The organism is Curtobacterium sp. MCBD17_023 (genome assembly GCF_003224415.1).
In the GTDB taxonomy this organism is placed as follows: Bacteria; Actinomycetota; Actinomycetes; order Actinomycetales; family Microbacteriaceae; genus Curtobacterium.
Map to the genome: position 1 here is coordinate 1 of NZ_QKLJ01000018.1, position 55,428 is coordinate 55,428.

The 55,428-nt window shown below is 68.2% G+C and carries 33 protein-coding genes and 1 pseudogene; 9 read left to right on the top strand and 25 right to left on the bottom strand.

Going from position 1 to position 55,428, the window contains the following annotated elements:
• Positions 1 to 192 precede the first annotated feature (192 nt).
• Complete coding sequence (locus DEI84_RS13980) at positions 193 to 1,125, top strand: NADP-dependent oxidoreductase (protein WP_110891296.1); 933 nt, start codon at positions 193 to 195, stop codon at positions 1,123 to 1,125.
• 347 nt (positions 1,126 to 1,472) lie between these two features.
• Here the strand turns inward: DEI84_RS13980 and vsr are convergent.
• A pseudogene (gene vsr / locus DEI84_RS13990) lies at positions 1,473 to 1,820 on the bottom strand (DNA mismatch endonuclease Vsr); the annotation flags it as partial.
• 69 nt (positions 1,821 to 1,889) lie between these two features.
• A complete protein-coding gene (locus tag DEI84_RS13995; protein ID WP_110891325.1) occupies positions 1,890 to 4,334 on the bottom strand; it encodes an excinuclease ABC subunit UvrA in 2,445 nt (814 codons plus the stop codon).
• A 228-nt stretch (positions 4,335 to 4,562) separates the two neighbouring features.
• Here DEI84_RS13995 and DEI84_RS14000 point away from each other — a divergent pair, with 228 nt between their 5' ends.
• The 3 genes from DEI84_RS14000 (at position 4,563) to DEI84_RS14010 (ending at position 7,422) form a co-directional block, all read left to right on the top strand.
• On the top strand, positions 4,563 to 4,712 hold the full coding sequence (locus DEI84_RS14000) for a DUF1653 domain-containing protein (RefSeq protein WP_258371794.1): 150 nt from the start codon (positions 4,563 to 4,565) through the stop codon (positions 4,710 to 4,712).
• Positions 4,713 to 4,834: 122 nt separating this feature from the next.
• The gene (locus DEI84_RS14005) at positions 4,835 to 5,281 is read left to right on the top strand and encodes a hypothetical protein (protein ID WP_110891298.1); all 447 of its coding nucleotides are present in this window, start codon (positions 4,835 to 4,837) and stop codon (positions 5,279 to 5,281) included.
• Between the two features lie 863 nt (positions 5,282 to 6,144).
• Positions 6,145 to 7,422: an exonuclease domain-containing protein gene (locus DEI84_RS14010; protein ID WP_110891299.1), complete on the top strand. Its 1,278-nt coding sequence runs from the start codon at positions 6,145 to 6,147 to the stop codon at positions 7,420 to 7,422.
• Positions 7,423 to 7,462: 40 nt separating this feature from the next.
• Here DEI84_RS14010 and DEI84_RS14015 read toward each other — a convergent pair whose 3' ends face one another.
• The 5 genes from DEI84_RS14015 to DEI84_RS14035 form a co-directional block, all read right to left on the bottom strand.
• Positions 7,463 to 14,095 carry a DUF4011 domain-containing protein gene (locus DEI84_RS14015; RefSeq protein ID WP_110891300.1) on the bottom strand — a complete coding sequence of 2,211 codons (6,633 nt, stop codon included), beginning with the start codon at positions 14,093 to 14,095 and terminating at the stop codon, positions 7,463 to 7,465.
• Between the two features lie 76 nt (positions 14,096 to 14,171).
• Positions 14,172 to 16,244, bottom strand: coding sequence for a hypothetical protein (locus DEI84_RS14020; protein ID WP_181420472.1), 2,073 nt, complete (start codon positions 16,242 to 16,244; stop codon positions 14,172 to 14,174).
• Positions 16,245 to 16,250: 6 nt separating this feature from the next.
• Entirely contained in the window at positions 16,251 to 18,332 is a 2,082-nt protein-coding gene (locus DEI84_RS14025; protein ID WP_110891302.1) for a nuclease-related domain-containing DEAD/DEAH box helicase, read from the bottom strand.
• A gap of 146 nt (positions 18,333 to 18,478) precedes the next feature.
• On the bottom strand, positions 18,479 to 19,939 hold the full coding sequence (locus DEI84_RS14030; RefSeq protein ID WP_110891303.1) for a hypothetical protein: 1,461 nt from the start codon (positions 19,937 to 19,939) through the stop codon (positions 18,479 to 18,481).
• A complete protein-coding gene (locus DEI84_RS14035) occupies positions 19,932 to 21,152 on the bottom strand; it encodes a hypothetical protein (protein WP_220032902.1) in 1,221 nt (406 codons plus the stop codon). Before DEI84_RS14035 ends, DEI84_RS14030 begins: the two co-directional genes overlap by 8 nt.
• Before the next feature lie 38 nt (positions 21,153 to 21,190).
• Here DEI84_RS14035 and DEI84_RS14040 point away from each other — a divergent pair, with 38 nt between their 5' ends.
• Both DEI84_RS14040 and DEI84_RS14045 read left to right on the top strand, forming a co-directional pair.
• Positions 21,191 to 23,308 (top strand): AAA family ATPase, encoded by a 2,118-nt coding sequence (locus DEI84_RS14040; RefSeq protein ID WP_110891305.1) that lies wholly within the window; start codon positions 21,191 to 21,193, stop codon positions 23,306 to 23,308.
• Positions 23,309 to 23,333: 25 nt separating this feature from the next.
• Entirely contained in the window at positions 23,334 to 24,470 is a 1,137-nt protein-coding gene (locus tag DEI84_RS14045; RefSeq protein WP_181420473.1) for an McrC family protein, read from the top strand.
• On the opposite strand, the gene DEI84_RS14050 is transcribed toward DEI84_RS14045, so the two are convergent.
• The 8 genes from DEI84_RS14050 to DEI84_RS14085 form a co-directional block, all read right to left on the bottom strand.
• A complete protein-coding gene (locus tag DEI84_RS14050; protein WP_110891326.1) occupies positions 24,471 to 25,649 on the bottom strand; it encodes a PD-(D/E)XK nuclease family protein in 1,179 nt (392 codons plus the stop codon).
• A 16-nt stretch (positions 25,650 to 25,665) separates the two neighbouring features.
• Positions 25,666 to 27,900, bottom strand: coding sequence for a 3'-5' exonuclease (locus DEI84_RS14055; protein ID WP_110891307.1), 2,235 nt, complete (start codon positions 27,898 to 27,900; stop codon positions 25,666 to 25,668).
• Between the two features lies 1 nt (position 27,901).
• Positions 27,902 to 34,300, bottom strand: a complete 6,399-nt coding sequence (locus DEI84_RS14060; RefSeq protein ID WP_110891308.1) for a DEAD/DEAH box helicase — start codon at positions 34,298 to 34,300, stop codon at positions 27,902 to 27,904.
• Entirely contained in the window at positions 34,297 to 38,979 is a 4,683-nt protein-coding gene (locus DEI84_RS14065) for an Eco57I restriction-modification methylase domain-containing protein (protein ID WP_110891309.1), read from the bottom strand. Before DEI84_RS14065 ends, DEI84_RS14060 begins: the two co-directional genes overlap by 4 nt.
• 3 nt (positions 38,980 to 38,982) lie before the next feature.
• Positions 38,983 to 41,952 (bottom strand): SNF2-related protein, encoded by a 2,970-nt coding sequence (locus tag DEI84_RS14070; RefSeq protein ID WP_110891310.1) that lies wholly within the window; start codon positions 41,950 to 41,952, stop codon positions 38,983 to 38,985.
• A 334-nt stretch (positions 41,953 to 42,286) separates the two neighbouring features.
• A complete protein-coding gene (locus DEI84_RS14075) occupies positions 42,287 to 43,144 on the bottom strand; it encodes a PASTA domain-containing protein (RefSeq protein WP_181420474.1) in 858 nt (285 codons plus the stop codon).
• Between the two features lie 572 nt (positions 43,145 to 43,716).
• On the bottom strand, positions 43,717 to 44,196 hold the full coding sequence (locus DEI84_RS14080; protein ID WP_110891312.1) for a DUF4395 domain-containing protein: 480 nt from the start codon (positions 44,194 to 44,196) through the stop codon (positions 43,717 to 43,719).
• Complete coding sequence (locus DEI84_RS14085; RefSeq protein WP_110891313.1) at positions 44,193 to 44,654, bottom strand: co-chaperone YbbN; 462 nt, start codon at positions 44,652 to 44,654, stop codon at positions 44,193 to 44,195. Before DEI84_RS14085 ends, DEI84_RS14080 begins: the two co-directional genes overlap by 4 nt.
• A gap of 165 nt (positions 44,655 to 44,819) precedes the next feature.
• Here DEI84_RS14085 and DEI84_RS15775 point away from each other — a divergent pair, with 165 nt between their 5' ends.
• Positions 44,820 to 44,981, top strand: coding sequence for a hypothetical protein (locus DEI84_RS15775; protein WP_181420475.1), 162 nt, complete (start codon positions 44,820 to 44,822; stop codon positions 44,979 to 44,981).
• A 4-nt stretch (positions 44,982 to 44,985) separates the two neighbouring features.
• Entirely contained in the window at positions 44,986 to 45,465 is a 480-nt protein-coding gene (locus DEI84_RS14095; protein ID WP_110891315.1) for a hypothetical protein, read from the top strand.
• Positions 45,466 to 45,480: 15 nt separating this feature from the next.
• On the opposite strand, the gene DEI84_RS14100 is transcribed toward DEI84_RS14095, so the two are convergent.
• The 9 genes from DEI84_RS14100 to DEI84_RS15515 form a co-directional block, all read right to left on the bottom strand.
• Entirely contained in the window at positions 45,481 to 45,999 is a 519-nt protein-coding gene (locus DEI84_RS14100; RefSeq protein WP_110891316.1) for a hypothetical protein, read from the bottom strand.
• Between the two features lie 229 nt (positions 46,000 to 46,228).
• Complete coding sequence (locus DEI84_RS14105; RefSeq protein WP_110891317.1) at positions 46,229 to 46,798, bottom strand: hypothetical protein; 570 nt, start codon at positions 46,796 to 46,798, stop codon at positions 46,229 to 46,231.
• A 157-nt stretch (positions 46,799 to 46,955) separates the two neighbouring features.
• Complete coding sequence (locus tag DEI84_RS14110) at positions 46,956 to 47,324, bottom strand: hypothetical protein (protein ID WP_146236382.1); 369 nt, start codon at positions 47,322 to 47,324, stop codon at positions 46,956 to 46,958.
• 52 nt (positions 47,325 to 47,376) lie between these two features.
• Positions 47,377 to 47,448: an excalibur calcium-binding domain-containing protein gene (locus DEI84_RS14115; protein WP_110891327.1), complete on the bottom strand. Its 72-nt coding sequence runs from the start codon at positions 47,446 to 47,448 to the stop codon at positions 47,377 to 47,379.
• A 108-nt stretch (positions 47,449 to 47,556) separates the two neighbouring features.
• Positions 47,557 to 48,264 (bottom strand): hypothetical protein, encoded by a 708-nt coding sequence (locus DEI84_RS14120; RefSeq protein ID WP_146236383.1) that lies wholly within the window; start codon positions 48,262 to 48,264, stop codon positions 47,557 to 47,559.
• Positions 48,261 to 49,667, bottom strand: a complete 1,407-nt coding sequence (locus DEI84_RS14125) for a hypothetical protein (RefSeq protein ID WP_110891320.1) — start codon at positions 49,665 to 49,667, stop codon at positions 48,261 to 48,263. Before DEI84_RS14125 ends, DEI84_RS14120 begins: the two co-directional genes overlap by 4 nt.
• Positions 49,657 to 49,953 (bottom strand): hypothetical protein, encoded by a 297-nt coding sequence (locus DEI84_RS14130; protein ID WP_110891321.1) that lies wholly within the window; start codon positions 49,951 to 49,953, stop codon positions 49,657 to 49,659. The genes DEI84_RS14125 and DEI84_RS14130 overlap by 11 nt, the downstream gene beginning before the upstream one ends.
• Positions 49,950 to 50,711, bottom strand: a complete 762-nt coding sequence (locus tag DEI84_RS14135; RefSeq protein WP_181420476.1) for an ABC transporter ATP-binding protein — start codon at positions 50,709 to 50,711, stop codon at positions 49,950 to 49,952. Before DEI84_RS14135 ends, DEI84_RS14130 begins: the two co-directional genes overlap by 4 nt.
• A 71-nt stretch (positions 50,712 to 50,782) precedes the next feature.
• Positions 50,783 to 51,025, bottom strand: coding sequence for a hypothetical protein (locus tag DEI84_RS15515; protein ID WP_146236384.1), 243 nt, complete (start codon positions 51,023 to 51,025; stop codon positions 50,783 to 50,785).
• 187 nt (positions 51,026 to 51,212) lie between these two features.
• Between DEI84_RS15515 and DEI84_RS14140 the strand changes: the two genes are divergently transcribed.
• Positions 51,213 to 54,698, top strand: coding sequence for a bifunctional RecB family nuclease/DEAD/DEAH box helicase (locus tag DEI84_RS14140; protein WP_110891323.1), 3,486 nt, complete (start codon positions 51,213 to 51,215; stop codon positions 54,696 to 54,698).
• A gap of 45 nt (positions 54,699 to 54,743) precedes the next feature.
• Here DEI84_RS14140 and DEI84_RS14145 read toward each other — a convergent pair whose 3' ends face one another.
• On the bottom strand, positions 54,744 to 55,373 hold the full coding sequence (locus DEI84_RS14145) for a GPP34 family phosphoprotein (RefSeq protein ID WP_110891324.1): 630 nt from the start codon (positions 55,371 to 55,373) through the stop codon (positions 54,744 to 54,746).
• Between the last annotated feature and the right edge of the window lie 55 nt (positions 55,374 to 55,428).

Below are 55,428 nucleotides of genomic sequence, written 5' to 3' on the forward strand. Positions count from 1 at the left end.
AAGCTAAGCCTCTCAGCGCCGATGGTACTGCAAGGGGGACCTTGTGGGAGAGTAGGACGCCGCCGGACTTCTTTTCACAGAACGATCGAGCCCCTGATCGGGGTGAGCAGCAATGCTCACCCCGGTCAGGGGCTCTTTCGCGTCCCCACGCCGGCTGAACAAGCGGTGTCGTGGTCCGGGTAGACCGGAGACATGAAGGTCGTCGGAGTCGAAACGTTCGGAGGGCCTCGAGCCCTCGCCGTCCATGAAGTAGCCGAGGTGCACGCCGGTGCCGGTTCCGTCCGCATCGCCGTCCGGGCGTACGCGGTCAACCCCACGGACACGGGGGTGCGGGCGGGGGAGCGCGACAGTTCGAAGGCCACGGCTCCGTACGTGCCCGGGATGGATGCCGCGGGCGTCATCGACGAGGTGGGACCGGACGTCGAGGGGTGGTCCGTCGGTGACGAGGTGATGGCGATCGCCCTCCCGCTCACCGGACACGGCGGTGCGTACGTCGAGTACCTCGTCGCCCCGGTCGGGTCGTTCACGCGGATCCCGCGCGGGACCACGATCGAGGAAGCATCCACCGTGCCGATGAACGGGCTCACCGCCATCCAGATGCTCGAGCTCGCCGGGCTCGAGCGGGGCCAGACACTCGCCGTGACCGGCGCCGCCGGACTCCTCGGCAACTACGTCGTGCAGCTCGCGAAGGCCGCCGGCATCACCGTGATCGCGGACAGCTCCGAGAAGGACCAGGCGCTCGTCCGTTCGCTCGGGCCGGACCACATCGTGCCGCGCGGGGACGACTTCGCTGCCTCCGTCCGAGCCGTCGTGCCCGAGGGGGTCGACGCCCTGTTCGACTGCGCCCTGCAGCGCGACACCGTCGTCCCGGCCATCCGCGAGGGTGGTGTGTTCGTCGACGTCCGCGGTTGGGAGGGCAACGGTGCACCCGGCATCCGGTTCGAGCGGGTGTCCGTGTTCAGTGAGTACCGGTCCTTCGACAAGCTCGAGCGGCTGCGCCACGGCGTTGAGAGCGGCACGATCGTGCCCCGGGTGGCCGAGGTCCTGCCGGCAGAGCGGGCGCCGGAGGCGCACGAACGCCTCGAGGCTGGCGGGACGCGGGGTCGCTTCGTCCTCACCTGGTGACGCAGCTGCGGTGACCGCATGACGCACGGAGGCCCGGTACCAGCTGGTGCCGGGCCTCCCGTCCGTTCGTCGTGCGTCAGCGGAGGCGGATCGCCGCGATGCCGCCGTCGACGTCGAGCGTCGCACCGTGCATGCCGGAGCGTCGCATCTCTCACGGGGCTACCGGGAGACGTACGGGCGGCCGTCGGCGGAGGACGCGACCGGGGCCCGGAAGGCGTTCGCCGCTGCGGGCTGACAACCGGGCAGGGGTGTGGTGGCCGCTGCCGACCACCGCCTGTGATCCGGTGCCAGCGGTCGAGCGTGGCCTCGATCGTGTCCGCGGCCGTCTGGACGTCGTCGTGTTCCCAGACGCGGATGACCCTCCAGCCCTCGCTGCGGAGGACGGCGTTGTGCCAGGCGTCACGCTGCCGGTTCGCGAGCAGCTTCGTGCGCCACAACTCGGCGTTCGCCTTCGGCACGTGTGCGTGCTCCTCGCACCAGTGCCAGAAGCAGCCGTCCACGAACACCGCGACGCGGGCACGGGGGAACACGAGGTCAGCACGCGCTCGTGTCCGGACGCTGATCCGGCGGTCGACGAAGAACCGACGGCCGCGGGCGTGGAGGGTGCGGCGCAGGGCGAGTTCCGGCGCGGTGTCACGGCGTCCGAACCGGGTCATGTGGCGGCTTCGCTCCTCGTCAGCGTCCCAGTGCTGCATGCCGCGACGCTACCGAGGGAGTGGTGCCCCTCGCGGCGCATCGGTGCGATCTGTGGAGTACTCCGGCGGTCAGCCCTCGAGTTCGGCGCGGAGGTACGGCGCGGTGCGGCTCGACGGGGAAGCCGCGACCTCGGTGGGCGTACCCGATGCGACGACCTGACCGCCCTCGTCGCCGCCGGACGGCCCCATGTCGATCACGTGGTCGGCGGCAGCGACGACGGACATCGCGTGCTCGACCACGACGACCGTGTTGCCCGCGTCGGTCAAGCGGGACAGCTGCTCGGTGAGGCGCTCGACGTCGGCCGGGTGGAGGCCCGTGGTCGGCTCGTCGAGCAGGTACAGCGTGTGGCCGGAACGGGCGCGCTGCAGCTCGGTCGCGAGCTTGACGCGCTGCGCCTCGCCGCCGGACAACTCCGGTGCGGGCTGTCCGAGTCGGAGGTAGCCGAGGCCGACCTGCTGCAGGGCGTCCAAGGCACGTGCGGCGGCGGGGAGGTCGGCGAGGAACGATGTGGCCTCGTCCACGGTCATGCCGAGGACGTCGGCGATCGTCGCGCCGTCGAGGCGGACCTCGAGCGTCTCGTCGTTGTAGCGGGAGCCGTGGCACTCCGGGCACGGCGCCCAACTGCCCGGCAGGAACAGCAGCTCGACCGACACCGAGCCCTCTCCCTGGCACACCTCGCACCGGCCGCCGACGACGTTGAACGAGAACCGGCCGGCCGTCCACCCGCGGGCCTTCGCGTCGTCGGTCGCGGCGAACGCGGCACGGACCGCGTCGAACAAGCCCGTGTAAGTGGCGAGGTTCGAGCGGGGCGTGCGGCCGATCGGCTTCTGGTCGACCTCGACCACGCGGCTGACCTGCGGGTGCTCGGAGGCACGGTTCGCGAGGACGCCACCCACCAGCGACGACTTGCCCGACCCAGACACTCCGGTGACGGCGGTGAGGACGCCGAGCGGCACGTCGACGTCGAGGTCCCGGAGGTTGTGCTGCGTCACGCCCCGCAGTTCCAGGGTGCCGAACCGTTGTCGAGGAGGGCGGGCCTCCAGGCCGGAGGCGCGCGGTTGCAGGAAGCGGCGGGTGACGGACGCCTCGACGTCGGCCAGGCCGTCGACCGGGCCGCTGTAGAGGACCGTGCCGCCGGCGGAGCCGGCACCGGGGCCGACGTCGACGATCCAGTCGGCTCGGCGGACGATGCGCATGTCGTGCTCGACGACGAAGACGCTGTTGCCGCTGGCGCGGAGGTCCTCGAGGACCTGGACGAGCGGCTCGGCGTCGGCCGGGTGGAGGCCCGCGCTCGGCTCGTCGAGGACGTACACGACTCCGAACAGGCCGCTCCGCAGCTGCGTGGCGATGCGGAGGCGCTGCATCTCACCGGGGGAGAGCGTCGGGGTCGCACGGTCGAGGCTGAGGTAGCCGAGACCGAGGCCGGTGAGGACCTCGACCCGGCCGAGGAGGTCGCGCGCGATGGTGACCGCGACCTCGGTCCGTTCACCGGACGACGTGCGGGACGTGGCCGCCGTGGCGTCGGTGAGCTCGGCAACCGGACGGAGGACCTCGGCGACGCCGGACAGCGGCAGCGCGTTCAGCTCGGCGATCGTCCGGCCGCCGAACGTCACCGCGAGTGCGGCGCGCGTGAGACCCGTGCCGCCGCAGAGCGAACACGGGCCGGACTCGACGAACTGCAGGACCTTGTTCCGCTGCGTCTCGCTCTGCGAATCGGCGAGGGTGTGCAGCACGAACTGGCGGGCGCTCCAGAACCGGCCCTTGTACGGCTTCGCGACGCGGTCACGCTTCGGGTGCACCTCGACGACGGGCTGCTCCTCGGTGAAGAGGAGCCAGTCGCGGTCCTCCTGCGGGAGCTCGCGCCACGGCCGTTCGATGTCGTAGCCGAGGCCGGCCGTCACGTCGCGGAGGTTCTTGCCCTGCCACGCGCCGGGCCATGCCGCGATCGCGCCGTCGCGGATGCTCAGCGACGGGTCGCGGACGGCGGAGGCCTCGGTCACCTCGTGGGCGACGCCGAGGCCGTGGCAGCGCGGGCAGGCGCCGGCGACCGTGTTCGGCGAGAACGAGTCCGAGTACAGCTGCTCGGCGCCCTCGGGGTAGGTGCCGGCGCGGGAGTAGAGCATGCGCGTCGAGTTGCTCAGCGTCGTGAGCGTGCCGACGGTCGATCGTGAGCTCGGGGCGCCGCGGCGCTGCTGCAGGGCGACGGCCGGGGGGAGGCCGGTGATCGAGTCGACGTGCGGGGTCGAGCCCTGCGCGATGAGGCGGCGAGCGTAGGGGGCGACGGACTCGAGGAAGCGGCGCTGGGCCTCGGCGAAGACGGTGCCGAAGGCGAGGCTCGACTTGCCGGAGCCGGAGATGCCCGTGAAGGCGACGATGCGGTCGCGGGGGATGTCGACGTCGACGTCGCGGAGGTTGTTTTCGCGGGCGCCGCGGACGCGGATGAAGCCGTCGCGCGTGGTGTCGTCCGCGCCGGCAGTGGTGCCGGGACCGGCGGTGGCGCCGGGACGGACCATCACTTCGGGACCCGCAGCGGCGTCGCGGCCCGCGATCTCGTCGGGGGCGGTGGTCGAGGTGCGGGTCGTGCGGAGTACGGGCATCCGTTCGAGCCTAGGCCGGTTCGGGTGAGGCGGTGATGGGGCGGGGACGGCCCTGTCGAGTCGCCCTAGCATCAGGGGCATGAGCAGCGACGTGATGCCCGGGCGGTACCGCCACTTCAAGGGCGGGAGTACGAGGTCGTGCTCGTGGCGAAGGACGTCGAGACCGAGGAGCCGGTGGTCGTGTACCAGGCGCTGTACGGGGAGCGGGGGCACTGGGTGCGGTCCCTCGCGGACTTCACGGCACATGTCTCTCGTGGCGGGTACGAGGGGGCGCGGTTCGTGCCGATCGGGTAGCGGAGACGGGACTCGCTGAGCGTACCCGACGAGGGTCCGCAGGGCTGAGGACCAGCACGCACCATCTATCATGTGGAGTATCATGCCTACGAGACGTGCCCGCGGGGAAAGGAACGCGAACGATGGACCAGGAACCATCCCTTCCGCCGCTCGGCTCCGGCGGGAAACTGGTCCTCATCGCGTTCCTCGGGGCCTCGGTCTTCGTCGTCACCGCGCCGTTGGTGATCGGTGTGGCTTCGGTGGCGCTCATCCCCGACCTCGGCGGACTCCGAGCGGGAGTGTCACCGGTTCTGGTCGCGGGATGGTTGATGGTCACAGTGGTGCTGACGATCTGGTTCGGAGGCCCGCTCGAACGGGTCTCGAGGAGGCCGTTCGGCAGCTACCGCTGGGCAGGGGCCCTCGCAGCGGAGGCCACGTCGCTCGCCTTCCTGTGGTTGCTGCTCCTGCCGATCCTGGCCAGTGGATGGTCTGCGTTGCTGGCCGCCAGCATCGGTGCCCTCCTGTTCAAGTGCGCGGAACCGCTCCTCGACCGATGGGCGCGCGAGGAGCGTGCTGACGGTGAGGGTTGACCCGGACCACCGCGTGGGCCGGGACGGGATGGAACGGACGGGAGGCGCGGTGCGGCGCCGGTGCCGCGCCTCCAGTCCGGTGGGTGCGGACGGGAGGCGCGTGGCGGGCTGGTGCGGTGCCTCCCGGCCGTCCGGTCAGTACGGTGGGTGCGGGGAACGGAGGAGGGATCGTCGACGGCATCGCGGTGGCGGCAGCGTGCACCGTGTAGGAACTGCTCGCGGCGCGCTCGTGGAGTGGACCGGGCTCGGGTTCGTGCCGCTGCTGCTGGTCGTGGCGATCAGGACGTGGAACTGAGTCGAGGGGGAAGCATGGCGGAGGACAACGAGACCGCGGGCGGCGGTGCGCCGCACCACGGGCACCGCGCGCACGGCGGCGGCTGGATCGCGGGCGGCATCGTCGCGCTGTTCGTCGGCTGGTGGTTGGCGCTGGCGTCGATCCTGTCGACCGCAGGACCGTGGTCGGGCCGGTGGTCGGACGGGGGCATGATGCTCGCCTACGTGATCGCTGCAGCGCTCGGGTTCGGGGTACCGCTCTGGGGCTTCGTCGGTACAGCTCGTAGCCCTCGTCCCGCAGCAGACGGAGTGCGGGCTCGTGCCGGACGACTGGCACGGGCGGGCGACGATCGGGCAGCACGCCGAGGACGTCCTGCTGGAGAGCGGCTGTCTGGTCGACCCGAACGCGGTCGACGAGGAGTGAGCCGCTCAGCACGCGGTTGATCGTGTTCGCTCGTGCAACGTCCGCTGGATCTGCTCGGCCGAGGGCTCGGGCGGACGCCCCTCGAACAGGTGGTCGCCGCGGGTCACCATCGCGGTGATGATGGTGCAGCGCCGCGCGGGACCGTGGTGCTGGGGAGGAGTGCACGATGCACAACGGCTACGCGGTGATCGACCTGGAGACGACCGGACTCGCTCCGTCGTACGGGCACCGCATCATCGAGATCGGGATCGTCCACGTCACGCCGGACGGCGAGGTCGAGCAGACCTTCGAGACCGTCGTCAACCCGAACCGCGACCTCGGTCCCGTGCACATCCACCGCCTCCGTGGTGCCGACATGGCGGGTGCTCCGACCTTCGCGGACGTCGCCGGTGACCTGGCAGAGCGTCTGCAGGGTCGCGTCGTCGTCGCGCACAACGCCTCGTTCGAGGCGCGGTTCCTGCACGCCGAGTTCGAACGGCTCGGACACCGCTCGCCACTGAAGCAGGCAAGCAGCGCGCTCTGCACCATGCGGCTCGCGCAGGAGTTCCTCCCCGGCTCCGGCCGGAAGCTGGCCGACTGCTGCAGCGCCTACGACATCGAACTCGTCGACGCTCACGAAGCACTCGCGGACGCACATGCCACCGCCCGGCTGCTCGGCGCCTACATCGGATCGTCCCGCCGTGATCCGCGGTGGACGACCTGGGGCGACGTGGCTGGTGGGCAGCGGTGGCCCGGAGTCCCGCGCAGCGGTCGGGCGTGGATCGCGCGCAACCGCTCGACCGGCGTGGCGACCCGGACCCGTGTCGACGTGGCGACGGACCGTCTGCCCGCCGTCGACGGCAGCGCGGAGGCGACGCTCTACGCGGCCGTGCTCGATCGTGCGGTGTCCGAGGACCTGCTCGCCGCGAGTGACGCCGACCAACTCAGCGCGTACGCGACCGAGTTCGGGCTGGACGCGGCTGCCCGCGCGAACCTGCACCGGCGGTACTTCGGCGACCTGGTCGAAGCGGTCTGGGCAGACGGCGTCCTCACCATCCAGGACCACATCCAGCTCGAGCGCGTCGCGCGGTTGCTCGGGGTGACGGACGACGAGCTCGAGCACGCGGTGCACAGCCGGCAGCCCGCCCGCATGGGTGCACGGTCGTTCTCCGCCGCGCAGCAGCCGACGTCGACCGCGGCAGCTGCAGAGCCGTCGATCGACCTGGGCGAGGGCGGCATCGTCACGCTGACCGGGGAGATGCGTCGCGGTCGATCCGAGATCGAGGCGGACCTCGCCCGCCTCGGCATCCGGTCGGCACCGAACGTCACGAAGAAGACCGCGGTGCTCATCGCAGCGGACGTCGACAGCCTGTCCGGCAAAGCACGGAAGGCCCGGCAGTACGGCATCCCCATCATCGAGGAGGACGTCCTGGAGGCGGCGCTCGCCGCCGCTCGGAAGTCGTGACCGCTCGCGCGTACCCGTACAGGCGGGGACGCGCGGAGTGTCATGGGAGCGTGAGGGTCCCGATTTCAGTGCGGCGCAAGCGACTCGACGCAACGCCGGCGACTGTCGCTTCCGTCATCCGACCCAGCACGGCGCTGCTCATCCGTCTCCCCCCGAACAGAGCGTGTGTCTCGCGACGCAAGATGTCTTCCGCCAGACTTCCGTTGTCCCGCAGGACATACCGCATCGCGTTGATGATCTCCCGCAGACTGATGTTTTCCACCAGACGCTCTGCTGAACCGGGGGAAGGGACGCGGAAGTCGTTCCACTGTTCAGGCGTCAGACCCATCGGCCAGATGAAGCGTTCGTCCGCGCTCCATCGGAACATATGCGGAACGAGTTCAAGGATTGCTTGCTCTTTTTCTTCCGCCAATTCTGGCGCAACGAACGCTTCAGACACCGCCGTGACGAGGGCGCGCGCCGACACCGGTCCTTCAGCTTGCACGATTTCGTAGATGACGCTCTGCACCAGCGCTGCGTTGTCTGGCTGCCGGATGTCCCGCAGAACGACGCCGACACCAGCAGTGCGCCTCTCCCACGGAACGAACGGCTTCGCGCTTCCAACAAGAGCGTCAGAGGGCCTTTGCGACTCGCCGCTCGGCGTCTCCAGGCCGGCGTGAGCCGATTGCCGCAGAAGCTTTCGTGAAGTTGGCACAGCGTCAGCGAGTTGCGGCATCGATGGTCTTGCGGCGGTGTCCACCTGTTGGGATGAAGGCCGTCTCTCGTCGACGTCCCCAGAAGTTGAAAGCCTCGGCGTGTCGCCGGTGACCAGTGCGGCCTCACTACCGGTGTTTGTCTCGGCGGGCGCCTTCTCGTCGACGACGGCATCTCCGGCTTGTCGGGCGGTGTGTTCTACTGCGGCTGCGATGCGATCGAGGACCGCCTCCTGCGACGACAGCCACTCAGGAAGCCACACACGCTGCACGCTCGGCCAGTGCATGAGGCCCTGAAGGACTTCGGTCGGGAGGGCGTCGCGGTCAGCCACGGTGGCACGATCAGCCCAAGCCGCTGTGTCGAGGAGAACGGCCACGGTCGGTGCGTGCGGCGCGTTGGCGGAGGCAACGGCAATGTCGACCTTGAAGTCGGAAAGTCCGACGTCCGTGGTCACAGCGAGCCCACGTGCTCGAAGTGCCTTGGCGATCTCCTCCCTGTGGAGATCGGTGAGCCCGCTACTCGAAGGCGCGCTGAGCACGGCGTCGGGCCCTCGCTGCGCCAGTTCGAGGTAGGAACGCAGATGCTTGATGCCCACCGAATTTGTCTCCTCGGCGCGCAGGTCCTGCGGATCGAAGCTCGAGAACAGGATGACCTGACGCCGGGCACGTGTGATGGCGACGTTGAGCCGCCGCTCGCCGCCGGGGTTCGTGAGCGGCCCGAAATTCAGCGGTAGCACGCCCTTGTCGTTCTTGCTGAACGCCGTCGAGAACAGGATCGTGTCGCGCTCGTCGCCCTGGACGTTCTCGAGGTTTTTGACGAAGAGCCCGTCGACAGCAGTGTCCAACGCTTCGCTGATCCGTTCGTCTCCAGACGACCGAAGCAATTCCTCGATCAGCGCGCGTTGCTGCGCATTGAACGTGACGACGCCGAGTGAGGGGAACGACTCGAGTGAGTGTGCGAATCTCGCGTGAATCTCCGCGACGATCGCTGCGGCTTCGACCGGATTCGTGCGGAGCGACTTGGTCGTCACCCCGGCCCCTGCACGGATGAACGTGCCGTCGACACGGCGAAGTGAGACGCCGTGCCCGTCGATACCGTCATCGGCGGTGCCGAGCGCCGGTGCAGGGAAGGACGTCAATTGGTCCTCGTAGTAGTGCCGGTTGCTGAAGGCGATCAGCGACTCGTCCTGACTGCGGTAGTGCCAGGTCAGCTGGTACCGATCCACGCGTGCCTGCACGCACTCGGCGAGGATCGACTCCTCGTCCACCGCGACCGACTCCAACGGGCTTTCGTCGTCCTCGTCGTCGCCGAGGGCGGCTTCGGCGAACGACGTCGGCGGCATCTGCTTCGAGTCCCCGACGACGACCACCGCCCGAGCGCGGCCCATGGCGCCGATGGCGTCGGCGACGCGCACCTGCGACGCCTCGTCGAACACCACGAGGTCGAACAGCCCGCTCTTCGCCTCGAAGAACCGCGCGACCGAATCCGGGCTGACCAGGACACACGGCGTCAGTTCGGTGATGACCTCGCCGTAGGTCGACATCATCTCGCGGAGCTTCATCCGGCTGCGCTGCTTGCCGATCTCGGCTACCAGCCGGCCAGCGGGACCGGTTGCGTTCGTCGCCGTGAACGACCGCCGTGAGACGACCTGGTGTGGGATTTGCCGCGGCAGGTGGTCACGCACCTCGAGCGCCGCCGCCGTGTAGCGATCGATGTGTCGAACGTGCCCCGGGGCATCGAAGGACTCGAGACCCGTGGACTGCGCCCGCTCGCGGCGCATCGCCGCAGCGAGACCGCGCTCGAAGGCCTCGATCGCCTCTTCGGCAGGCACCGCCCCGATGAGCAGTGCGTCGTACGCGGCGGTCATGCCTGCCACTCGGAGCACCTGGAGAGCATGCCGCCACTGCAACCACGCGAGCGGCGTGACACCGGTCATCCGCGCGCCGTCGCGACCGGCTGCCGTCGCGGACCAGCGCTCGAGCAGCGGGATGTCCTGCAGCCAGTGTCGCCACGACTCGGGAGTCGCGTGGGGCATGTCGAGGAGATCGCTGAGGGCTCCGGCGTACTCGTGGACGGCTGCGAGAACTGTGCCGTCGACTGGCCCGATGCGCGTAGCGCAGCGCTTCAGTGCTGCGCGGAATCGTCGATCCTCGTCAGAGGCGCTCGCGGTGTCCGTCGAACGGACGAGCTGCATGAGATCGTCGACCTGCCGAGCGACGGAAACACGGTCGTGGTGCTCGAGCGGACTCCAGGCGGCGTCGACGTCGATGCCCGGAACGGACCGCACGCGACTGCCCAGCGATCGGGCGTGCTCCTGCATCTCAGCTGCACGGCGGGCCAGCGGTACGAGGCGCGCGTGATCGAGTTCGACGTCCGCCTGCAGGACGGATCCGAACTCCTGAGCGACGGCAGCGACGCGCTTCTTCCGGCCGAACATCCCCGATTCCTGAGCTGTCGCTGCGTCATGCGCGATCCGGGGGAGGTCCATACGGAGCACGTCGGGCCGCAGGACGGAGAGGACGTCGGTGAAGCGGTCAGCGAAGCCGGCCGTCTCAGCGCCGAGCGAGTCCACGGCGCTTCGCCACCGCTCGGTCCGCGCCTCTTCGAGCACCGGGGCGTCCACAGGTGGAGCCTCCAAGACGGCGACGAGGAGCCGGGCGTCCGCTGTCGTCGTCGCCGTGAGCACGGCCTCCAGGACGACGTCGTCGGAGGGGAGGCCCGCGATGGCCGCATCGAAGCGCGTCACCCGCCGCGCGAGGTCGGCGGCGTCTGCTGCCTCATCCGACGGGTCCACGAACGCCCAGCTGTGGTCCGGACGAGGCTTAGCCCGGAGCGCGAGGTCCGGGAGCTCGCGCAGGACGGTCCGGATCTCATGGAGCTGTGCGGACGTCACTGTCCCGGCCACGGGGAGCGGGACCTCGAGTTCGAACGTCGTGTCGCCGGTTGCGAGCTCTGCGTTCCGGGCTGAGTAGAACGAGCGGCCAGCGGCGTTCTCGGCGTGGAGCTGCACGGCGTACCGGGCCAGCCGTCCGCGCGAGACCGCGGCGTTGTCAGATGCTCGGCGGAGGGCTTCGGTGTCGACGAGCGGGCGCTGTGCCAAGGCTTCTCGTAGACGTGCCCGGACCTCGACGGGCTTGCTGCCCTTGTCGTGGAGATCCAGGGTGAAGGGCCCGAGCCCGACCTGTGCGAGTCGCCGCTGCACGACGTCGAGGGCTGCGCGCTTCTCGGCGACGAACAGCACGCGGCGACCGTCCGCGATCGCCTTCGCCAAGAGGTTGGTGATCGTCTGGGACTTGCCCGTTCCGGGAGGTCCTTCGAGGACGAACGTGTGGCCCTCGCTGGCTGCGGCGACGGCCTGCAGCTGCGACGAATCGGCGGACACCGGCAGCTCTCCGAGCAGCTCGTCGAGCGCGCTGTCCGAGGCAGTGGCGTCGAGGTCGACCGGAGCGCCGACGAACGGCTCGGTCGGCTGATCGATGAGGTGCTTCACCAGCGGATTCTCGGAGAGCTCACGCCAGTTCTCGTCGAGGTCCTTCCAGAGGCGGAACTTCGCGAACTGCAGCACCGCGAGGTCGACGGTGGGTTCGATCGTCGCGGACACGCCGGCACCCATGATCGCTCGACGAGTGGCAGCGAAGACGGCGTTGACGTCGATGCCGGACGCGTCCTGCGCCGGTTCAGCGAGCTCGGGGATGCGAAGGCCGTACTCGGCATGGAGCTTCTCTAGCAGGCTGTAGTTCGGTGTCGACGCCCCGGCGTCGTCGAGGGTGATCCGGTAGGTCCCGCCTCTGGCGCGCGCTTTCAGGGCGACCGGGACGAGGATGAGCGGTGACCGGACTTCCTTGCCCTTGACGCTCCACACCAGCGACCCGATCGCGATGTACAGGTTGTTCGACCCGGTCTCCTCGACGACGGTCTTCGCCTTGTAGGCGAGGGCTTGGAACTTCCGCGTGTAGTTCGCCGTCGCGGCGTCCGCGAACAACTGCCGCTTGGTCCGGAACAGGGTGGTCCGGTCCGCGTCGGGGAGCTGCGATGCCCACTGCACGCCGCGTTCGCGGACGACCGCGGGCAGCGCGTCGGACGGCAGGAGTTCGATCGGCTCTCCGGCGCTGAGGACGTCCTCGAACTCCGCGAGTCCGTCGGACGCGACGAACAGCGGGAACTGCGCCGTCTTCGTGAAGTTGATGAGCCGGTTCCGCAGACTGAGGTCGAGCAGGTTGTTCTTCCACTGCCGGACCCGAGGAGGCGTGTCGTCCTCCGCCCGTGCTGCGGAGCCGTCGAAGACGGGCGGTACGTACGCGGCCGGGTCCGTCCGCTCGACCTGGTACTCGACGACTGTGACCTGGCCGTCCTGCCCGGTGACGCGCGCGGGGAGCGGCAGGATCCGAGCGACGGAGCGGGCGAGGTACAGGTCGACGTACCCGAACAGCTCGTCCAGCCCGTACGCGCGGATCTTGTCCACGGAGGCCCGGCGGATGTCCTCGAAGGACGCGCCCTGGTCCTCGTCGGTCAGCATTGTGGTCTCCAGGACGGAGATCTGTCCCTCGGCCAGCAGGTTCCGCAACACCGTGTGGTCGTCCATCACCACGTTCGGGAGCTGCTGCTCCATACGCCAGTAGGCGAGGAAGGCGTGCCCCGGTACGACGACGAGCATCGAACGCACGCCGACACGTTCCAGCCCAGCGGCGAGCGTCGTCGCGGTGTCGAGACAGGTGCCGAAGCGGTCGTCGAGGACCTCTGCCGGCGTCCGGACCTTCTGTCCGACGTCCGACCAACTCGCCGGTGGCACGCTGTAGCGGACGTGGCGCGCGCGGATCGCAGCGACCACGGCCTCGACCGTGCGATCGACACGTTCCTCGTCCTGCTGGTAACCGACGAACGAGCCGTCGCCGGTCATGGACCGGAGGCGGTTCGAGGCGTCGTCCATGACCGGTGCGAGTGCCGGGTGGTTCGGTTGCACGTGCGCGGCGAGCATCTCGAGGGAGAGCTCGACCTGGCTCGGGACGAGGAGCCATTGACCTGCGGCGAGGACGTGCACGTCAGCGGTCGCTTCGGCGAGGACGCGGTCACCGTCACGGAGCACTGCTCGCACGCGGCCCGGCCGTGAGTCCTCGACGCCCATCATCTGCGTCGGGTCGAGCGTGAGGCCGAGATCGGTCTTGGTCACGGCGTCGGCAGAGGGCTCGAGGTCGAAGAAGTGCTCGCGCGGTTCGCCGAGCTCGGCCCCTGCTGAATCGATGCTGACCGTGAGTCGGGCGTTCCTGACCGCCGGCCCCCGGTGCAGGATCGTGACGCCGGGCAGCACCCGAACACGGTTGTGGGCCATCGCGTAGCTGACGATGCTGGCCCCGACGAGGGTGATGTCCGTGGAATCCGTCGAGCGAGTGGGGGACTCCGTCCGAGCGTCGATCGGCGCCACCGGTCGGACCGTTTCGACGACCTGCGGCCGAGCCTCGGCAGACCCCACCATCGTCACCTGGAAGTCGCGCCGGAGCGCTGCAGCCTGCTCGGCCTGTTTGGCGGCACCGAGGAGATGGAGGAGTCGGTACACACTGTCGAGTGCTCGGTAGGTGTCCGCGTCGTCGAATTCGGCGTTGTGAGCCCAGCGGTTCCGGATCTCGCGGAGCTCCCCGGCGAGGCGACTCCCGTTCCGGTCGAGGAGCGCGTCGAAGGGGCGGCCGAGACGGGGCAGGGTCTCAGTGACGATCCGAAGCAACACCTGTAGGTCGGCCTCGTCGTAGCGGCGCTCGCCGCCGCCCTTTTCGCGGTCCTTCAGTGCCAGGATCTCGGTCCAGGACACTCCGGGACGGAGACGCGGCTCCAAGGTCGACGCGATGATCGGACGCAGTCCCATCCCGAGCGTCCGCAGTCCGGCAGCGACGTGGTCCGCGTTGTTCATCAGCGGTTCTCCCCAGTTCTCGTTCGTGGACGCCGTCGCGGTTGTGCCGCGCGCGGTCGTCCGACTGCCACATCGTGGCATGAGCCACGGTCATGTGCGGACACTGGTGCGTTCCACGCACCGGTGGGTGCTCCCGGACCCGTCGTGCCCTCAGCGCTCAATGCGCGTTCGGCGTCGTGAGGTGGCGCCCGATGTACCCGATGTAGATCATGCCCGAGTGATCCGAGTCATCGAAGTAGTGCATCCGCGGCGCGAATCGATCGCGATGCGTCGGTTTGAAGTGCGCCAGCATCGGTACCGCGCCGGACGCGTCCACGGACAACGGGACCGGCCGCACGCGCTCGGTGTGCATCTTCTTGTTGTTGATCACCGTCGTGCTCTCCGTTGCTGCATGGCGATCCGGCGAACACTTGGTGCCCGCCTGGGCGTCGTCGTTCAGGTACATGTGAACGTTGCCCGCATATCCGTTCTTCTTCGCGTCGACGTAGTCGTACAGCACGCGTACATACGACCACAGTGCAGCGGCGTATCGTCCCGTTCCGTCACGGTCATCGATCTCGGCCGCGATGTCCTCGTCGCCAGTGAAGACGACTCGATCGCGAGCGGGATGAGCGTCAGTTCCCGCAGTGAGTCTTGCAACCAGCTCGCGGACGTCAACGGGAGCCTCCCACAGCGACTCGTCGCCGACGCGTGCGAAGCGGGCACGTTGATCTGCATCGAGACTCCGACGAAGCCAGTCCCGTTCACGCGCTGCCTTCCGGGCCTCATCTGCCTCGATCGCTGCCTCCACCTCGAGGTCTGCGATCCGGGAGTTGAGGTCTTTGATCCTGTCGCTGAGATCAGACTCGCGGTCGCCAGCCTCAGCGAAAAGACGTTCGTACGTGTCCTTCTCGAGCGCCGCTGCCCCGATGAGCTTGTCGAGCTCGTCGAAGTGCTCCTCACGCGGGTCCGTGACCTTGAGCCAGCGAAGGACAAATGCACCGGCACGGCGCAGGAGTGTGGATGAAACGGCAGGGCGTTCGTCCGGTGCCCAGTCCATCGGGATGCGCAGAGCGCCCGTTCGCGCTGGTACGGGTTCGGAGAGGGCGGGCGCTGCCTCGCCGTGTTCCCCGTCGCTGTCGTCGCGGGCGTCTGAGCGCCGAACCTCAGCGGCCGTCGGAACGACCCCGAGGGCGCCCAGTTCCTCCGAGACGACTTCGTCGATCAGGGTGCCTCGTGCTCGTCGGGCTTCTTCTTCGAGCAACAGGCGCATCGTGCGCCGGACGTCCTTCGGCAGCTCGAGTTCGAGGAGCCGTCGCCGTATGCCGGACGCGTGCGTCGCTCGGAGTGCAACGTCTGCCCTGCCTCGCCGTATTGCCCGCGCGAAGGTCGAGGGCCCCAAGACCCTGTGTCGCACCGAATCGAAGGCCGCTTCCAGGTCGACGGAAGGCGCGAAGGTCCTGATGCGCCCAGGCTGCACAGCATGGGATGCCGGCATCAGCGAATTGAACTCGGCGACGGCGTCGTGCGTCATCACGTAGACGGACGCGACGCCGACGCTGTACTGCGTGAGGCTCTCGACGGTCTTCGCCCAGGCACTGTCTGTGTCAGCCCCCAGCGATGAAGCGACGATCACCGATGTCGAGCGGGCTTCGTCGGTCAGGACGTCGATGAGGTCCCCGACTTCATCCTGCAGGACGACCTGCGGCGTGTTGGTCAGCCGAGCTGAGCCGTCACGCACTTCGACGCGGTCGAGGATCTGCCCGACGATCCGCGGTGGGGCGACCGTCAGGACCGAGTCCTCGGCTTTCTCGCTCACCCGACCGGTCTCGATCACGAGCGCTGATGTGGAGCTCCGGCCGGTCCCGCTTGTCAGCGCGTAGACGGAGACGATCCACGAGCCGTTATTGCGCTCGACGAGCCGGATCAACTGCCGGCGTACTTGTCCGCGCTCGTCAGAGCGGTCGGTCACTGAGAGAACGGCCTGCGGTCCGAGTACGAAGTCACCCGACCCTTCCCAACCAGCAGTGTCGAGCGTTGCTGATCGGCGCGGACGGGTCTTGGTCAAAAGCCAAGCGCGCACCTCCTGCTCCGCCAGCTGCACTGCGTCGGTACCTGCAGGCAATCGGAGCACAGCTCGGTAGCCGACCGACTGCTGCTGGGCGGCGCGCTGTGCCTCGAGAACCGCCGAACGGTCCGAGGAAGTCATCAGTCCACGCGTCTCATTCATCTTCAAGACCTTCCCGGTCAACCCACCTCACCGCACCCCGACCCACAGCCCGTCCCGCGCCCGCGTCATCCCGACGTACAGTTCCCGCCGGTCGAGCTCGCGCCGCTCCTTCGCTGCCTCGGACTCCGTCACAGGCGGGTCGGCGAGCAGCTTGGCCGGCACGTGCGGCAGGAGCACCTGCTTGAACTCGAGGCCCTTCGCCCGCTTGATCGTGCCGACACGGATCATGTCGGAACTCTTGCCGGCGTAGTTCTTCAGCGAGACGGTCGGCACCCCGGCGTCGGCGAGCAGCGCCATCACCTTGTCGGCCTGCGGGTTCGTCGCCGTCAGGATGCCGACGTCACCGCGTCCCGTGCCCACCAGTCGGAGGACCTCCTCCACCCGGGCGAGCAGCGCGTCGTCGTGTTCGGTCCGGCTGCGGAAGCGGTTGATGCATGGCTGCGGTCCGGAGCGCGTCACAGCGGAGACCGAGTCGCCAGCGCCGTCGACGCCCTCGATGTCGACGAACTGGTCGTCGGCCACCATCTGCTTCGCGAACTCGAGGATCTCCGCCGTGTTGCGGTGGTTCACGTCGAGCACGACACCGCGTCCGGCGAGGCTGATGCCGGCCTCGCCGAGGGTGTAGCCGCCCGGGTAGATGGTCTGCTGCCCATCGCCGATGAGGGTGAGCCCGTCGGAGCGGTCGCCGACGAGCGAGTGCAAGAGCGAGACCATCGCGCACGACAGGTCCTGCGCTTCGTCGACAATCACCGCGTCGTACCGGTCGAGCGGGACCTCCCGCAGGGCGTCGCGGGCGAGGAGGATCACGTCCTCCCAGTCGCAGCCCCCGCGCTCGCGGAGACCGGTCGAGTACGCCTCGTACAGGTCCCACACGGCCTGCCGGTCGTCAACGGTCAACCGGTGCTTTCGCCCGACGCGGGCGAGCTCCGCGTACTCGTCGAAGTGGGTCAGCCCACGTCCCTTGATGACGTGGCTGATCTCCTCTTCCCAGTAGCGACGCGTGAAGCGCGTCGCCTTCAACGGACTGGAGGCGCTGATCGCGTTCCACGAATCGGCGAACGCGAGTTGGGCCTCCCGTCCGGGCGTGCGGAACGCGATCCCGCGTTCCTTGAGGAGGCGGGTGGCGAATGCGTGCACGTTGACGAAGTCGACGCGGCCGATCATCTCCGGGGCCAAGCGCTCGAGGAGTGACTCGAGCACTGCTGGCAGCGTTCGTATGTAAGTGGTGAAGAGGATGCGGCCACCCGTCGAACGGGCCAGGTAGGCGGCCCGGTGCAGGCCGACCACGGTCTTGCCCGTGCCGGCTGCCCCGCGGATGCGGGCCGGACCGTTGAAGCTGCGACGGACGAGCTTCGCCTGTGCCGGGTCGAGCGAGGCCATCCACTCCTCGATCGGCGCCTCGAGGATGCCGTTGAGGAGCTGACGGTCGAGCTCGTCCTGATCGACCGGCTCCGGTTGCGGCTCGGGTGCGCGAGGGACGACGATCTGCGGGACGATCACTTGCTGGATACTCGCGGCCGCGCCGTCCATCACCGGGAAGTGCGAGATGACGGCGGCGAGGACCTCGTCGACGCGCCTGGGGGAGAGTCGAGCCTTCGGGCGGGTGATGTGTCTGATGAGGTCGTGCGTGCCGACGATGTCGACCGAGGCCACTCGCGCCTCGATGCCCTTCTTGCCCGCGAGGGCGACGACGGCGTGCACCTCACCGGGAGCGAGGCCGATGTCGGCCAGGACCTTCTCGGTGTCCCACGCGAGGTCGGCGAGGCGGGCAACGTCGTCCGTGACGTCCTCCTGGCCACGCGTGATGCGGTCGTTGTCGATCGCGACCTCCCGCCAGGCCTTCGTGTCGACGATCCAGACCCCGGAGTTGCCGACGACGACCATGTCGACGTTCGCGCTACTGCTGCCTGGCCAGCGGCGGTCCGCGAGGAGGTGGTAGCCGATGCCGGCGAGGGGGGCGAGCGTGCGTGCCGTCTCGGCCTCGGTGCGGTGAGCGACCTCGAATCGACCGGCGCGCTGCTCGGCCTCGTCGGCCTGGCGGCGGAGCTCGCTTGCTCTGCCGCGCTGACGGCGTGCTTCGACGCTTGCCGATTCCCCTGCGATCGTCATGCCCTGAGCCCCTCGGGGACGCGTCGAGACGAGCGCCGCCTGCGGTCCCCGGAACGGGCGGCGCTGACTCATCCTCGGGGGCGAGGGACGAACAGCGGGAGCACCACTTAGGGGGACGAGTGGTGCGTTCCTCTTGCGGTCCGGCTTCAGTCGACGAAGTACGACAGCGTCTTGTCTTCGGTGTCGAGGATCTGGTCGGCAGCGACGCCGACGTGAGCAGCGAGCGCGATCGAGCCCTGGAGCGCCAGCCCGAGGTCGGGGGAGAAAGCGAGGTCGAGCACCTCGATGTACCGAGCAGTACTGATACCGATGTGTTCGAGGAGCTGCTGGTGTTCGGCTGCGAGGTGCGCATCGAGCTGGATCTGCTCGTCGCGGAAGGCGCCGATCAACTCGGCCTCACGTCGGTCGAGCGAAGCGGCTGCGGCTCGGTACATGACCGATCCGATCGTGGTGCCGATCACCGCGCCCAACAACGGCACTGGGATGAGTACCTGCCCGACCAAGGCCGACAGAGCGCCGACGGCACTCTCGAGACAGACGTACTCCGCGTTCTCGAGGAACTGTGCCTCTGTGATCTCGCCACTGCGCAACTTGTGTGCCTGCTCGGCGACGCTGATGGCAGCGGTGACGACCGAACTCGCGACCGCGGCGGACGTCGGGATCATGTTGGTGATCGCATAGACCCCCGCGCCGCGGACGCCACCCTTCGCGGCTGCGAGACCGCTAAGTCCGCTGATCTCCTTCCAGTCGTCGGCGGTGAACTCCGCGAGTTTCGTGCCCTCACGGCGCTTGGCGACGACGGCGAGCACGAACGCACTGCCTCCCTCGATGGCTGCAGCCACCAGCGTGGCTTGCGCTCCCTCGCGGAGCGACGGGCCGCTCTCCGCTCGCGCCCGATCTCGGAGCTCGCGATCAGTCCGGCGGAGCGAGTCCTCTTCGGCCTCCAACGAGGCACCGTAAACCCCTCGCTGCACGTCCTTGTAGTCAAGCGTCGAGGCTTCGAGTGCGTCGACGTCGAGCTCGTTCGTCGCGAAGAACGCCTGAACACGCTTCCAGTCCCGGAACGACGGACTGTCCGCTGCGCCGGACACGAGCTTGCCTGCCTCCTCTCGGGGCATGGCATGCAGTGTCCGGATGACCTCGTAGTGGTCCGCCGGGATCTGGTAGCGACCCCCGTCCGCGACGAAGGACGGGTACCGCTCGAGGTGCTCGGCGATCGCTCCGAGTCCGAGACGGCCACCAGCGGCGACGAACTTCTGCTGGATCGCCTGACCTCCGCGGAGCAGGTCCACCGGCCCGTTGTCGTTGACCCACTTGTACGCGGCGTCCGCGCCGACCACGCGAGCGCGAGCGTTGCCGATGCCGACCTCCGCGACTTCAGCGATGAAGCCATGCATGCCCTTCGTGCCGCCGCGGTTCGTCGCGACGACCTCCAGATCGATCTTCTGCAACGCCTCGTCGATGTGTGCGAGGGCGTCCGACAGATTGACGTCCTGCTTGGTGAGTCGTTCGATCAAGGAGTCGAGGCGGACCTGGTTGAGGCGACCGACCCAGGCCGCGGTGGCCTGCTCCTGTATCGCGGACACCGGCTCACGCGTGTCAGACATCGGCGTCCTCGCCGATGACGCGTTCGCTGAGGAGGGCTGCGCATGCCATTGCTGTGTTGACGAGCGCTGCCAGCCGCGTCCGGTCGGCCGTCGACAGTTCGAGGAAGTCCTGCGCGAACAACGCCTGCGACTCCACGTAGCGGCTCCGGAGCAGTTCGCGCACGGAGACGGATCGCTCGAGCAGGTGCTCGATCCTGGCCCGCAGCCGCGCCACCGCCGCAGTGTTCTCCTTGACCGCAGTGAGGGCCTTGTGCCTCGCCTCGCGGTTGTCGTGCTTCTTCTTCGTGAACAGCACGACCGACGTCAGGAGCGCCGCGCCCGCGACCGTCCAACCGATCGGACCTGCAAGGGCGAGGAGCGCGCTGCCGGCAGCAGTCCCACCGCCGCCGATCGCCACTGCACCGCCGCCGAACCACGCGAGCGAGGCGCTCGACGCCGCAGCACCGGACAGAGTGGAGATTGCTGTACCGGTGGAGGCGGCACCGAAGGTCGTCGCGATCCACATGGCTGCCGTCGGCGCAAGACTGGCCACGGCCGCGCCGGCGGTCAGGCCAGCGCCAGCACCTGCAGCTGACGCTCGCGCAGCAGCGAGGTCCCGGCGCGCGAACTCCTCTGCGTCGAGGAACGCGGTTCGCTGGAGCTCGACGGCCTCGAAGGCAGTGGCGAAGTTCTTGGGGGTGTTCGCGATGCTGTTGATCAGCAGTTCCACGAGTTCCAGGATGTCCGACGACCGTTCCCGTTGACGGAGGAGCGAGAAGCCGGAGTCGTTCATCGCGGTGAACGCAGCGTTGTAGGCGACGATTGCGTGCTCGTAGGAGGCCTCGTCGTCATCGCGCGCGGCGAGCTCTCCGACGGCTCGGACCGTCTTGTCTTTCGCCTCGGATGCCCGGTCGACCAGCAGCGCCGAGGTGTCGCGCGCAGCTCTACTGACACTGCCGAAGGTCTTGGCGATGCCGTTCTTGACCGCCTCCGGGTTGAGCGGTTCCACCATTGACGTTCCTCCGTCGTGCTCGGCGAGTGGTGGGAAGCAAACTAGTCCGAACGAGCGACAGCCCACAGCCGGTTGTCCCATCCCTGGCCGATGGTCGGGGGTGTTCTGCTCGAGTCGCCCGGTTCCCAAGTAACGTGACCGATGGTCAAGGCGGAACCCGGCGCGGGGAAACGCTTCCCGGACCACCCGGACCACCCGGACCACCCGGACCACCCGGACCACCCGGACGGTCCGCTGGCCGCGAGACGCAGGAGAACAGCATGAGCCGTTCCGAGAACCGGATCAATCGGCTCCGAGAGGCCCTTCGTGTCCTCGACGAGCACGGTGGAATCGGAAGCCGCATCGACATTTGGGAAGCCGCTCGTGCCCGAGTGCCGCTGGAGGGTGTGGAGCTCGACGCGAACCAGAAGGGGAAGCCACAGGGCGAGTCCGACTTCTTCTGGGGGTCCGCCGGTATGGTGCAAGCCGGGTACCTGACGAAGCCCGTCCGCGGCGAGTGGCACCTCACGGATCAGGGCCGGCGTGCGTCGGGTGACGACGTTCCGTTCGAGCGCTTCCGCGACGAGCTCAACGAACGGCAACGCACCTTCCAGCGCACGCTCCGCGAAGACCGCCAGGCCCGCCTCCAGTCAGAGATCGTGCCGCCCGACGCGCGTGCAGAGACCGTCAGGACGACCGGCCAACTCTTCGTCGAACGTGGCCTCCGCATGATGGACTCGGTGTTCGCTCCGGGCCGTCAGGTCTGGCGTTCGGAGGTGGTCGCGGAGGTCGTCGCCCGGTTCATCGATCAACCGGACATCGCTGGGGACGACTTCGGCGCGAAGCTCGTCGGGCAGTTCGAGGGTGCCTCGGACGACGCGAAACTCCTGATGGCGGAACTGATCTGCTGGCAGGTCCTCCCACTTCAGAACCCAGGGGAACGCAAGAAGCGGCAACGGGTCACCCTCCTGCTCGAGACGATGACACACCCCGTCACGATCCCGTCCGAGATCGAAGACGCCTTCCGTGCCTGGTCCTTCAACCCTGGGACCGCGATGTCGGTCCAGCTCTTCCGAGCCATGTCGTTCGTCGTGAACTGCGTTGTCCACTGGGTTTCTTTGCCCGACGAGGACCGCAGTCATGCCCTCGACGACCCTTGGGCATGGCGCGACTTCGTCGACGCGTTGCCGGACAAGAGCTTCCCGACGCAACGGAATGAGTTGCTCTACCTCGTGCACCCCGGCGTCTTCGGAGAGGTCATCTCCGCCGATGCGCGGAGAGCGATCACCACGGCGTTCGTCGGGGAGATCGAGGGGCAAGCCGACGACGATCCCGACGCCGCATTCCAGCAGGTGACCATCGCCCTACAAGAGAAGGCGAACGGGCCCGCACTCTTCTACGTCGAGCCTCTACTCAGCCGATGGCAGCCGCTGGCACCCGCCAAGCAGCATGAGGAACACATCGTTCCGCCTGCGCCGATTCCTGCGCTGCGCTCGGACCCCCGCGATCCGTTCCCGTCCGTGACGTCGACGTTGGCCAGCCGATTGCACATGCCCGAGCTGTGGCTGCAAGAGACCCTCCATCTCGTCGAGCGCCGCAAGCAGGTCATCCTCTACGGACCTCCCGGCACGGGCAAGACGTTCCTCGCACAGGCGCTGTCGAAGCACGTGACGGACGGCACCGATGGCGAGACCACCATCGTGCAGTTCCACCCGACCTACTCGTACGAGGACTTCTTCGAGGGCTTCCGCCCAGTCGCCAACGACGACAGCGGCAACCTCGCCTTCACCCTCCGGAAGGGTCCGCTTCGCCGTCTCGCAGACGCCGCCGCCGCCAATCCCGAGGCGAACTACTTCCTCGTGATCGACGAGATCAACCGCGGCAACATCGCGAAGGTCTTCGGCGAGCTCTACTTCCTGCTCGAGTACCGCGACAGCGAGATCTCACTGCTCTACAGCGACGAGCCGTTCACCCTGCCGAGCAACATCTTCGTCATCGGCACGATGAACACCGCCGATCGTTCGATCGCGATGCTCGACGCCGCGATGCGGCGCCGCTTCGCGTTCATCGAGCTGCACCCGGAACGTGACCCCGTTCGTAACGTGCTGGCGGGCTGGGCGGCGACCAAAGGCCTCAAGGACGACCGCTCTGACCTCCTGATGCGACTGAACGCGCAAATTCAGGACCACGACGCCAAGGTGGGCCCGTCGTTCCTGATGCGCGATCTCGGCGGAACTGGCCTGCAGGACGTGTGGCGCTACGAGATCCTGCCGCTCCTCGCAGAGCACCACTACGGCGAAGGTGTCGATCTGGAGGCTCGGTACGGCCTGGCAACGCTGCGTCGCCAAGCCCCGTCCTCAACTGCCGACGGGGCCGAAGGTGCTTCCGTCGACGATTGAGCTCCGGGAGGCGGACCAGCCGGTGGTGCACCGGCTTCCGCGGGCGGTGGCCGTCGGTCTGGCGTCGGCGAACATCGCGACCGTCGCGCCGACACTCGGCGCAGATGAGTTCTGCGTGAGCGGCGTCCGGAAGGTCGGGGTGGTCCGCATCGCCGGGCACACAGTCTGGCTCAAGCCCAAGACGTCCGTTCGGCGGCTGTTCGCGATGCTCGGGTACGCGCGCGCCGGGAGTGCCATCTGGACCGAGGACGACTTCGGCTTCGAGGAGGACGAGGACCTCGTCCCGGCGTTGGCGCACGCATTCGTGCGGCAGGCCTCGCGGGCGCTCGCAGGAGGGCCGCTCCGCGGGTACGTGACGCGGGAGGACGCGCTACCGCTCGTGCGCGGACGGTGGCGGATCGGCGACCAGCTGACGCGGCGGGGTGGGCAGCCGCTGCCGGTCGAGGTGTCGTTCGACGACTACGTCGAGGACATCGCGGAGAACCAGGTGCTGCTGACCGCTGCTACTCGGCTCCTCCGGCTGCCCGGGGTGCCGGCCGACGCCCTCGGGGCGTTGCAGCGGATCGTCCGGGTGCTCGACGGGGTGTCCCTGATCCCGGTCGGTGCTCCGGTACCGGTCGTCCGGCCGGATCGGCGGAACCAGCGGTACTCGTCGGCGCTGGCGTTGGCCTCGCTCGTGCTGTCCGGGTCGTCGATCGAGCAGCGGGCCGGTTCGGTCGTCGCCTCCGGGTTCCTCGTCGACATGTGGTCGGTGTTCGAGGACTTCGTGTCGGTTGCGCTCCGCGAGGCGTTCAAGCCGTACGGGGGAGTGCTCGTGTCGCAGTACCAGTCGACGCTCGATGTCGAGGGGACGGTGAAGATCGCGCCGGACCTCGTGTGGGTGGTCGATGGCGAGGTGCGGGCGTGCATCGACGTGAAGTACAAGGTGGAGAAGCACGGGCAGTACCCGAACGCTGATCTGTACCAGATGGCGGCGTACTGCCGGAGGTTCGGGTTGTCACGGGGTCACCTCCTGTACGCGGCGGGCGAGGACGAGCCGCGTCGCGTCGCCGTCATCAACGGACCGGAAGTGCGACAACACGCGCTCGACCTCGATCAGTCAGTCGTTCACATCACCCGTCAGTTGTCGTCGGTGTTCGCGCGGAGAGTACAAGCTCGGTGATCAAGACAGGGTCGGATGATCACGGATGAGGGTGGCGACGACGTCGACCAGGCGTTGGTCGTCGTCGGCTAGCCCCGCGAGGACCTCTTCCAGGGTCACGTCCGTCTGCTCGATGCGGTCGATCCCCGCTCCTGCTTGCCGCGTGACGAACACCCTCGAGTAGTCGGGCTCGCTCACGGGCTCTGGGGCTCGTTCGTTCTCCGTCACGGCGGTCGGCCCGAACTCCAGGAAGATGTTCGGCTTACTTCTCGGTGTCACGAGTGTCGAACACCACTCCCACTGCCCTTGGAAGTTCGCCGACACGGAGTGGACCGTGTCAGCACCGAGGAGCTCGTTCACCCGGGGACGGACCACGCGCACCGCGTGCTGGCGCAAGGTGCGTTTCACCGAGCCGAGGGTGCTACGGCTGTCCTCGAACTGCCGCTGAGCGTGCAGGGCGATCTGCGCCGCGAAGTCCTCCGCGATTGACGCGACGGGGCGCCGCCCGTACCGAGCGGACTCGCCGGTCTCGCACATCGTCTTGATGAACTCCAACTGTTCCTGCAATGTCACCGCCTGCGGTCCCTCCACGAATTGATCGATGAGCTCGTCGATGAACACGTCCTGGCGGGGGTTCGCGCCACGCCACCTGCGATCAGCATCGAGGTGCGCCCGGAGGTCATCGAGTACCTCGGCGTAGGTGACGACGACGGCATCCTCCCAGCCCATCGACAGGCGATGGCGTTCCCGACGGGCGCAGAGCATGACGACGACGCTCCGTCGCCGGTTCGCGCTGCCGTAGGCAAGGTAGCTCGCATAGTCGTGCCCGTGGCCGTCCGATGACTCGAAGTTCTCGATCATTACCGCTGTGTCGTCGCGCAGCAGGACGATGTCGGCGATGTCCTTGCCGGGGTCGGCAGCGGTCGTCGTGTCGACCTCCTGAAGCACGCGGAACCCGGCGAGCGGCAGCTGCTCACCAGGAGACAGAGCCGAGTTGATGCGAGCAAGCAGGATGCGTTGAAACGCGTCCCCGAGGTGGTGCGTGGCGTCGACACTCAGGAGCCAGGCGAACACGTTCGACAACTGCTTCTCGTGTGTGCCGTGGTGCATCACCCGGAACACGTTGAACTGCTCGGCCAGGCTCCTCGACATGGTCGGTACGAGCGCTGTGACCATCTTCGTGAGGGCGACTTCATTCATCACGGCGAAGAGGTGCTCAGCGTGCAAGGAGCGGGGATGGCGCTCCTTGCCAGCTGACGACGAGCTCGTCGCGAGCACGGCTGGCGGCGACGTACAGCAGTGATCGTTCCCTGAGTTCGGCGTCGGCTCGCTCTTCGGGCGCAGCATGTTGCAGGGCCAGTTTGTTCGGGACGACACCCTCGGAAACGTCGAACAGGACGACCCGGGAGAACTCGAGGCCCTTGGCGCTGTGCATCGTCATCACCCGGACCTTGCCGCGTGCGGACTTCTCCGTCGCGGGCACATCGCGGGTGGCGAGCTGCTGGACCACTGTCTCTGTCGCGCTCTTCGTCCGGACGAGCACGGCGATCGACTCCACATCGCCCGACCCAGCTGTCCAGCCCTCGAGCTGTTGCGCCAGCGCGTCGTACTGCGCCGAGGGCGTCTGGTGTCCGCGGACCCGCACGTCGGGCCCGAGCCGCGCGGATCGATACCCCTGCTCCTCCTGCGGGCTTCCCTCGCTGTCCGTGAAGTCGCCGCCTTCGAGCACGCCGAGTGCGTATCGCAGGTTCTGTTGCGTCGTCCGGTAGTTGAGGGTGAGGCGCCGCGACCTGCCCACGATCTTGATGCCGAGACGTGACAGCACGACCCGCTGCCCGTAGATGCGCTGGTGCGAGTCCTCGGCGACGAACAGGTCGTTGCCGTGCTCGCCGACGAGCGCGCGGAGCATCGTCCAGTGGCTCGGGGTCAGGTCCTGCGCTTCATCGACGAGGACGTGGTCTGCGGGGCGCTTTTCGGGGTGAGCGTCGAGGTACGCGGCCGCGACTGACGACAGCTCCGCCCAGGCGAGCCGACGGTGGGTGCGTGCGTTGCGCCGGAACTGCTCGACGACGGACCACACCTGTGCGCGCTTCGCCCGGTCGAGTGCCACCCCACGGCCGGGACGTCGTGCGGCGAAGTAGGCCGCCCGTGAGGTCACACCGTTCGGCAGGACGACCTGGAGGTACTCACTCTCCAGGAAAGCGGGTGACCGCAGCTCACCGGGAAGGTCGGGCTTGGCGTCGAACACTGCCTCGTCCCAGCCAGTGCCGTTCGAGACCAGGGAAGTGGAACGCTCGGCATCCCAACCGATGGCGTCGATCGATGCCTGTTCCCAGCCGGCCGGATCTGCGGCGTCCCGAACGGCGTGCGCGAGCTGGTCGATTCCCGCGGTGAGGATGCCGCTTTCGCCGAGCTGCGCTGCACGAGGGAGCTGAGGATTGAGACGTCGGAGGTCTCGGTCGAGCATCCCGGCGAGGGTCCTGGTGAACGTCGTGAGGACGATCCGCGCGTTCGTGTCCCCGGCGAGTTCTCGAGCTCGGTGCAGCAGGACCACCGTCTTCCCTGTCCCGGCGCCTCCGGTCAAGCGGAACGGCCCCTTGTAGACGCGCGTTGCGTAGGCACGTTGTTCGGGGTGCAGGAACACCCGCCACGCTCCGAAGTCGCCACCCTCGATGACGCGGCGGAGTTCTTCGTCGTCATCGACGAACGTGAACTGCATCTGCGACGCGGGTCGCTTGAGCGATTCGAGGAGTTGCGAAGCCTCGGCTTCCTCCACCGTGACGCTGGGTGCCACTTCCGCGGGATGCTCGTCCGCCGACTGAACAGTGGCCTCGGGCTCATCGCCGCCGAGTCCGAGTGAGGTCTTGATCCCCTCGATCGAGTCACCGACCGCGAGACCGAGCGCCGCGTTCTGCTGCCACTGGTTCGGCAACGACTCCGCGAAGGCCATGAGTTCGTCCTCGGCGGCGAACGCGAGGAGTCGTTCGGCTGTCTCGAGGTCGAATCCGAGCGAGCTCGTCAGTTCTTCAGCCGTGTACCCGAACTGGTCGAGGAACGGCTTCTGTGACGTCGGCGGCTGAGGAACCCACTGGGCCGCCTGGGCAGCCGGTGCCGCCGGCGCAGGCGCTGCGATCAGTTCCGTCACCCCGTTGACCGGGTTGACCCGGAGTACCTGCGACTTCGCGATCTTGATGGCTTCGTCGTGCTCGTACACACCCGCGCAGACGTAGGTCGTCGGCCCGGACGGCACCTCGATCTTGTAGAGCACCGCCCGCAGCCCCTGGTCGACACGGCCGGTGCGGGCGCGCGCGTCAGCAGCGTTGACCATCGGCTCGATGTGCAAGCCGGGCAGGGCGTCGTCCGCCTGCAGTTTGGCCATGAAGGCGAACAGCTTGAGCTGTTCGACCTTCTCGAGCTTCTGCTGCATGTTCGCCATGACGAGCAGCGGCATGTCAGGAGTCCTTCCGGTTGCGCGGGATTCGGAGGAGAGCAGGGTCGTCCGACGGCGAGACGAGCGACCAGCCGTCGCCGAGGAGTTCGACCCGGTCTGCTTCGCTCAACAGTGCATCGAGCGCGATGCGTTCCTCTGGCCACGCGATCGGGACGGGGACGCCGCTGCTCGTCTCGTGGCCGAGGACGGGAACGACGACGCCGACTTCCACGAGCTGTCGGAGGATCGACGCCTCTCCTGGTTCGGCCAACGCGATCAGCTTCTGCCACTCCGCCGTGAGATCCGCGCGGGACTCCTCGCGTACCGGCACCGTCGGAATAACGGCGAAGCCAGCGCTGGAGCTGGCCGTCGTGATGGTCACTGGGTGGACCAAGCGGGCTCCGAGCAGGTTCGACAATCTGAGCCAGCGCTGCCAAGCTTCCCGGAAACCTGGTGCGGTCAGCGCTTCTGCGCTGTCGTCGAGCACGAGCGCTGTCTCAGGCGGCGTCGCTCCCTGCACGCCGACCGGACGGCGCGCGAGCATCGCGAGGTGTGCGGACCGGAGCGCCCAGGACGTCGGACCAGCCGTGACCGGTCTGCTGCTGGCGAGAGCGAGTGTGATCGCCTGCTCGACGATCGACCCGCTCTCGGCGACCATCTTGCCCCTGGGGATCGCGAGCATCGGGAGCGCATCGGCGAGACGCTCGGTCCGTGCTGCAGCATCCTCAGGGCTCTGGATCCATCCCATCAGGGTCGTGACCGGGTTCTCGTCGAGCATCTTGATGTCCGCCGGGGTCAGCTGGAACGGCCCGGCGAACTTCAAGGACATCGACGGGTCGTAGATGTCCAGATCGGGTTCCGCTTCGCCGTCCCGCAGGCGGCGCAGGTCATCCCACGTCAGAGCGACCACGCGGTAGCCGAGATCACGCAGGCCCTGGCGCTTCGTCGCGTCGTCCGCGAGTCGCAGGTTCGCCGGCGACGCGTGGTACGCGAAACCGTCCGTGTAGATCGCTATCGGAGGGACGTGAGCCCCCGATGTCTCGAGCACGAAGTCCGGCCGGGTGCCGCCGACGAGCTGTTGTGGCCGTAACGACCACGTCCGGTGCTGCCCAGGAAGCGTGACCTGGATCGTCGACCCCCACTCGCCCGGGATCTCCTTGAGGCTGGCGCCGAGCGCTGTCACGCGCTCCTTGAACACCTTCCGGAACCACTGCTCGAGGTGCGACTCCGGGTCTTGGACACCCGGGTCGACCTCGGTCGTCGACCAGTCCGACGCGCTCCCATCGCGGTACTGCAGCAGCACCTGGAGGTTGTGGAGTGCGCTGGTGCGCGACACGCCTCCCACATCGCCCCCGGGGGCGAACGGCAGCAGACACTTGTCGCACGCCGCTCGGACCGGGTCGCTGGCGCAGTCGCACCGCTCCAGGGCTGCGAGGGCTTGTTCGAACACCTCGCGGATTCGCGCCGGGTCTGCAAGGTCGGCGAGGTAACCGGTCCCACCGGGCACGGTGTCGTGGATCAGCAGCGCGAGGTTGTTCACGTCCTCACCCGACACGGGCTCGACGACGGTCGCGAGCTGGAGGTGGTCGGGGTCGCCGCCGATGACTTCACGCAGACCGAGCTGGACCGCGGCGGACAGACTCGGCATCGACAGGGCGTCGCCGACCGTCATCGACGGCGGGACCCGCAGCACGATGGCCTGTGTCGTGAGCGTCCGCGTGAGGGCGATCGTGTCGGTGTGCTCAGCCCGGTCCTTGCGGTACCGACACCACACTCGGTGCTCCCACGCATTGTTCGTGTCACCTTCGCGGTCGAGCTTCCCGCAGCCCTTGCAGACACGGAAGAGCGGTGCCGCGTGTTCCGACCCGGCAACGAACCGTGTCGCCCCGAGACCCGCGCGACCGAGGTTCACCCAGCGCAGCGTCATCGAGCGCGCGAACTTGCATCCGAACCCGACCTTGTCGACGTACCACTGTGCAGAGACATCTGCATCGTCCAGGTCCGCGGCCAGCTGGACAGTGAAGCGTGTGCGTTCGCGCTCCTCGTTCGAGTCGCTGATGCTCGATTCGTCGCGTCTGACCTCGGCGGAGACGTGTTCGATCTCGATGACGCGGAGTCGTTGGTCGACGTCTGCGATGGCGGTGTTCGAACACCTCGGGCACGCCGCGACGGCGCCCTCCTCCAGATCACGCGCGAAGCCGCACTCAGGGCAGAACGCCATGGTCCTGACCCGTTCGCCGTCAGTGCCGAGATCAACGGCATCGATCGTCACGTCAAGGCCCTGCGCGTAGAAGTGTGCGCCTGGTGCGAACTCACTGATCGCGCGGCTGCGCCCTCGCTCGTAGCTCCGTTGTTCCTCGGCAAACTCGCCGGACTCGGGATCGACCCAGGTCAGCCCGACATCGAGTTGCACGCGGTCGTCGAGCAGCGTGTAGTTCGGGAGTACGCCGTACCGTTCGAGAGCCGCGACCCAGAACTCGGTCCGTCGTTGCCCGGCCTGCTTCTTCGCCAGGCGAAGCGACGCTCGAGCCGCGTTGTGCGCGGACACGTCCTCGCTCTCCTTGGTCAGTTCGGCCAGGCGCTTGAGTTCGGGCAGCGACTCCTCGATCGCCTTCGTCCGGATCCGAATCCGCTCGAGCTCCTGGTTCCAGTGCAGGCTCGCGTCGAGCAGCGTCCGCGCCAGCTGACTCGACCGGACTGCTGTGCCTACCGGACGAGCCCAGTCGGACAACCCGCCGACCACGTCCTCGCTCAAGGAGTCGAACGCTCCGGTGAATCGCGCGAGGTGCTCGTCCGCGCGTTGCTCCGCACGGGTGATGACCAGGTCGAGGAACGAACCGGGGTCCGAACCCTCGAGGACCGTCGGCGCGTACTGCACCTCCGGCAGTGCGCCACCTTCAGCGAGCTGATCGATGACGAAGGCGGTGTACTGGCGCTGCAGGATCTCGATCGCGTTCAAGTACGTCGCAGGTGGACGGACGGCTCCGTTGATCACGGAGGACGGATCACCGATCTTCGGTAGCTGGTCACCCCGTCCGAGCACGAACGCGAGGATGAGGGCGTTCCCGGTCAGTCGCCCGGCCCGCCCCACGCGCTGGAGGTACGACGACACCGTCCGGGGGAGTCCGGCCAGGAAGACGGTCGACAGGTCACCGATGTCGATGCCCATCTCGAGGGTCGGCGTCGCGACGAGGACGTTCGGCGCGTCGGGCTTCACTCCGCTGTTCTTGAACTGGGTCTCGTAGTCGAGCCGGAGCTTGTCCTCGAGCAGGCTCGTGTGCTCGCGAGCGACGACGCGACGCATCTGGCCGTTGTCGTACTGGTCTCGGTAGAAGTTCTCCGGCTTCGCATCCTTGCGCAGGAGCGTCCCCGGGCACCGCGCCATGGTGCACGGCCCGCCAGCGAGCTGGTCCACGGTGGTGGGAGCGGACGGTGTCTCGGTCTCGCAGGTGTCGCAGACGAGCGTCTGGCCGACGCCGGATCCGACGACCGGAGCGATGATGACGCTGCTCGGCGCCAGTCCGTAGGCACGGGTGTCCCCACCCGCGATCGGCCGCGACGTCACGATCCCCTCGCGGTCGAGCGCCTCGAAGAGCCGACGCGCGAGCTTCTCGCCCGCCGACGGCACGACTCCGAGGCATCGAGCCGTCCACCGTGCGTACCAGCTCTGCGAGGACGTGACCGTGTCGAGTGCTGACTCACGCGCGCCGGTCGTCTTCTTGCCCACCCGCGCGAACGCGGGCGCTTCGCGGCCCTTCGGGAAGGCGGGCATGCCCTCTTGTCGCGGCCGGCCGCCCCAGACCCAGTGGCGGTTACCGTCGTTCTCGACGTACTTGTCCAGCCAGGGGTGGTTGATCGCGCCGCGCTCACGCAGCCGTTCGAGGGTGCCGCGCACCCAGCGGACGACCGATACGGCGTCGAGGAGACCATCACGGGTGTCGTCGAGCGACCAGGCGACTTCGAGACCTTCGACGGCGGCGCGACCCACTGCCTCCAGGCGGGTTGCCGGCCCTGCCTCGACGTGCGCGGCCAGACTGCCGGTCTCCTCGAGGGTGCGCCCGACTCGCGACTCGAGCCCGAACTCGAGCGCGAGGTCGAAGGCGAGTCGCCGCTGCACGCGTTTCTTGACGACCGCCGACACGGCCTTGTCCGTGTCCCAGAACCCGCGGAAGCCGTTCCGCTCGGCGAGGTCAGGAGGGAGGAGCCGGTACCGCTCGCTCGGCGTATGCGCGGCGGCCATCATCGCCGCGGGGATGTCATCGAGCGTCGTCTCTTCCGCGACGGCCTGTCGGACGGCGTTCCGCAGGTTAAAGACCCGAGCCCGGCTCTGGATGAAGCCGGCCCGATGCGCGGCGTCCTGCACGCTGTCGGTGAAGACCAGCGCCTTCTTCTCCCCAACGTCGAGGTGCCGGTCGCCGAACAGGGTCGTGACGACGGTGGACAGCTGCGTGGCGATCGCTGACCCCAGGAACCGGATGCCGTTCGTCTTGCCGCAGTTGGGGCAGACGTCATCGCGGGACTCGTCGTCCGCGTCGTTGCCCGTCAGCGTCAGGACCGGTACTGCGACGCCCTCGTCGTCAGCGTTCGGGCGCTCGCTCGTGAGCTGTCGGTCTGCCACGCGGAACCACCACGGGCCGGTGGTCAGCCCGTCGTCGTCGGCCTCGCCGGAGAGGGCGAGTTCTCCTTCACGGGGCGCGTGGATGAGTGCGCGGAACCGGCTCTTCGACTGCTTGGTGGCGTGGTTCCGGCGGATGTTCGCATCGGTCTGCGCCAGGTCCCAGCCGGTCGGGGCCAGCTCGACGCCCCAGCCACTGCGACCGCAGTGCCGGCAGTACAGGGCAGGGAGGGCCGGCGCGATCTCTGCTGCGGCGGGCCCGACGCCGGCATCGGTGCGCAGATCTCCGTCGTCAGCCCACCGGAACTCGGGTAGCGCTTGGGCCGCCCGGTCGACGCGCGTGAGCGAGCGGATCCAGAGGTGCACGTCGACCGACACGGACCGGCGGCCGAACTCCTTGCGGAGGTGGCTGAGCGCGGCGAGCACCATCACGATGGTGGTTCGGCGAGCGTCGGCACGCTCCGCGGGCCGCTCGCCTGCGACGAGTTCGTCGGGGAACAGCGTCCGCGCGAGTTCGGCGAGGGAAGTCGCCTGCTCGCTCGCGGTCACGAGCGCCCGGACGAAGGGATGAGCCAGCATGAGCGCGAACTCGAGCTCGAGCCGATCCGCGTCGTCGGTTGCCGAAGCAAGCGCAGCTGCGAAGCGCTCCTGACCGTCCTCGTCCTCCATCGCGACGTAGAACAACTCGAGCACCGCGGCTGTGATCTCCTCCGGGCTGCGGCGCTGCCAACCGAGCTGCTCCTGGAGATGGGCGGCTCGTGCATCGATCACCGGCACCGGAGCCATGCGCAGCTGCTCGACCGCCTCGACGGACTCACGAGCCCACTCGTCCACGGTCAGTCGCGTCTCGGTGACGACGCTCGACGCGTCGAACCCGCCGCCGAAGACCGTGTTCGCGAACGCGATCATCGCGCTCGGGTCGCTGCCGTCACCGAGCGTCGCCGACGTCGCAACCGGCGTCACGACCCCAAGCGGACGCTGGCGCGCCGCTGCGTCAAAGGCGTCTTCCGCCCAGCGCCCCTTGAGCGCGAGACCGAGGCGCCGCAACAGCATGGCGACATCCGTCCCCTGCGCGCCGTCGTACGTGTGGAACTCGTCCAGGACCAGGTACTGGAGGCTCGTGGCGCTCTGGTCCCACAGGGCCGCGTCCGACGGACGCAGCAGGAGCTGGTCCAACATCTTGTAGTTGGTGAGCAGGATATCCGGCGCCTGCTCGCGCATGGCGGGACGGGAGGTGATCAGCCCGTCCTTCGTCACGGCCGAGCGCTGCGGGCCTTCCTCGCCGACGTAGAGCGCCGCTCGGATGCCGCCGAGCGCAGGGTCGGTCATGATCAGGTCGGTGATGCGTCGAGCCTGGTCGTTTGCCAAAGCGTTCATCGGGTAGAGGATGAGCGCCTTTATCCCCTCGACGCCCTGCCGCTTCGCGCGCAGGACGTGATCGAGGATCGGATAGAGAAATGCCTCGGTCTTCCCCGACCCGGTCCCGGTCGTGACGAGCGTCGGCTGCGGACCGTCGTGCTCGGGCGTCTGCAAGCTCGAGAGCCGCGCGATCGCTCCCGCCTGGTGCCCGTACGGTGCGTTTGGGGGCGTCCACTCGAGGGCCGTCTCCCAGCCGGGGTCCGCTGCGCGGAACGGCAGACGTAGCCGAACGTACGGCCCGCGAAAGATCCCGTCCTCCGGGTCCTGCAGGAACTGCTGCAACGTCGTCTGCGCGTCGGGCTCGGACAGAGCAAAGGTCGTCGTCAAGAAGTCGACGAGCCCCTTCGTGATCTCGCCGGCCTGTACGGAGGGGAGGAGCTCGCTCATGCTTCGTCCTTCAGCAGCTTCTCGAAGTGGGCGTACGCCTGGCGCATGTCGGCCTCGCGGTCGAGCGTTCGGAACGGCAGCTCGTACGTGTAGGTGTTGCCGGACGCGTTCGTCGCGGTCCGTTCTTCCCCACTGATCGCATCTTGCTTCTGCCGCCACACCTTGAGCACTTCGATGGGCACGAGCCTGCCATTCGCGTCGTAAAAGTACACGTTTCGGTCGTAGCCATACAGCACAGCGAATTGTGTGCGATACACGCTACAAAGTTCGTCCGCGGTCGTCCCAAAAGCGAGGGCGACAATGGCGTCAATCTCTACAAGTGCTTGACGTCGATCCAACGCGCGCCGAAGGGGCACTGACGGATCCCACTCAGCACTCGGGCCCTCGGTCTGCTGCGCCATTTCACCAAGATTGATGTCGCTATCGCTCTCGACGCGATGCGTCTCGAAAGCGCATGCCCAAAGGTCTCTGAAGGCCCTGGTCTGACAGACGAGACGGCCAACACGCAGATTGATAGCCGAAGCCAATACCGGATTGGAGACGAAGGGTAATCTCGCTACTGTTCCTGCACGGATAGTCGACTTAGGGGCAACTCGGATACAGAAGTCAGCGAGGAGAGACATCATTGTGCCGGCGACGGTCAAAAGGCGGGCTGGGTCCCCGGCCGGTGTGCCAGCCGAAAAGAGTCCATCCACATGCGTAGCTCCTGGCGGCATGACCGTCGGGATCAGTGTCCGTTCGCCGGTATTTGCGGCCATGGTGCGCCAGACGACACGATAAAAGTCCCTGGCCGGACGCTTCTCGACGCCCCATTGTGTATATGCGGCATCGTACGCGGCGCGGTTGCCGGCTGGCTTGTATGTGGTAATTGGTATCGCGTCGGGGGTGAGCGTCTCGAGGTCGACCGGTGACCAGTCCTTGTTGCTCGACATACTTTCGTTCGGCCTCTTGTAGAACGGGTTACCGACGAAGATGTGCGGGCCCTGGAGGATGGCGTCGTCCCACGTCGCAACAGGCCCCCATGCCTTCCTGAAGAAGCCGCGTTTGAAGTCGGTCGTTTCATTCCATCCGGCGGAATACTCGAGTTTGAGGTCGCCAATGCGTATGATCTTTGAAAGTTTGTCGAGCACTGCGGCAGTTGAGTGGTTGACCGCGTAGACCATCCGGGACCGGCGGACTGGAACCGACTCGTCCTCGAGGACCGCGTGCCACGTAGCGAGCGTCTCCTCGGTGACGGTGACGATCCTGGACTTGTGCGGCCGGAGGTCCCAGTTGCCTTCACGGTCCTTCAGGCCGGGTTCCTCCCCCTCTCCTGTATGGCGGAGCGATCCGATCACGGTCTGAGGATGATAAAGGTTCGTCGCTTGAGAGAAGTTCACTTCGCCGACACTCGAGTACACGTGCGTGCCGTAGGTAACCAGATTGTGGATTTCGAACAGTCGGAGTTCGTTGACGAACTGCCAATGGCGCCGCAAGCGGGGGTACGTAGCGGCTCGCAGAGGGCCGGCCTTTTCGTCCGTAAAGTGCGATTCCGGATGGATGAGCCCGATCGTTCCAGAACGGCTGCTGTGGTCCCACGTCCGTGCCATGAAGCAGCGGTATAGGTCTGGTCTCAGTCCGTCGAGCAGAGGGTATTCCGTGCACGCCGACACCGCGGACCTCGTCGCCACGACTGCCGTCAGGCTATCCAAAAATTCAGCTTTGAAGCTGGCATCGTTGAGCGCTTCGGATTTCCGCCGTTCTGCCTCGGCTGTGGGTGGTTTCGGGATGAGCGCCCACCAGGCATCGGCCTCCGCGAGCATGGCATCCTCATCCCAATCCGGCCTCACCCATGGAGGATTGCCCACCTGCAAGTCGAAGCCGCCGCGCTCGAACACGCTCGCGAAGTCGAGTTCCCAATGGAAGAAGCCCTGCTGCTCCGCCACGCGCTGCGTCGCCGCAAGCCATGGGTGCTCCCGCAGAACGCCTGTCACCTCGCTGGCGCTCGCAAAGTCGAGGTCGTCGCGCTCCTCGTCGTTGAGTGCCTGCCAGCCCGATTGCGCGGAGCCGAGCGTGACCTGACCGTGCGACATCGCGGTGGTCTTTGCGACCGTCTGTTCTCCAAGGAGCTCGCGAAGCGTAGCGATCCACTCGTCGATCGTCGGCGGTGCTGCGCCATCCGTGAGTGTGTTCGTGAGCGGCCAGAACCACATCGCGCACCACGCATCCATCACGAGGCGAAGTCGCTGGTAGGCACCATCCGGGTCGTCGAGGGTCCGCTCGATCTCCTCGCGCAAGACGACGGGCTTCCGCTCCGAATTCGGCCGATCGCGGCCCCACAGCGGGATGTCGCGTCGGATCTCCTGCTCGGCGATGGTCAGTCGACGTCGTGCGAGGTTCCACAGCGTCTCAACGCGGTAGGCGAGTGCGATGAGCTGATCGATCTGCTTCGAGGTCGGCTTCGCCAGGATACCCCGTCGCCACGTCTTCAACGCAGCCAGCGCTTCCGGCGCGAGTTCCTTCGCCTCCTTCGCGTCGACGGCGCTGCCCCAGCCCTCAGCGGGCAGGAGGAAGTGGTGCACGGTGCCGGCCGTCGACGCGCGGAGCTGGCCTTCGCCAAGTTCCGTCTCGTTGAGGAGCGGAACGTCCCGTGGCACCTGCTTGAGCCAGGCCTTGCTCGAGATCGACGACCGGTCGTAGACGGCGCGGCGAGCACCGATGAGCGAGTTCCCGCGGCGGAGGTGGAGGCCGAACCAGGGAGCCTCGAGCCCCTCCGACATGGTGTCGAGCCACAGCGTGATCTCCGCGAACTCGACGGCGGTCGCGTTGAGGTCAACGCCGTACACCTGGTGGAGCGCGATCGCGGCCTTGATCTTCTGCAGCTGTCGTGGCCGGTCGTCCGGGTCGACGCGCTCGCCGAGCTCCTCCTCTCGGCGCTTCAGGTACTGCTCAGCGAGCTGGCGGACAGCCTCGATCGCGAACGCTCCCGAGCCGAGCGCGGGTTCGCAGACCGTCAGCGAGAGGATTTCCTCCGCGCTCGTCCGCTGGCCATCCTGGTCGAGCAGCTCCTCGAGCGCCTGAGACACCGTGAACTGCGTCAGCACCTCCGGCGTGTAGTACGACGCCGACTGCTGGCGCTCGCGACCGGCGAGCCGGTAGACAAAGGAGCCAGCAGGGTGACGCACGCGCTTCGGCTGGCCAGTGTCCGGGTCCTCGCGCATCACGAAGTCATGCGACTCGATACCGCTCTCACGCCCGACGGGGACGACCCACGAGCCCTTCGACGGGTCGCCGTTCGGCGCGACCTCGAACAGGTCTTCCTCGGCGAAGAACCCAGTGTAGGACATCAGTCCCTCGTAGACCGCACCGAGCTGGTTGATTCCGAGATCGGCGTAGCTGATGTAGCCCCGGTCCCTGCCCTTCGTCTCCTTGCTCAGGAGCAGTCGGCGCAGCACCTGCTGCAGGTTCCGATCGCTGAGACCGACCTCGCCGATCAGGGCGATCGCCTCCGGCTTGAACAGGTCTGCTCGCAGGCTCTCGAACTGGAGGCCCGGCTCGGCTCCGTCGTCATCTCTTGCTTCGGGCGCGTGGCCGCGGTCCACGAGGCGGAACAGCACGTCGAGTGACTGGTACAGGTGCGTCGCACGCTCGCCCTGCGGGCTCTCGATCACGACGAGCGCGAGCTCCCGGAGACGGTCGAGGCTGTAGCCGTTCTCGTACTCCGGCGCGTTCACCGGCAGGACGCCGAGCTGGGGCGAGGCCTCGGCGTAGAGGAGGAACAGGATCCGGTAGAGGAACCGCAGCGACTGCTTCGCCAGCGGCTGGGCCTGGTCCTTCGGCAGGGGTTCGAGCCCCCGTTCCCGGCGGCGCTCCACCACGTCGTTCGCGATGATCTCGATCGACTCGCGGACACCCTCACGGAGGTCCTCGGAGACGCCGACGGTGTGCTTGACCGCGTCTTCGAGCGTCACGGTCCACCACACGTCACCGTCACCGTCGGGGGCGAGCGATGCGGCTTCCACGCAGGTCAAGACACGGTCGATCTCGCCACCGCGCTTGGCGTCGTTGCGCTCGCACACGAGCTGCAGGTCGAGCGCGAGGTACCGACCCTCGTACCACCGGTCGCGTTCTGCGACCAGGAGCCACCGACCAGCTAAGACGAGCGCGAACTTCGCGGTCCCCTCGAACACGACCGACAGTGCACGGACGACCGAGGTCAGCGGCTTCGGATCGTCGTCGTTCGGCGTCCAGCTCGACAGCAGCGTGTCGCCGTCCTTGGCGAGCAGGTCCTCCAGCTGCGCGACCGGCTTGGCGTCGATGAGCGCCAGCGGTGCGGCGTCCTCCAGACCGTGGATGGCCACGTAACGGACCGGACCCGTCTCGTCGAGGTGGAACACGCCCTGGACGTACCCGAGGACGGACCGCAGCTGCGTCGACAGCGCGTGGAGGGCCTCCCGGCCGTCAGCGCCGTCGTCGACGCTCTCCGGGTTCACGACCGCGAGCAGCCCCATCAGCTCGGCGCGCTTCGCTGTGAAGCGAGCGCGTGTCGACGGGCCGCCAGCCGCGTCCTCGGCGTCCCAGGCCGCCCGTCGCTCGAGCACACGGCTCTGGAAGGACTGCGACTTCGCGTCGGTGGTGAGGTAGTGCTCGCTGATCCAGTCTTCGCCGACGACGATCGCTTCCGAGGTGAGGGTTCCCACGGGTCAGTGCTCGCTTCCAGGATGTTCGGGGGCTGCGGGGCTGTCCGCCGGGACGACGACGAGCAGGGGGCGCACGAAGTGCTGGTTCGGCGTCATGCGGTCCACGAGCTTCGATTCGTCGTCGACGCGGTCTCGGTGCTCTCGGAGCCCGCGCAGTTGGGCCTGTTCCGCGGCAGCGCCCCGCCAGTCGTCGATCCGCGCGGCCCACTGGTGGACGCGACGGCGGATGTCGTCTGCAGTGGCCTCCATCTGCTGGACCGCCTGGCTGCGGGCGGCCTCGACCGCAGTCGGGATCAGGTCCTGCAGCGGTGCGGCATCGACCGCTCCTGGGTTCGTCCTCACCTCGGAGGTGAACCCGACGTGGGCAAGAGCGGCTCGCGCATCGGCGTGCGGCTGGGTGAAGTGGAACGAGTGCTCCGCGACGCCAGGGAAGTCGACGGTGAGGAACGACCCGGCGACGACCTGGCCGGCGCGGTTCGTCAGCGTGGCGTGGACGACGACGACGGGGTGGTCGACGGCGCCCCGGACGGCGTAGACGCGATTACGGCCGAGTCTGGAGAGCGCGCTGTCCGCCGCCCAGTCGAGGACGGGGTGCAGTGGGCCGAGGAAGTGCGCGTGGGGCCAGGTCGACGGGCTCGACTTGTCGTTGATCGCGTTGACGACCTCGGCCTTGCCCTGGATCGGTGTGGTCGCCAGGAGCAGTCGCTCCGTGACACGCCTGTCCCGGAGGTAGGACTGCGGCAGGACTTCGAGCCGCTGTCGGAGATCAGCCGTGGGTTCGATTTGCGCGATGGCGTTCGTGCGAGACCACGCCACGCCGCCATGGTCGACGTCGGCGGTCGGCGTTGTGAAGCGCTCGGCCAGCGCTGTATCGAGGAATGAAACGAGGTCCGGGAACAGGCCGGTACCGATGTCCGTCTTGTCGCGCTGCTGATGGTTCGCGGTCTCGTTCTTCGCGGTGTCATCGGATGCCTTTGCGGCGTCCTTGATGCTCTCGCTCGCCTGCTCGGCCGCGAGTTCCGCCATCAGCCGCGTGATCTCGTCGCCGTCCTCGAGGGTCGCTTCGACGGTCGGTACCGCGTCGTCGAAGCTGCGCTTGCGGAGCAGCACGTCGCGGATCGCTGACTCCTCGGCTGCAGCGCTGTACTCGCCCATCAGCGACGCGACGTCACCCAGCGCCGAGTGCGCCTCGGTTTCGCGCTCGAGGAGATTCCTGAGCACGCGGACGTCACCCGAGAACTCGACGTCGTCGACGTCGAGCAGCAGGGTCGTGATGCGAGGGGAGTGCTTCTGGCCGTACCGGTCGATGCGGCCGTTCCGCTGCTCGATGCGGATGAGGCTCCAGGGGATGTCGAAGTGCACGAGTTCGTGGCACTGGGAGTGGAGGTTCACGCCCTCGCTCGCGACGTCGCCGGTGACCAACACGCGGATGGGGGAGGCGGACTGCTTGAAGCTGTCCACGAGCTCCTGCTGCTCCTGGTCCGTCAGACCCCCGTGCATCACGCGGATCTGCTTGTCCGACAGTTTGAGGTCCTTCGCGAGCTTCTGGCGCAGCCAGTGCAGGGTCGCAACGCGCTCCGAAAACACCACGAGGCGCTCCTCGGACTTCGGGCCGACGCCGATGCTCTTGGCGTGTTGCAGGAGGGCGTCGTACTTGCCGGAGCTCGAGCTCAGCGCGGTGACGGTGAGCTGCTCGAGTCGCTCCAGCGCGTCGATCTCGCGCTGGACATCGCCGTCGGCATCGCCCTTCCGGAGCCGCTTCAAGCGCTCGCGCACCGATTCGTCCAGCGCACTGGGTGACGACAGGAATGCCTTCGCGAGGGTCCAGGGGAAGAGCGACGCATTTTCGCCGGAGTACGGGGACCGACCGCCTTGCGGGTGGAGCCACACCATAGAGAGCTCTTCGGCGATTGCCGCCTCGGCAGGAGACGCAGGGACCAGGACGTTGTTCGGCTCCTGCCGTTCTGCCCAGTCGGCGCCGACCTCCATCGCGACGGCAGGACTGTGCCGGTGGCGGCGGATGATGAGTCGCTTCACCTCCTCCTCGATCAGATCACCCTCAGGGGTCACCGCGGTCGGGTCGAGCAAGCGCACGAGCCGTGCGAACGAGTCCTTCTTGCCGTTGTGCGGGGTGGCGGATGCGAGGATGAGCGCATCAGTCTGCGGGGCGAGGCGTGATGCGAGCTCACCGTTCAAGGTCGTGTTGTTCATCACGTTGTGCGCTTCGTCGATGACGACGGCATCCCAGCGCTGCTTCTCGAGGTGGCTGCGGTACTGGCTCTGCTTGAGCGTGTCCACGGAGATGATCGCCCGCTTGTACATGCTGAACGGGTTGCGGGTCGCCGGCAACTTCTGGCGCACGCGCTGGATGCCGAGGGAGTCGAGCCGGACGAAGGGGAGTGCGAACTTCGTCCACATCTCCTGCTGCATCTGCTCGAGGACGTGCTTCGGCGTCACGATGAGGATGCGCTCGCCGCGGCCTCGACGTACGAGCTCGGAGAGGATCATCCCGATCTCTATGGTCTTGCCGAGCCCGACGGCGTCCGCGATCAGGAGGCGTGGTCGGAGGTTGTCGCGGTCGAGGGCCTTCCGGACTGCCGCGCGCTGGTAGTCGAGCGGGTCGGCGAGCATCTGCGTCGACACCGTCAGAGCGTCCTCGTGCAGTGGCACTGGAGTCTTCCGGAGCGTCGCCTCGAGCCAAAGCTTTGCGCGGCGGTAGCCCGAGGAATTGTCCGCCTCGACCGTTGCCTGCGCAGGGTTGAGCGGCTTGATGTCGTCGAGGTCGCTGTAGAAGGTCGCGGTGGTGTCCCGGACGAGCTCGGAGAGCCCCTGAGCTGTGATGAGGAGACCGGAGCCGGTCGGTGCCGTCGAGAGCACCAGCCACTCGGCGTCGCGGACGAGCACCACGCTGCCTGGGGCGATGTTCGGCCATGCTCGGCTGGCAGTTGTTGAATCTACGTCGATCAACGACATGCGTTCTACCCTCTCACCCCTGTGCAGCCAGCTTGGTTGGCTGCACCATCTCTCACCCTAAGGGCCGTGGACTCGAGCACCGCCCGCGCCGGGCCTCATCGACCACTCGAGGGCTGGCCAGGGGTCTCCTGCCAGGGCGATGACCTGCAGCTCTCGTCGCAGTGCGCGATTTGGTGAAGTGTCTCATAGGCCGGAAGCCGCCTTTGTCGTCGCCGAGCTTTGTCTGCTTCTCAGCGCTCCATTCTCCGATGGTCGCGAAGGAACGGCTCTTGAACCCGGCCGGACGATGACCTGTGGAAGACGTACAGCCGGTCAAAGTACGACGGCTGGCGCTCTAGTTCGTCCGCACGAAGATCGTTGCGTCTGCGAACGAGAGCACTCCGCCGTTGAAGTCGTTCGGAACCTCGAACGCGATGCGGCCGCTGGACGACTGGCCCTCGCCGAGCGTCACGCTCGGGATGTCCTCCACACCGGACAGGTACGTCTCCTCGTAGACCCTGCCCTGCTTATCCGTGAGGTTGATGTCCCAGGTCTCGACGCCGGTGTGCACGCCTGCCTGGAGCGCCTCCACGTGTACAACGACCGTCACGTACTTCATACCGGTGTCTGGAGCGTTCCAGGAATCAGTTGTCGGCTGATTTTCGGTGTAGCCGTCGAACCAGATCCGATACTCCGGGTCTTCGTCGCCAGGTCGACCCCATGAATCCATCCCGAACTTCGTTCCGACCGTCGCGGGGTTCGTGACCGAGCTTCCTGCAGAGCTGGTCGCCATCAAAGTGACCGTGCTCCCGGCTTCGGCCGACGTGCCCGCGGTCGGACTCTGCTTCGAGACCTCGTCGTCGCTGCCCGCGCCCGGTGACGCGACTTCGAAGCCCGCCTGCTCGAGCTCTGCGCGAGCCTCATCGACGGTCTTGCCGATGACGCTGGGGACAGTCCCATCACCAGTTATCGCATCTGGCTCAGCAACGATTTGTTCAGAAGTGTCCACTGGCTCGTCGCTGCTGCTTGCGTTGACCACCCCGACCGCGATCGCGATGATGAGGCCGGCCGAACCCATGATCGTGCCCGCGACTCCTCGACCGGTGCGGTTCCGTAGCGAAATAAGGCCGAACGTCAGCGACAGCGCCCCAAGAAGAACCGCCAGCGCTGGCGTCGAGGCGAAGGCGAAGAGGAGCGCGAGGATACCGAGCACCAGGGCCGCCGTTGCAAAACCGTTCCCGCGAGGCTGAGAGTGCGGGCCCTGCATGAACGGCGGTCGCCCATCCGGCGTAAATGGCGGCCGTCCGTCGGGAGGGAACGGCGGCTGATTGCCCTGCTGGTATAGCGGAGGACCGTCGGTCGGGTAGGGCTGCTGCCCGTTCGGCGGCATGGATGGTTGACCGTTTGGCGGGTACATCCCGGACATGTCGACTCCGTGTTCGAGAAGATGAGCAGTTGGAATCAGATTACGAATTGACGTCCACCCTTCAAAGTGGACGCTCGCCCCCAAGACGGGGTGTCTCATGGAACAGCGGCGCCATCGTCCGGTGCTGCTCGACGGTCAACAGCCTCTCACCGAGCGGCCCGCGGGTGCGACTCTCGACCTCGCTCGAGGACGCCCTCGTGCGGGCGGTTCGGTCGGCGCTGCCGGAGGAGTGGCGGGCAGTTTGCACGGGTGGCCGGAACTGCGGGCGGAGGATCTCGTCACGTTGTCCGAACAGGCGGTCGACGCCCGCTGAGCATGGGCTGCCGGGGCCGGCGTCGGAAGCTGCCGCGGGTCCGACGCTACGCCGCGCTGCTGCGGCCTCGGAACACCCCGACCCGCACCAGCCAGACGTACATCAGGCACCCGATGCAGACGTCGAACGCGGCGTTGAGGAACGCTGCGACCAGTGCGACGGCAGCGCCGACCGGAGCTGCGTACGGAACGCCGATGAGCGCCAGAACGAGTGCGACCCCGGTCACCACGAGTCCGACCCGCTGCGCGAACGTCGGGGGCTCTGGGGCCTCGAGTTCGGCGGGCGGGCCGAGTCGCGGGCGCACCAGGCGGCGGAACAATGCGCCGTACGGGTGCCGCGCGATACCGACCAGGCCTCCCCAGGCGAAGAGCGCGGCGATGACGGCGAGCAGCACGATGCCGATCGTCCGTGTGCTCTCGTTGAGGGTGAGGACGATGTCGAGCGCGAGCAGGACCGTCGTGATCGCGGCACCGAAGCGGGGCGAGCGCGGGTCGATTCCTCGGGAAGGTGCAGGGGAGGTGGTCACGAGTGCTCCTCGGTGAGGACGGCGTCGAGCGCGGCGACGAGTTCGGGCTGGCGGGGTGGTCCGCCGAAGCGGGCTCGGACGGTTTGCGTGCCGTCCACGAGGAGCACGGTCGGCGTTTGCATCACGTCGAAGCGGCTGGCGAGCTCCGGTCGTTCGGCGATGTCGATCTCGAGTCGTCGGACGCGGTTCGGACCCTGCGCCGCCGATCTTGATGCGGCGACCACGTCGAGTTGGCGAGCCGTGGCGGGGCACCGTGCGCATGTTGGTGTCGAGAACTGGAGGAGCGTGGCGGCGGTGCCGAATGCCTCCCGGCTGGCGAGATCGGCCACCGTCGTCGCGTCGCTGGCCCGGGAAGTGACCACGCGCGCTCGCCCGGTCCGGCTGCGCAGCAGCACGCCGAGGACCGTCGCAATGGCGAGGACGCCGGCGACGATCGCGAGGGAGCCGGCGACGGTCATGTCTGGACCCTACGTTGCACTCGCGCTGAGAGCGAGGGTGTTGAGTCTCGTGACGACGGTGGTGTCGTTCGATGCCGTTCACCTCGCGGGAGTCATGAACTGTTGGAAACGAGTCGGTTACGCGATGTTGATACGTCAATGGCTGCTCGACGCCAAGTTGGAGGAATGAAGAGCAACACGAAGAAGCGCGGCCTTCCGGTCCGTCTCGCCCTCACCCTGGCCGTCGGATCGGTGCCGGTAGGTGTGCCAGTGGACGTCAAGGCGATCTCGTGCCGGAAGCCCTGCGGTCGCTGGTGGCTGTACACGTACCGAGAGCAGTGGGTGTGATCACGTGGTGCTGATGCGCGCCGAAGCGTTCTTCGTGCGCCGAGCCGGCGTCGTCGTGGCTGAGCCGACTGGTGGTGTGGACCGGTGGCAGCCGTCCGCCGACCCGCAGCGCTGGTGGGCAGCGATCGATCCCGACGTGACCGCCGTGGCTGCCGAGCATCGCCGCGTGGTCGAGATCGAGGTTCCGGACACCTTCCCTGATCACGGGAGGATCGGGCGGCTGATCCGCGATGCCGGCCGAGCAGCGCCTCGTGATGACGCCGATCGCAGACGCTCGTCGGACGTCGACGGGCTGTTCGACTCCCTGGATCGAGTGCCCGAGTCCTGGCTCCCGTACGAAGTGCGAGTCAGCGAAGTGCCGGGGGCAGGGTTGGACGCTTTCGTCGGAACGCTGCTTCCGGTTCCGACGAATGAGATCCGCGACGTCCTGGGAACGGAGTGGTGTGATCTGATCCGGGTCGAGCCCTGGCTCACGCCGGTCTGACCGACAGGATCACGGTCAGTCCGGGATGCCGAGTGACGCGCACTTCGCCCACTGCTCTGGACGGTGCTGCGCGAGCCACGCGGTGAACTCGGTGTACCCGCGGTGGGTCGTGTGAATGCGGAACTGCTTCTTCTGCTGCTCGTTCCAGCCCGTGAGGGTGATGTAGACCGTGCCGTTCTGACTCGACTGGCGCCCGAAGCGGAGTTTGTCCAGGTCCTTCACATCACGGCGACGCTTGCGACCCAGGCCGGGCCGGACGTCGTACCGCTCGCCGTAGACCGTGATGCGGCTGCGGTTGAGGATCAGGCCGATGGGCAGGGTCGGGATGCTGGCGCCGATGAGCATCGCGAACACCGCGCCGTCGGAGTCCGGCGCGATGCTCGACTGCACGATCGCGCCGAGGACACCGACGCCGAATGCTCCGAGTCCGAGCCACATGATCAGCGTCGAACTGATCCACGACCGCCGCACGATGAACCGTGGCTTCGCAGCGGCCTTCGTGACGGTTCCACCCCAGGTGTTGACGTTGCTCATCGTTCCCCCTCCGGCCAACACGGTACCGGTCGGAGGTTCGCGATGCTCCGCTGCTCGACGGCGGCCCACCGATTGAGTGTGAGATCAACGCAGTCGGCGGCCTCGATCGGGTCGTCCTGCTCCGGGCGCGGACGGCCCGCGAGCCCTCCTTCGTCAGAATCGCTCCGCTGCGGGCTTCACGCTGCCTGGCGGCGAGGAGCTTCGTCGCCCCAGCGTCGGCTTCGCCTGGTCAGCTTGACGTCGATGCGACCCGAACGTACCGCCGTGCTCGGTGTGAACTCCGCAGGAGCAGCGGAGTCACCACCGCCGCCGCTACGACGAGCAGTGAGCAGAGAACGCGGCCGATCCAGACGGACAACCCGTCGTCGCGGATCAGCAGCGGCAACTGCGGCCCGATGATCCCGAGGTAGAGCAGCAGGAACTGGCCGAGCGCCAGCGGCTGGTAGACCGCCATGAACCGCGCTTTGTCGAACGCGCGCCAGCCGAGCTCGGAGCCCGCCGGTTCGATCGGGACGCCCGTCTTGATGGCTCGCCCGATCATCTGCCGCTCGGGACGGGGGAGGCCCTGCATCGGCGCCTGCATCTTCATCGCGATGCGGAAGCTCGTCGCCATGACGGAGAAGGCTCCGGCGATGCCACCCAGCGAGAACGCGAAACCCGTCGTCGTGAACACCGTGGTCACTGTTGACTCGCCGAGGCTGACCAGCCATCCGGAAGTCCCGCCCACGATCAGACCGACGGCGACGATGACGGCTGTCCGACGCCATGTCCGGCGCGCGACTCCCTGGTACTCGTCCATCGCTCCAACACTAGGAGGAGACGAGTCGGTCGGCATTGGCGGTACGGCGCGGTACGGCGCGAGAGCGTCAGGCCGAGGAACGTGCCGGTGTTCCGGATCGTTCCTCGTCCTGGGGACTGGGCCAGGGGGGGGGAGGCAGCCGATCCAGCGATCGACGTCAGCGCGCGGTGCGGGCCTCGTCTATCGCTGTGATGAGTCGCGGGACACCCCACACGACGAAGCGGGCGCGTGTGCCGCTGCGGAGCTCGACCTCGAGCTGCCGGGACAGTCCGCGCGAGACATCCCGGAGTGCGGCGATCTCGTCGAGGGGTAGCCCGAAATCAGGGCGGACACGGTTCACCGCGTGCCCGTGGAAGAACAGCGCGGTCGGTGTGAGGACGAGCTTGCCGCCGATGCCCTCCGTGCCCTTCCGGCCGGGGACGAGCAGGCGGAGTTCGGCCGCCACGGACTGGTCCTTCGCGCCGTGGTCGATGAGCAGGTTCGCGTTCTTCCGGAGCAACTCGCGGTTCGGATCAGCGGGTTCCATCAGGTCACCGTAGGGCACAGCGAAGACCGGCTCGTGACGGCTTCGCTCGGCCTCAGAGTTCGCAGCCGACTCCGTCTCCATCGCGATCGAGCTGGCGCGAGTACCCGGGCTGCCTGACGATGATCGGCGCCGAGCCCGTTCAGGCCCCGATCGAGGGTTGCGCGATGACGCACGAGGATGGCGGCAGCCGAGCGCAGTGGCACGGGAGGGACTCCGCGCGTCTGTCCTGCTCTCACGGTCGCAACCCGAACACCCGTCGACCGTCCGCTGTCACCGGCAGCAGCCCGAGGAGGTTCACCGCCACGAGCACCACGCTCGTCCACGCGCCGACCGGATCGAACCGCGTCACCGCATTGCTCGCCACCGCGACGATCAGCCCGGCCGCTGGCCCCGCCGCGGCGACCAGGCGGTCCTGACGGCCGGCCAGGTCACCGTGGACGATCGCACACGTCTGCCACCCGACGAGGATCGCCCCAGCCCGATGATCGACGAGTGCCCGGAGCGCCACCCAGTGGCCCGCCTCGTGAGCGATCGTCACGATCAGCGCCAGGACCGGTGCGAACGCGGCCGCCGCAACCGATCGCGGTGGTGCCTGCACCGTGACGAAACACCCGGCGAGTGCAAGACCACTGGCGAGGACGAGGAGCCCGCACGCACGCACGAGCGCGATCACGGCCGCCGAGCAGGCGCTGCGCCGGCCTGGAGGCTCGGCTCGCGTCCGCCGCGCGCGTCCCCAGGGGCAGCGCGTCGTGCTGCGTCTCGGTGGCCGGGCGAGTGCGTTGATCAGCAGGAACCGCGGCAGCTCCGTGTCTGCGACCAGGATGTCGATCCCGGTCGCGGTGTCGGTGACGCGGACGATGACCGCGCCGGGACGAGCAAGGGGAGTGCAGCTGTCGACGGGTTCGAGGACGACTCCGTCGTGGAGGTCGAGCTCGGTCACGCGCACACTGCTCGGCGCCGTCGAGCCTGGATGACCATTGGTGCGAGCAGCATCAGGCCGACAGCGACCCCCAGGACTGCGATCGGTTGCTGCCGGAGGTCGAGCATCTGCGGCACCATCCACATCGGAAAGCCCACGAGCAGTGCAGCGACGAGCGCTGCGAGCAGAGCGGCACCGGGCAACTCGAGGTCACTCGGGACGAGAACGCCTGCGATGACCCCCGCGCTCGCCGCGAGGACGACGAGCGAGCGCACCTGCGGGCCGTCCGAGCCGAGGTCCGGCGGAAGGAGCAGCATCGCGGCCGGGACCGTGCCCGCGAGCGCGACGGTGATGCCCTGCGCCACCCTGCCAGCTGCCCACCCGTCGTACCGGATCGGGCGCACCGTACTCCGCCGCCAGGACGTCGTTCGATCGGTCCCGTAGTGCACGAGGCCGAGGGCACACGGCACTCCGAGCAGCAGCGGGCCCGTCAACGCTTCTGACCATGCGGCGCCGCGCTCGGAGGCGATCCAGGTACCGAGTACGAGCAGGGTCATGAGCAGCAGCGTCGACAGGGCCGTCGGGTCGCGTACCCAGAGCAAGAGGTCGACCGCGACCGGGAACCGCCGTGCGATCGTGCGACCGCGACGCGCCAGGAGCCGGACCGCTCCGGGGACGACGGGGTCCCGCAAGAGGCTGCTCGCGAGGAACACGAGCGTCGCCGCGGCGAGGGCGAGCACCACCGAAGCAGCTCGGAGTGTGAGCGGCCAGTGGCCGTGCTCCGCGGCGGTCGGCATGCTCATCGCGCGGAGACCGGCCACGGACAGCCCCGCGAGCAGGAGTGTCGCCGCGGTGGACACCGTCGTGCCGACGACGTCGGTGAGTCCCCATGCGCTGGCCGCCGCTGCGAGCACCCGGATGACGGCACTCGCTGCCAGTGCCGCCGCGAGCGCAGCAGAGGGTACGAGGAGCACCGCGCTGACGGCGATCGGTGCTTCGGACAGACGGATGGCACCGGCGAGCAGCGGTGCGACGACCACCGGGCCGCCGACCGTACTGATCGCGAGCAAGGGGACCGTCGTGCCCATGGCTCGGGTCACGGGTGAGAGCGGGACCACGGCGAGCATCGTGGTGAGCGCACGAGACACGGGCATCAGGACGGTGCAGACACAGGCGATGCATGCGCTGACCAACGCTGCGCCTTCGACCGAGTCGTCGAGCAGCTGGATCTGAGCAGGCACGGGCACCGCGACCGGACCAGGCGTCACCATCGTGAGCGACAGCGCCAGCCAACCTGACACGACCAGGGCGAGCAGCGCCTCCAGGCCGGTGGTCAGGACCGGTGAACCGGTGACGCTCCGCGTGAGGTCACCGCGCCAGGTCGCGTGGACCAAGCGGACGACCCCGACGAGTTCATGCGCCACGGCGCGGCCAGCGGGCTCGCTGTCGGCGACTTGACCACGGCCGGAGGAGCCCGGCCGCTGTGAGGAGAGCCGCGATGCCCGCGAACCACAGGAGCACACCGCTGCCGAAGGACGCACTCGCCAGGTCGTCGCCGGCACCGGCGGTGACCTGGATCAGGCCAGGGACACGGACGTCCGACGCGGTGCCGACAGCGAGCGCCACACTGCCTGCAGCGAGCAGTGCGATGACGAGGGCGGCGCCGAGCACGGCGGCGAGTGCGGTGATGCTGATCCGCAACGGGGTCATGTGAGGGCTCCTGGAGTGAGGTGGTCGTGGAGGCGTGCGCGGACGGTGTCCGCGGGCGGAGCGGCGACTGCGCGGAGGAGCACGGATTCGAGGGATCCGTCTCCGTGCTCGGCCATCAGGTCAGCGGGTCGTCCGTCCGCGAGCACCACGCCGTCGTGCAGGATCACGACCCGGTCGAACCAGTGCTCGGCGGCGAGGACGTCGTGTGTGGCGACGAGGACCCCGGTGCCGCGGCACCGCAGGGCGTCGAGCAGGGCGCGGATGACCACGACCGATCGCGGATCGAGGCCGCGGAAGGGCTCGTCGAGCACCAGGAGGTCCGGCACGTGCTCCACCGCGGCGATCAGCTGCAGTTTCTTCTTCGTGCCGTGCGACATGTCCCCGATGAACTTGTCGAGGTGCGGACCGAGCGCGAGTTCCTCGACCAGGGTGTCCCGCCATGGCGTGCTCCTGCGTCCGCCTGGTCGCGACGCATCCCTTCCGCGCGCGTGCTCGCGCGCGTTCAGGCGCAGTCGAACGAGGTGGTCGAGGTACTCGCCGCCGGTCAGGGACAGTGGGATGGGCAACTCGTCCGGTACGAAGCCGAGGGAGCGCTTGGCTGCGACGGTGTCGACGTCGTGACCGGCGAGCGCCAGCGCATCCGCGTCGACCTCGTGCAAGCCGACGATGCCGTGGATCAGCGTGGACTTGCCGGAGCCGTTCGGTCCGAGGAGGGCCACGAGCTCGCCGGGCTCGACACGGAGATCGACCCCTGCCAATGCGCGCGTCCCGGTCCGGTACTCCTTGCGGCAGTTCTGCGCAATGAGAGGCGGGGCGACCGAAGCGGGCGTCACTTGACGCAGCTGAACTTCACCGTGGCGTTGACCGCTCCGTGCCACTGGACGTTGATGACGGCGTTGAATGCGCGGTAGCCGTGGGACATGCACTGGACCTGCAGATAAGCGATGAAGCCGAGTCCGACGATGATCGCGGCGGCGATGACGATGATGAGGACGGGATTACGGCTCGCCGTCACCCGGAGCAGGTCCTCCTCGAGCATCGACGCTCGCGATGCGGCGGTCAGCGTGGTCATGGTGTCTCCTCATCGTCATGTGAGCAAGTGCTCTGCACCTCGCAAGATTCCACATATCAACAGCGAAGCGCAACGGTGGTATGTCGCGCAGCTGCGATGTGAACGACCTCGGGCTGGAGCTCCCGGGCGACGACCGACGGTGTCGGCGTCCGCTCCTAGGCTTGGCGCGGATCGGAAGGAGGACCGCATGCAGATAACCGAGGACGGCCGAGCCCTGCTCAGCCCCAGCGACCTCACCACGTGGGCGACCTGCGAGTGGGCGTTCCTCCGCCGCCTCGACGTCAAGCTCGGCCGCGGGGAGCCCCTGCCGGACGAGCACGACGACATGGTCGACCGGACGGCACGCCTGGGTGACAAGCACGAACTCGACTACCTCGAGATCCTCAAGCAGACCCATGACGTTGTGGGGTTCGACCGCCCAGCACCACCGCAGTACGCCGAAGCCGCCGAACGAGCGCGGAACGCGATGCGGGACGGCGCGGACGTCCTCTTCCAACCGACGTTCCACGTCCCCGCGTCCGCAGACGGCACCGGCTTCATCGGCTTCGCGGACTTCATCATCCGCAACGACCGCGGTGAGTACGAGGTCTACGACACCAAGCTCGCCCGACACGCCAAGATCAGCGCCCTGCTGCAGCTTGCTGCCTACGCCGAGCAGATGCGGGCGAACGACATCCCGACCGGGCAGCAGGTGCACCTGGTCCTCGGCGACCGCACGACGACCACGCACGACCTGGCCGACATCGTGCCCGTGTACCGCACGCAGCGGGCGGAGTTGATCCGGGTGATCGACGAGCGACTCCGCGCACAGGACGCCCTGCAGTGGGGCGACCCGCGCTACTCGAGCTGCGGCCGGTGCTCCGCCTGCCAACAGGAGGTGCAGCGACACCGCGACTTGGTCCTCGTCGCCGGTATGCGCCTGGACCAGCGGACGAAGCTGATCCGGCAGGGCGTCCGGTCCATCGACGACCTGGCGGTCCGGACCGCGCCGGTGGCGACCATGTCGAAGACGACGCTGGACCGTCTGGTGCGGCAGGCGAGCCTCCAGATCGAGACGGAGCGCGCGGCCGGAGAAGCCGAAGAAGCGAGACCGGCCTTCGACGTCCTGGACGCACGGGCACTCGACGCGATCCCGGCACCCGATCCCGGCGACGTCTTCTTCGACTTCGAGGGCGACCCCCTCCACACCGAGGACGGCGTGCACTGGGGCCTCGACTACCTGTTCGGCCTCGTCGACGATCAGGCCGAGTTCCGCGCGTTCTGGGCGCACACGATCCGCGACGAACGGCAGGCGCTGCTGGACTTCCTCGCGTTCATCGCCGACCGCCGAGAGCGGTACCCGGACATGCACATCTACCACTACGCCGCGTACGAGCGGACGCACCTGCTGTCCCTCGCCGCCCGACACGGGGTGGGCGAGGACGCGGTGGACGACCTGCTGCGCGCCGGCGTCCTCGTCGACCTGTACCCGATCGTGCGGAAGGCCCTGGTCGTCGGGAGCCGCAGCTACTCGATCAAGAAGCTCGAGCCGCTGTACATGGGCGACGACCTGCGTCTGAGCGACGTGACGAACGCCGCCGACAGCATCACCGCCTACGTCGACGCGATCGAGGAACTCCGCACCGGCGACCCCGCCGAGGGGCAGCGTCAGCTCGACCAGGTCGCCGACTACAACGCCTACGACTGCCGGTCGACGCTGCGCCTCCGCGACTGGCTGCTCGGCCTCCGCGCCGAACACGCACCGGACGCCACCACCACGGTCGAGCTCGAGGGCCTCCCGCCCGTCCCCGTCGAGCGGGAGCCGAACCCCGTCTATGTCGCGCTCGCTGCGGAGACACAAGACATCGACGCCCTCGACCGCACGCCCGACCAGACCGCGCTGGCGCTCGCCGCGGCCGCGATCGACTACCACCGCCGAGAGGCGAAGACCTTCTGGCAGGACCACTTCGACCGGCTCCGCAACCCCGTCGACGAGTGGGCCGACACGCGGGACGTCCTGGTCGTCGAGCGCGCCTCCGTCGAGCGGGACTGGGCGACGCTGCCGCGCGCCCGCTCGCTGTCACGGGAGATCCGGTTGTCGGGAACGCTCGCGCCCGGCTCGCGCCTCCGGCCGGGAGGCTCGCCTCACCTCGTCTACGACGACCCACTCCCGGCGTCGATCACCACCCCGGGCCCCGGCTCGAAGGGCGCGACGGACCGCGCCTCGATCCTGGAGGTGTGGGACAACGGCGACGCCACCGAGGTGCTGCTCCTCGAACGCATGCCGGTCGGCGGGGGAGAACCGCACACGGACTTCCCGGCCGCGCTCGCGCCCTCGTCGCCGCCCCGGGCGAAGCCGCAGCCCGAGGCCATCGCCGAGTGGGGCGCCGAGGTGCTCGACGCCCTGCCCGAGATGCTGCCCGACCCGGCGCTCGACCTCCTCCGGAGGGTGCCGCCGCGCGGGACCCTCGAGCCGGTCGTCGGCGACGACACAGTGGGTGCCGTGGTGGCGACCCTGCTCGGACTGGACCGGTCGTACCTGGCGATCCAAGGGCCTCCTGGCACCGGCAAGACGTACGTCGGGTCGAACGTCGTCGCGACGCTCGTGCGCGAGCACGGGTGGCGGGTCGGTGTCGTCGGGCAATCCCACGCGACCAGCGAGAACTTCCTCGACGCGGTCATCGCCGCCGGCGTGCCGGCGGAGCGGGTCGTGAAGCAGCCGAAGAGCGGTGCCGACGCCGAGGAGATCGAGGCCGCACGGTGGACCCCGGTGAAGAACGGTGCCGCCATCGCCGCGTTCCTGCAGTCCTGCGCCGACACGGGCGCCGGGGGAGTCGTCGGCGGGACGGCGTGGACGTTCGCGAACGACGCGACCATCGGCCGGCGTTCCCTGGACCTGCTCGTCGTCGACGAGGCCGGCCAGTTCTCCCTCGCGCCGACCATCGCCTCCGCGATCGCCGCCTCCCGGCTGCTCTTGCTCGGTGACCCGCAGCAGCTGCCCCAGGTCTCGCAGGGGTCGCACCCCGAGCCGGTCGACGAGTCAGCTCTCGGGTGGCTGGCAGACGGTGAGCACGTGTTGCCGCCGGAGTTCGGGTACTTCCTCGCGAAGACCCGGCGGATGGAACCGGCGCTGACCGCCGCGGTGTCGGGGCTGTCCTACGACGGGCAGCTCGCGTCGATGGTGTCCGGGCGGCACCTCGCTGGGCTGGAGCCTGGCGTGCACCCGGTGCCCGTCGTGCACGCGGGCAACACGACCTCGTCGCCGGAGGAAGCGGCGCAGGTCGTCGCCCTCGTCGCGGACGTCGTCGGCCGCACCTGGACGGACGAGCACGGCACGCGGGCGCTCACCGACGAGGACGTGATCGTCGTCGCGCCCTACAACGCGCAGGGTGCGGTCATCCGGGACGCCCTCGTCCGAGCAGGCTTCGGCGGGACGCAGGTCGGCACCGTCGACCTGTTCCAGGGCCGGGAGGCGGTGGTGTCGATCACCTCGCTGGCCGCGTCCTCCGCGGCGGACATCCCGCGCGGGCTCGACTTCCTGCTCATGCCGAACCGGCTCAACGTGGCGCTGTCACGGGCGAAGTGGGCGGCGTACCTCGTGCACTCGCCGGCGCTGACGACAGCGCTGCCGCCGTCGATCCCGGGGCTGGCGCTGTTGTCGCGGTTCATCGAGTTGGTGGCGCCGCGGGTCTGACCGACCGAGCGGTGGCTCGCCGAGGCTCGCCGGGCGCGCGGCGGGTCACACCGCTCCTGCACCGCCTGTCGCCGCAGCCTGCGCCGCCAGGACCGACTTGACCGCCGGCGCGACCCAGTCACCCTCGGTGATGCGCCGGACGACGGCCCGGTCCACCTTGCCGAACTGCTTCCGGAGGGTGCCGGTGGCGTCGAGCAGGCCGATGAGGGCGGCGGTGAACGGCGTCGGGAGCAGCCTCCCTTCCAGCACGTCCGCGATCCCCGCGCGGAGGGCTTTCTCCGGGCCGCCGTCCCGCTCCGGGTAGACCGTCGACCGAAAGACGCCCAGGGCCCGACGCTCTTCTCGGTCGAGGATGCCCCGCTCGGCCAGCCCGTCGAGGACGGCGATGCGGAGAGGGTTCTTGCCGAAGCGACCCACCCAGAACCCGGCCCGTCGGGTCTTCGGTGCGGCCACGATCTCGGTGAACGGCCCGTCGAGCAGCGGATCGCCGGTCAGCGGTGCCTTCCGGGCGATGACGTGCGGGTGCTCGTACGTGAGGAGCCCGCGGAGCGCGAGCTCGCCGACGACCGCACCGCCGAGCCCGACGGTGATGCCCTGCTCGGTCAGGCCGACCTTGTCGTCCGGGCGGACGAGCAGCAGCGCGAGCGCCTGCGGGAGGGTGAGTTGCTCAACCATGTCCGCATGCTGCCACACGGAGGGACGCAGGACGACCTGTCTCTTATACACATCT

Coding starts and splice junctions, on each gene's coding strand:
- DEI84_RS13980 (WP_110891296.1), top strand. CDS start 193: ATGAAGGTCGTCGGAGTCGAAACGTTCGGAGGGCCTCGAGCCCTCGCC.
- DEI84_RS13995 (WP_110891325.1), bottom strand. CDS start 4,334: ATGGTCCGTCCCGGCGCCACCGCCGGTCCCGGCACCACTGCCGGCGCG.
- DEI84_RS14005 (WP_110891298.1), top strand. CDS start 4,835: ATGGACCAGGAACCATCCCTTCCGCCGCTCGGCTCCGGCGGGAAACTG.
- DEI84_RS14010 (WP_110891299.1), top strand. CDS start 6,145: ATGCACAACGGCTACGCGGTGATCGACCTGGAGACGACCGGACTCGCT.
- DEI84_RS14015 (WP_110891300.1), bottom strand. CDS start 14,095: ATGCCACGATGTGGCAGTCGGACGACCGCGCGCGGCACAACCGCGACG.
- DEI84_RS14025 (WP_110891302.1), bottom strand. CDS start 18,332: ATGACGATCGCAGGGGAATCGGCAAGCGTCGAAGCACGCCGTCAGCGC.
- DEI84_RS14030 (WP_110891303.1), bottom strand. CDS start 19,939: ATGTCTGACACGCGTGAGCCGGTGTCCGCGATACAGGAGCAGGCCACC.
- DEI84_RS14040 (WP_110891305.1), top strand. CDS start 21,191: ATGAGCCGTTCCGAGAACCGGATCAATCGGCTCCGAGAGGCCCTTCGT.
- DEI84_RS14050 (WP_110891326.1), bottom strand. CDS start 25,649: ATGAATGAAGTCGCCCTCACGAAGATGGTCACAGCGCTCGTACCGACC.
- DEI84_RS14055 (WP_110891307.1), bottom strand. CDS start 27,900: ATGCCGCTGCTCGTCATGGCGAACATGCAGCAGAAGCTCGAGAAGGTC.
- DEI84_RS14060 (WP_110891308.1), bottom strand. CDS start 34,300: ATGAGCGAGCTCCTCCCCTCCGTACAGGCCGGCGAGATCACGAAGGGG.
- DEI84_RS14070 (WP_110891310.1), bottom strand. CDS start 41,952: ATGTCGTTGATCGACGTAGATTCAACAACTGCCAGCCGAGCATGGCCG.
- DEI84_RS14085 (WP_110891313.1), bottom strand. CDS start 44,654: ATGACCGTCGCCGGCTCCCTCGCGATCGTCGCCGGCGTCCTCGCCATT.
- DEI84_RS15775 (WP_181420475.1), top strand. CDS start 44,820: ATGAAGAGCAACACGAAGAAGCGCGGCCTTCCGGTCCGTCTCGCCCTC.
- DEI84_RS14100 (WP_110891316.1), bottom strand. CDS start 45,999: ATGAGCAACGTCAACACCTGGGGTGGAACCGTCACGAAGGCCGCTGCG.
- DEI84_RS14105 (WP_110891317.1), bottom strand. CDS start 46,798: ATGGACGAGTACCAGGGAGTCGCGCGCCGGACATGGCGTCGGACAGCC.
- DEI84_RS14110 (WP_146236382.1), bottom strand. CDS start 47,324: ATGGAACCCGCTGATCCGAACCGCGAGTTGCTCCGGAAGAACGCGAAC.
- DEI84_RS14130 (WP_110891321.1), bottom strand. CDS start 49,953: ATGACCCCGTTGCGGATCAGCATCACCGCACTCGCCGCCGTGCTCGGC.
- DEI84_RS15515 (WP_146236384.1), bottom strand. CDS start 51,025: ATGACCACGCTGACCGCCGCATCGCGAGCGTCGATGCTCGAGGAGGAC.
- DEI84_RS14140 (WP_110891323.1), top strand. CDS start 51,213: ATGCAGATAACCGAGGACGGCCGAGCCCTGCTCAGCCCCAGCGACCTC.
- DEI84_RS14145 (WP_110891324.1), bottom strand. CDS start 55,373: ATGGTTGAGCAACTCACCCTCCCGCAGGCGCTCGCGCTGCTGCTCGTC.